This window comes from Ancylobacter sonchi (assembly GCF_018390695.1).
GTDB lineage: Bacteria > Pseudomonadota > Alphaproteobacteria > Rhizobiales > Xanthobacteraceae > Ancylobacter > Ancylobacter sonchi.
The window spans coordinates 446684-504354 of sequence record NZ_JAHBGF010000020.1; the positions used below are offsets into that span (position 1 = coordinate 446684).

At 69.6% G+C, this 57671-nt stretch carries 49 protein-coding genes (2 of these 49 running past the window's edge); 37 read left to right on the forward strand and 12 right to left on the reverse strand.

The features are described 5' to 3' along the window. The 7 genes from KHC28_RS12745 to KHC28_RS12775 form a co-directional block, all read left to right on the forward strand. A protein-coding gene (locus KHC28_RS12745; protein ID WP_214008722.1) for an NAD(P)-dependent oxidoreductase crosses the window boundary here: on the forward strand, positions 1–133 show its 3' portion. 776 nt of this gene lie to the left of the window's left edge; only the last 133 of its 909 coding nucleotides appear in the window; its start codon lies off the left edge, out of view; the stop codon is at positions 131–133. 102 nt (positions 134–235) lie between these two features. After that, a complete protein-coding gene (locus KHC28_RS12750) occupies positions 236–1720 on the forward strand; it encodes an aldehyde dehydrogenase family protein (protein WP_214008723.1) in 1485 nt (494 codons plus the stop codon). A 66-nt stretch (positions 1721–1786) separates the two neighbouring features. Then, positions 1787–2758, forward strand: a complete 972-nt coding sequence (locus KHC28_RS12755; RefSeq protein ID WP_214008724.1) for a Bug family tripartite tricarboxylate transporter substrate binding protein — start codon at positions 1787–1789, stop codon at positions 2756–2758. Between the two features lie 58 nt (positions 2759–2816). After that, positions 2817–3317, forward strand: coding sequence for a tripartite tricarboxylate transporter TctB family protein (locus KHC28_RS12760; protein WP_214008725.1), 501 nt, complete (start codon positions 2817–2819; stop codon positions 3315–3317). 9 nt (positions 3318–3326) lie between these two features. Beyond that, a complete protein-coding gene (locus KHC28_RS12765; RefSeq protein WP_214008726.1) occupies positions 3327–4826 on the forward strand; it encodes a tripartite tricarboxylate transporter permease in 1500 nt (499 codons plus the stop codon). 17 nt (positions 4827–4843) lie between these two features. Beyond that, positions 4844–6622, forward strand: coding sequence for a thiamine pyrophosphate-binding protein (locus KHC28_RS12770; RefSeq protein ID WP_246564727.1), 1779 nt, complete (start codon positions 4844–4846; stop codon positions 6620–6622). Beyond that, entirely contained in the window at positions 6619–7608 is a 990-nt protein-coding gene (locus KHC28_RS12775; RefSeq protein WP_214008727.1) for an ABC transporter substrate-binding protein, read from the forward strand. The genes KHC28_RS12770 and KHC28_RS12775 overlap by 4 nt, the downstream gene beginning before the upstream one ends. 60 nt (positions 7609–7668) lie before the next feature. Here the strand turns inward: KHC28_RS12775 and KHC28_RS12780 are convergent, their stop codons facing one another. Further along, complete coding sequence (locus KHC28_RS12780; RefSeq protein WP_214008728.1) at positions 7669–8952, reverse strand: NAD(P)/FAD-dependent oxidoreductase; 1284 nt, start codon at positions 8950–8952, stop codon at positions 7669–7671. A 328-nt stretch (positions 8953–9280) separates the two neighbouring features. On the opposite strand from KHC28_RS12780, the gene KHC28_RS12785 reads away from it, so the two are divergent. Together KHC28_RS12785 and KHC28_RS12790 are read left to right on the forward strand one after the other, a co-directional pair. Further along, a complete protein-coding gene (locus tag KHC28_RS12785; RefSeq protein ID WP_214008729.1) occupies positions 9281–10306 on the forward strand; it encodes a cytochrome-c peroxidase in 1026 nt (341 codons plus the stop codon). After that, positions 10263–12812, forward strand: a complete 2550-nt coding sequence (locus KHC28_RS12790) for a two-component system VirA-like sensor kinase (RefSeq protein WP_214008730.1) — start codon at positions 10263–10265, stop codon at positions 12810–12812. The genes KHC28_RS12785 and KHC28_RS12790 overlap by 44 nt, the downstream gene beginning before the upstream one ends. Before the next feature lie 25 nt (positions 12813–12837). On the opposite strand, the gene KHC28_RS12795 is transcribed toward KHC28_RS12790, so the two are convergent. Further along, the gene (locus KHC28_RS12795; protein ID WP_214008731.1) at positions 12838–14046 is read right to left on the reverse strand and encodes an acyl-CoA dehydrogenase family protein; all 1209 of its coding nucleotides are present in this window, start codon (positions 14044–14046) and stop codon (positions 12838–12840) included. A gap of 156 nt (positions 14047–14202) precedes the next feature. Further along, positions 14203–14460, reverse strand: coding sequence for a YjiS-like domain-containing protein (locus tag KHC28_RS12800; protein ID WP_214008732.1), 258 nt, complete (start codon positions 14458–14460; stop codon positions 14203–14205). Positions 14461–14771: 311 nt separating this feature from the next. On the opposite strand from KHC28_RS12800, the gene KHC28_RS12805 reads away from it, so the two are divergent. From KHC28_RS12805 to KHC28_RS12820, 4 genes are all read left to right on the forward strand, one after another. Further along, positions 14772–15401 carry a Urease operon accessory protein gene (locus tag KHC28_RS12805; RefSeq protein WP_214009032.1) on the forward strand — a complete coding sequence of 210 codons (630 nt, stop codon included), beginning with the start codon at positions 14772–14774 and terminating at the stop codon, positions 15399–15401. A gap of 33 nt (positions 15402–15434) precedes the next feature. After that, entirely contained in the window at positions 15435–16118 is a 684-nt protein-coding gene (locus KHC28_RS12810; RefSeq protein WP_214008733.1) for a hypothetical protein, read from the forward strand. A gap of 152 nt (positions 16119–16270) precedes the next feature. Beyond that, on the forward strand, positions 16271–17008 hold the full coding sequence (locus KHC28_RS12815) for a response regulator (protein WP_214008734.1): 738 nt from the start codon (positions 16271–16273) through the stop codon (positions 17006–17008). 192 nt (positions 17009–17200) lie between these two features. After that, a complete protein-coding gene (locus KHC28_RS12820) occupies positions 17201–18382 on the forward strand; it encodes an arabinose transporter (protein WP_214008735.1) in 1182 nt (393 codons plus the stop codon). An 8-nt stretch (positions 18383–18390) separates the two neighbouring features. Here KHC28_RS12820 and KHC28_RS12825 read toward each other — a convergent pair whose 3' ends face one another. Further along, positions 18391–19194 carry an inositol monophosphatase family protein gene (locus KHC28_RS12825; RefSeq protein WP_214008736.1) on the reverse strand — a complete coding sequence of 268 codons (804 nt, stop codon included), beginning with the start codon at positions 19192–19194 and terminating at the stop codon, positions 18391–18393. Between the two features lie 295 nt (positions 19195–19489). Here KHC28_RS12825 and KHC28_RS12830 point away from each other — a divergent pair, with 295 nt between their 5' ends. The 11 genes from KHC28_RS12830 (at position 19490) to hydA (ending at position 31419) form a co-directional block, all read left to right on the forward strand. After that, a complete protein-coding gene (locus tag KHC28_RS12830; RefSeq protein ID WP_214008737.1) occupies positions 19490–20851 on the forward strand; it encodes an ABC transporter substrate-binding protein in 1362 nt (453 codons plus the stop codon). A gap of 131 nt (positions 20852–20982) precedes the next feature. Next, positions 20983–21537 carry an SIS domain-containing protein gene (locus KHC28_RS12835; RefSeq protein ID WP_214008738.1) on the forward strand — a complete coding sequence of 185 codons (555 nt, stop codon included), beginning with the start codon at positions 20983–20985 and terminating at the stop codon, positions 21535–21537. Positions 21538–21607: 70 nt separating this feature from the next. Further along, complete coding sequence (locus tag KHC28_RS12840; RefSeq protein ID WP_214008739.1) at positions 21608–22522, forward strand: carbohydrate ABC transporter permease; 915 nt, start codon at positions 21608–21610, stop codon at positions 22520–22522. After that, on the forward strand, positions 22522–23331 hold the full coding sequence (locus KHC28_RS12845; RefSeq protein ID WP_214008740.1) for a carbohydrate ABC transporter permease: 810 nt from the start codon (positions 22522–22524) through the stop codon (positions 23329–23331). The genes KHC28_RS12840 and KHC28_RS12845 overlap by 1 nt, the downstream gene beginning before the upstream one ends. Further along, positions 23328–24254 carry a sugar phosphate isomerase/epimerase family protein gene (locus tag KHC28_RS12850; RefSeq protein ID WP_312893176.1) on the forward strand — a complete coding sequence of 309 codons (927 nt, stop codon included), beginning with the start codon at positions 23328–23330 and terminating at the stop codon, positions 24252–24254. The genes KHC28_RS12845 and KHC28_RS12850 overlap by 4 nt, the downstream gene beginning before the upstream one ends. Positions 24255–24264: 10 nt before the next feature. Beyond that, positions 24265–25239 (forward strand): sugar-binding transcriptional regulator, encoded by a 975-nt coding sequence (locus tag KHC28_RS12855; RefSeq protein ID WP_214008741.1) that lies wholly within the window; start codon positions 24265–24267, stop codon positions 25237–25239. Positions 25240–25291: 52 nt separating this feature from the next. After that, entirely contained in the window at positions 25292–26374 is a 1083-nt protein-coding gene (locus tag KHC28_RS12860) for an ABC transporter ATP-binding protein (RefSeq protein WP_214008742.1), read from the forward strand. Between the two features lie 41 nt (positions 26375–26415). Further along, positions 26416–27453 carry an NAD(P)-dependent alcohol dehydrogenase gene (locus KHC28_RS12865; protein WP_214009034.1) on the forward strand — a complete coding sequence of 346 codons (1038 nt, stop codon included), beginning with the start codon at positions 26416–26418 and terminating at the stop codon, positions 27451–27453. A 78-nt stretch (positions 27454–27531) separates the two neighbouring features. After that, on the forward strand, positions 27532–28260 hold the full coding sequence (locus KHC28_RS12870; protein WP_214008743.1) for an SDR family oxidoreductase: 729 nt from the start codon (positions 27532–27534) through the stop codon (positions 28258–28260). A gap of 2 nt (positions 28261–28262) precedes the next feature. Next, positions 28263–29867, forward strand: a complete 1605-nt coding sequence (locus KHC28_RS12875; RefSeq protein ID WP_214008744.1) for an FGGY-family carbohydrate kinase — start codon at positions 28263–28265, stop codon at positions 29865–29867. 94 nt (positions 29868–29961) lie between these two features. Continuing rightward, the gene (hydA, locus tag KHC28_RS12880; protein WP_214008745.1) at positions 29962–31419 is read left to right on the forward strand and encodes a dihydropyrimidinase; all 1458 of its coding nucleotides are present in this window, start codon (positions 29962–29964) and stop codon (positions 31417–31419) included. 57 nt (positions 31420–31476) lie between these two features. On the opposite strand, the gene fhuB is transcribed toward hydA, so the two are convergent. The 3 genes from fhuB to KHC28_RS12895 are packed head-to-tail and all read right to left on the reverse strand — an operon-like array spanning position 31477 to position 36667. Continuing rightward, a complete protein-coding gene (fhuB, locus tag KHC28_RS12885; RefSeq protein WP_312893177.1) occupies positions 31477–33444 on the reverse strand; it encodes a Fe(3+)-hydroxamate ABC transporter permease FhuB in 1968 nt (655 codons plus the stop codon). Next, positions 33437–34345, reverse strand: coding sequence for an iron-siderophore ABC transporter substrate-binding protein (locus tag KHC28_RS12890; protein WP_312893178.1), 909 nt, complete (start codon positions 34343–34345; stop codon positions 33437–33439). The genes fhuB and KHC28_RS12890 overlap by 8 nt, the downstream gene beginning before the upstream one ends. A 60-nt stretch (positions 34346–34405) precedes the next feature. After that, the gene (locus KHC28_RS12895) at positions 34406–36667 is read right to left on the reverse strand and encodes a TonB-dependent siderophore receptor (RefSeq protein ID WP_214008747.1); all 2262 of its coding nucleotides are present in this window, start codon (positions 36665–36667) and stop codon (positions 34406–34408) included. 211 nt (positions 36668–36878) lie between these two features. Here KHC28_RS12895 and KHC28_RS12900 point away from each other — a divergent pair, with 211 nt between their 5' ends. The 13 genes from KHC28_RS12900 (at position 36879) to KHC28_RS12960 (ending at position 51219) form a co-directional block, all read left to right on the forward strand. Continuing rightward, positions 36879–37760: an AraC family transcriptional regulator gene (locus KHC28_RS12900; RefSeq protein WP_214008748.1), complete on the forward strand. Its 882-nt coding sequence runs from the start codon at positions 36879–36881 to the stop codon at positions 37758–37760. A gap of 207 nt (positions 37761–37967) precedes the next feature. Next, positions 37968–38504 carry a c-type cytochrome, methanol metabolism-related gene (locus KHC28_RS12905; protein ID WP_214008749.1) on the forward strand — a complete coding sequence of 179 codons (537 nt, stop codon included), beginning with the start codon at positions 37968–37970 and terminating at the stop codon, positions 38502–38504. Between the two features lie 163 nt (positions 38505–38667). Then, positions 38668–39564 (forward strand): LysR family transcriptional regulator, encoded by an 897-nt coding sequence (locus KHC28_RS12910; RefSeq protein ID WP_214008750.1) that lies wholly within the window; start codon positions 38668–38670, stop codon positions 39562–39564. Between the two features lie 229 nt (positions 39565–39793). Beyond that, on the forward strand, positions 39794–40288 hold the full coding sequence (locus KHC28_RS12915; protein ID WP_214008751.1) for a RidA family protein: 495 nt from the start codon (positions 39794–39796) through the stop codon (positions 40286–40288). Between the two features lie 83 nt (positions 40289–40371). Next, positions 40372–41493 (forward strand): ABC transporter substrate-binding protein, encoded by a 1122-nt coding sequence (locus KHC28_RS12920; protein WP_214008752.1) that lies wholly within the window; start codon positions 40372–40374, stop codon positions 41491–41493. Positions 41494–42026: 533 nt separating this feature from the next. Continuing rightward, positions 42027–44054: an ABC transporter permease gene (locus KHC28_RS12925; RefSeq protein WP_246564733.1), complete on the forward strand. Its 2028-nt coding sequence runs from the start codon at positions 42027–42029 to the stop codon at positions 44052–44054. Then, entirely contained in the window at positions 44051–44818 is a 768-nt protein-coding gene (locus tag KHC28_RS12930; protein ID WP_214008753.1) for an ABC transporter ATP-binding protein, read from the forward strand. The genes KHC28_RS12925 and KHC28_RS12930 overlap by 4 nt, the downstream gene beginning before the upstream one ends. Before the next feature lie 113 nt (positions 44819–44931). Then, positions 44932–45591 (forward strand): ABC transporter ATP-binding protein, encoded by a 660-nt coding sequence (locus tag KHC28_RS12935; protein ID WP_446680409.1) that lies wholly within the window; start codon positions 44932–44934, stop codon positions 45589–45591. After that, positions 45588–46541 (forward strand): arginase family protein, encoded by a 954-nt coding sequence (locus KHC28_RS12940; protein WP_246564735.1) that lies wholly within the window; start codon positions 45588–45590, stop codon positions 46539–46541. Before KHC28_RS12935 ends, KHC28_RS12940 begins: the two co-directional genes overlap by 4 nt. Positions 46542–46557: 16 nt before the next feature. Next, the gene (locus KHC28_RS12945) at positions 46558–47706 is read left to right on the forward strand and encodes an aromatic ring-hydroxylating oxygenase subunit alpha (protein ID WP_214008754.1); all 1149 of its coding nucleotides are present in this window, start codon (positions 46558–46560) and stop codon (positions 47704–47706) included. Positions 47707–47748: 42 nt separating this feature from the next. Then, positions 47749–48738, forward strand: coding sequence for an NAD(P)-dependent oxidoreductase (locus tag KHC28_RS12950; RefSeq protein ID WP_214008755.1), 990 nt, complete (start codon positions 47749–47751; stop codon positions 48736–48738). Continuing rightward, positions 48735–49598: an amidohydrolase family protein gene (locus tag KHC28_RS12955; protein WP_214008756.1), complete on the forward strand. Its 864-nt coding sequence runs from the start codon at positions 48735–48737 to the stop codon at positions 49596–49598. The genes KHC28_RS12950 and KHC28_RS12955 overlap by 4 nt, the downstream gene beginning before the upstream one ends. Positions 49599–49614: 16 nt before the next feature. Continuing rightward, positions 49615–51219, forward strand: coding sequence for a gamma-glutamyltransferase family protein (locus tag KHC28_RS12960; RefSeq protein WP_214008757.1), 1605 nt, complete (start codon positions 49615–49617; stop codon positions 51217–51219). Positions 51220–51353: 134 nt separating this feature from the next. Here the strand turns inward: KHC28_RS12960 and KHC28_RS12965 are convergent, their stop codons facing one another. The 5 genes from KHC28_RS12965 to KHC28_RS12985 form a co-directional block, all read right to left on the reverse strand. Then, entirely contained in the window at positions 51354–51914 is a 561-nt protein-coding gene (locus KHC28_RS12965) for a GNAT family N-acetyltransferase (protein ID WP_214008758.1), read from the reverse strand. 23 nt (positions 51915–51937) lie between these two features. Next, positions 51938–54295: an Orn/Lys/Arg family decarboxylase gene (locus KHC28_RS12970; RefSeq protein ID WP_214008759.1), complete on the reverse strand. Its 2358-nt coding sequence runs from the start codon at positions 54293–54295 to the stop codon at positions 51938–51940. 162 nt (positions 54296–54457) lie between these two features. Then, positions 54458–56044 (reverse strand): CYTH and CHAD domain-containing protein, encoded by a 1587-nt coding sequence (locus KHC28_RS12975; RefSeq protein ID WP_214008760.1) that lies wholly within the window; start codon positions 56042–56044, stop codon positions 54458–54460. A gap of 337 nt (positions 56045–56381) precedes the next feature. After that, entirely contained in the window at positions 56382–56681 is a 300-nt protein-coding gene (locus KHC28_RS12980) for a hypothetical protein (protein ID WP_312893179.1), read from the reverse strand. A gap of 276 nt (positions 56682–56957) precedes the next feature. Further along, positions 56958–57671: the 3' portion of a (R)-mandelonitrile lyase gene (locus tag KHC28_RS12985; protein WP_214008761.1), read on the reverse strand. It continues 507 nt past the right edge of the window; only the last 714 of its 1221 coding nucleotides appear in the window; the start codon falls outside the window, past its right edge; the stop codon is at positions 56958–56960.

Genomic DNA, 57671 nt, shown 5'->3' on the forward strand with positions numbered 1-57671 from the left:
GGCGGTGACCGAGGGCACGGTGGCGCAGCAGGAGCGGCTCGGCCGCCTGGCGCTCACCAGCTATCCGCCGGGGCTGGAGGAGATGCTGGATCTCGTCCGCCGGGAATTGCAGGACGCGAACGTGCCAGCCTGATCGGCCGGACAAGACCGAGGTTTCCGGCGCGCCGGTCCGGCGCGGCAATGAGAGAAACCGGGACATTCAAGCGGGAACGCCGCAAGGCGCGAGGAACGACCCATGTATATTGACGGCATCAAGGCTCTGGATGTTCTGCCGAAGAACCGCGAGCTCTATTATGACGGCGCCTGGCGGGCGCCGGCGCGGCAGGGCCGCATCGAGCTGACCAATCCGGCCAAGGGCTCCTCGCTCGGCTTCGTGGCGCAGGCCGACGCCGCCGACGTCGACGCGGCGGTGACGACGGCGAAGGCGGCCTATCGCGAATGGCGCCGGGTGCGCCCGGCCGAGCGGGCCAAGATCCTCCGGCAGATCGCCCGCATCGTGCGCGAGAACGCCGACGAACTGGCGCTGATCGATGCCATCGACGGCGGCAACCCGGTGCACGAGATGGCCGGCGACGTCGCCAACGCCGCCGCGCAGCTCGAGTTCTTCGCCGGGCTCGTCACCGAGATGAAGGGCCAGTCGGTGCCGCTCGGGCCGGATTCGGTGAATTTCTCGGTGCGGGAGCCGCGCGGCGTCATCGGCCGCATCATCCCCTTCAACCATCCCTTCATGTTCTGCGCCGCCAAATCGGCCGCGCCGCTCGCCGCCGGCAATGTCGTGGTGGTGAAGCCGCCGGATCAGGCGCCGCTGAGCTCGCTGCGCTTCGCCGAGCTCGTCGACGGGCTGCTGCCGCCGGGCGTGTTCAGCGTGCTGCCGGGCGGGCGCGAGACCGGCGCGGCGCTCGCCTCGCACCCGGACGTGGCGATGATCTCGCTGATCGGCAGCGTGCAGGCCGGGCGCGCGGTGATGAAGGCCGGCGCCGATACCATCAAGCCGGTGCTGCTGGAGCTCGGCGGCAAGAACGCGCTGATCGCGCGCGCCGACGCCGACCCGGACGAGGTGGCGGCGGCGGTGGTGGCCGGCATGAACTTCACCTGGTGCGGCCAGTCCTGCGGCTCGACCAGCCGGGTGTTCCTGCACGAGGCGATCCACGACGCGGTGGTCGAGCGCATCGCGCGCAGGATCGGCCATTTCAAGCCCGGCGACCCGGCCGATCCGGCGACGACGATGGGCGCCATCATCAGCCGCGCCCAGTTCGACAAGGTGATGGGCTTCATCGCCGACACCAAGGCGGAGGGCGCCAGCCTGCTGTGCGGCGGCGGCGTGCCGGACGATCCGGCGCTGGCCGGCGGCAATTTCGTCCTGCCGACCATCTTCACCGAGGTGACGCCGCAGATGCGCCTCGCCCGCGAGGAGGTGTTCGGCCCGGTGCTGGCGGTGTTCCGCTGGTCCGACGAGGCGCGGATGCTGGAAACCGTCAACGGCGTCGAATACGGGCTGACCTGCTCGATCTGGACCGACGACGTGCGCGACGCGCACCGGCTCGCCGGCGAGGTGGAGGCCGGCTTCGTGTGGATCAACGAGGTCTCCCGGCATTTCCTCGGCACGCCGTTCGGTGGCTACAAGCAGTCCGGCCTCGGCCGCGAGGAGTGCCTGGAGGAGCTGATCGCCTACACCCAGGAAAAGCACATCCACGTCAATCTGAAGCGACCGGCTCGCTGAGCCGGCGGTCTCCCGACGAAACCCCCGCAGAGGGGTTCGCAAGCAAGACCCTACATGGAGAGGAAAATGAACGCCTTTCGTCGTCCGGTCGCGGCCGCCCTGTCGGCGGTCGCCATCGTGCTCAGCTGCACGGGTGTCGTCCGCGCGCAGGCCAGCTCCTATCCGCAGGACCGCGTCACCATGACCGTCGCCTTCGCGGCGGGCGGCTTCGTGGACTCCTTCGCGCGCATCATCGCGCAGGAGCTCACCACCAAATGGGGCAAGGCGGTCACGGTCGAGAACAAGGCCGGCGCCGGCGGCAACACCGCCGCCTCGATCATCGCCAACTCCAAGCCCGACGGGCTGAACCTGCTCGTCACCTCGACGGCGATCGCCATCAACGAGACGCTGTACAAGCAGCGCGACTATTCGCTCGAGCAGCTGGTGCCGATCTCGATCTCGGTCTCCTCGCCGGAGACCATCGCCACCCATCCCTCGAATCCGGGCGACCTGAAGGACTACCTCGCCTGGGCCAAGGATCGCGAGATCACCTTCGCCACCGCCGGCGTCGGCAGCGGCTCGCACATCGCCGCCGAATACTTCCTGCGCAAGCTGGCCAAGACGCCGGCGACCCATGTGCCGTTCCGCGGCGGCGCGCTGTCGGTGCAGGCGGCGCTCGGCAACCAGGTCGACATGGTCGCCTCCTCCTTCGGCGTCATCCCACAGGTGACGGAAGGCAAGCTTAAGGGTCTCGCCGTCGCCAGCGAGACGCGGGTTTCCGCCATGCCGGACGTCCCGACCTATACCGAGAAGGGCTTCCCCTTCGTGGCGGAGTCCTGGGTCGCCGTGCTGGCGCCGGCCAAGACGCCGGCCGACATCGTCGCGAAGATCAACACCGACATCAGCGAGATCCTGGCGCGCAAGGACGTGCAGGAGAAGCTTATCGGCATGGGCTACCAGCTCCACAAGCGCGATGTCGCGGAGGTCTCGGTCTATCTGAAGGACGAGGTCAACAAATGGGGCGAGATGGTGCGGACCATCGGCGTGAGCGTCGAGTGAGCGCGGCCCTGCCGGCCGCCTATCTCCGAACCGCGACAGGTCGATCGAGGAGGATCGCATGTCCTTGCTGAACAAGGGCGGGGAGGGGCTCCGCCCCGCCATCCGCTCGCCGCAGAACTTCGTCGCTGGCGCGTTCCTCGTCCTTGCGGCCGCCTTCGTGGTGTTCATGCTGAGCGGGCTGCCGCAGGGCACGCTGCGCGCCATGGGCCCCGCCATGGTGCCGCGCTGGACGGCGATCGGCATCGGGCTCGGCGGCGCCGTGCTGGTGGTGCTGAGCTTCCTCAAGGAGGGCGAGGCGCTGGAGCGCTGGCAACTGCGCGGCCCGTTCTTCGTGCTGGCCTCGCTGATCCTGTTCGCCGTGACGATCCGCTCGGTCGGCTTCCTGGTGGCGGCGCCGCTGGCGATGTTCACCGCCGGCTTCGGCTCGCGCGAGGTGCGGCCGATCGAACTCGCCATCTTCACGGTGGCGATGACGGTGTTCTGCGCCGTGGTGTTCCGCGTCGTGCTCAACCAGCCGCTGCCGATGCTGATCCTTCCAGCCCTTTCGATCCAGTTCTGAGCTTTCGATATGGATTTCCTCCAGAATCTCGCTCACGGCGTGGTCGTCGCGGTGTCGCCGATCAATGTGCTGCTGTGCTTCGCCGGCTGCATGCTCGGCACGCTGATCGGCGTGCTGCCCGGCATCGGCCCGATCGCCACCATCGCCATCCTGCTGCCGATGACCTTCGGCCTCGACCCGACGGCGGCGCTGATCATGCTCGCCGGCATCTATTACGGCGCGCAATATGGCGGCTCCACCGCCTCGATCCTGCTCAACATCCCCGGTGAATCCAGCGCGGTCGTCACCGCGCTCGACGGCCACGAGATGGCGCGGCAGGGACGGGCGGGCGCGGCGCTGGGCATCTCGGCGATCGGCTCCTTCATCGCCGGCTCCATCGCCACGGTGGTGATCGCCGCGCTGGCCTCGCCGCTCGCCAGCCTGGCGCTGGTGTTCGGCCCGGCGGAATATTTCGCGCTGATGCTCACCGGCCTCGCCTTCGCCGTGCTGCTCGCCCGCGGCTCGGTGTTCAAGGCGATCATCATGATCCTGATCGGCGTGCTCCTGTCGACGGTGGGGCCGGACCTGACCACCGGCCAGCTGCGCCTCACCTTCGGCGCGGTGTGGCTCGCCGACGGCATCGAGATCGCGCTGCTCGGCATGGGCCTGTTCGGCATCGCCGAAGTGTTCCGCAGCCTCGAGCACGGCGAGGCGCGGCAGGTGAAGAAGACGCAGATCGGCACCCTGCTGCCCAGCCGGGAGGAGCTGCGCGCCTCGGTCAAGCCGATCCTGCGCGGCACGCTGCTCGGCAGCATCCTCGGCATCCTGCCCGGCAACGGCGCGGTGCTGGCGCCCTACGCCTCCTACACGCTGGAGAAGAAGCTCGCCCGCCAGCCCGGCCGTTTCGGACGCGGCGCCATCGAGGGCGTGGCGGGACCGGAGAGCGCCAACAATGCCGGCGCGCAGACCTCCTTCATCCCGCTGCTCACCCTCGGCATTCCGCCCAATGCGGTGATGGCGCTGATGGTCGGCGCGATGACCATCCACGGCATCGTGCCCGGCCCGCAGATCATGACCAAGATGCCGGACCTGTTCTGGGGCCTGATCGCCTCGATGTGGATGGGCAATCTGATGCTGCTGGTCATCAACCTGCCGATGGTCGGGCTGTGGGTGAAGCTGCTCAACGTGCCCTACCGGCTGATGTTCGTCGGCATCGTCATCTTCTGCTGCATCGGCGTGTACTCGATCAATTCCGAGCCCGCCGACATCCTGATCATGGCCGCCCTCGCGGTGTTCGGCTACGCGCTCTCCAAGTTCAACTTCGAGCCGGCGCCGCTCACGCTGGGCTTCGTGCTCGGCCGGATGATGGAGGAGAACCTGCGACAGGCGCTGATGATCTCGCGCGGCAGCTTCCTCACCTTCGTCGAGCGGCCGGTTGCCGCCTTCTTCATCCTGCTCGCCATCGTCATGCTCGTCGTCGGCATCCTGCCGTCCATCCGGCGCGGGCGCGACGAGGTCTTCGTCGACTGACAGACCGGAACGGATCCATGAACACCGCCATGAAAACCACCGAGACGCTGACGGCGCAGAAGGAACTCTGGGGCAGCGACGTGGTCGCCCAGACCGTGCGCGCGCTCGGCTACCGCTACATCGCGCTGGTGCCCGGCGCGAGCTTCCGCGGCCTGCATGACAGCCTGGTCAACCATCTCGGCAACCACGACCCCGAGATGATCGTCTGCCTGCACGAGGGCCATGCGGTCGCCATCGCCGACGGCTTCTCGCGCGTCGCCAACGAGCCGATGGCGGTGGCGCTGCATTCCAATGTCGGGCTGATGCACGCCACCATGTCGATCTTCAACGCCTGGTGCGACCGCCGGCCGATGCTGATCATCGGCGCCACCGGCCCGGTCGACGCCCATAAACGCCGGCCATGGATCGACTGGATCCACACCGCGCGCGACCAAGGCGCGCTGGTGCGCCACTACACCAAGTGGGACGACCAGCCGGCCTCGGCCGAGGCGGCGGTGGAATCGGTGCTGCGCGCCGACCAGATCGCCCGCACCGCGCCCACCGGCCCGGTCTATGTCTGCCTCGACGCCGAGATGCAGGAGAGCCGGCTCGATCGCGAGGTGAAGGTGCCGGATGTGCGCCGCTACGCCCCGCCGCGCCCGCCGGCGGCGGCCGGCGAGGATATGGAGCGCCTCGTCGGCCTGCTGCGCGCCGCCAGGGCGCCGGTGCTGCTGTTCGGGCGCGGCTCGCGCGCGGCTGATGACTGGGACCGGCGCGTCGAGCTCGCCGAGCGCCTCGGCGCGCTGGTGCTGACCACGCTGCACAATGCCTCGGTGTTTCCCACCGAGCACCGCCTGCACGCCCTCGCGCCGGTGGGCGAGCGCCCGACCGACGCCGAGGCGGAGGTGCTGGCCGCCGCCGACCTGATCGTCAGCTTCGACTGGCACGATCTCGCCGGCTTCCTCGCCGCCCGCTCCGGCGCCTCGCAGACGCAGGAACCGGTGAAGGCGTCCATCGTCCACTGCTCGCTCGACAGCTATGCCCATAATGGCTGGAGCATGGACCATCAGGCGCTGCCGGCCGCCGATCTGCGGGTGCTCGCCGATCCCGACCGCTTCGTCGCGCAGCTGCTGGAATGGCTGCGCCTCGAGGACGACTGGCACCCGGCCGCGCCGCTGGTGGCGGCCGAGCGCCACTGGACGCTCGCCGCGCCGGATGGGCCGGACGAGGCGGCGCCGTTCAATTCCGAGCAGCTCGCCTACACGCTCGCTGCCTTCGGCCGCGAGCGACCGGTCACCTTCGCCCGGCTGGCCTTCGGCTGGCCGCGGCAGGCCTCGCGCTTCCGCACGCCGCTCGATTTTCTCGGCAAGGACGGCGGCGGTGCGGTCGGCACCGGGCCGGGCCACACCATCGGCGCCGCCATCGCCCTGCGCGGCAGTGGCCGGATGACCGTCGGCGTCATCGGCGACGGCGACTATTTGATGGGCGTCAACGCGCTGTGGACCGCGTCGCGCGGCGAGGTGCCGATGATGCTGGTGGTCTCCAACAACCGCTCCTACTTCAATGACGAGGTGCATCAGGAGCGGATGGCGCGCGAGCGCGGACGGCCGGTGGAGAACAAGTGGATCGGCCAGCGGCTCGACGACCCGCCGCCGGACATCATCGCGCTGGCGCGGGCGCAGGGCTTTGCCGGCGGCGTCCCGGTCTCCAGCGTCGCCGAGCTCGTCGCCGAGCTGGAAAAGGGTGCGGCGGTGGTGGAAGCCGGCGGTCGCTATGTCATCGATGCGCTGATCGTGCCGGGTTATTCGAGCAAATGAGCGAGTTCCAGATTGCGCCGGCCGAGGCGCTGACCGTCGGCTGCGGCGCCTATGACCGCACCTGGCCACTGATCGCCGGGGTGATCCGCCCGGCGGGCTTCCGGCTGGACTGGGCGATCCTGCCGCCGGAGGAGGTGTTCCTGCGCGGCATGCTGGGCGGCGAGTTCGACATCACCGAGATGTCGCTCAGCACCTATGCACTGCTGCGCGCGCGGGGGGCCTGCCGCTATGTCGGCCTGCCGGTCTTCGTGTCGCGCAAGTTCCGTCACAGCGCCATCTATGTCCGCACCGATGCCGGCATCGCCCGGCCGGAGGATCTCGCCGGCCGGCGCATCGGCGTGCCGGAATATCAGCTGACCGCCAATGTCTGGGTGCGTGGCCTGCTCTCCGACGAATACGGGGTGAGCGCCGACAAAGTGCATTGGGTGATCGGCGGTATCGACGCGCCGGGGCGCGAGGAGAAGGTGCCGATCGAGCTGCCCGCCCGCTTCGCCGTCACCCGGCTCGGCGCCGGCGAGACGTTGTGGCAGCTGCTGCTGGAAGGGGAGATCGACGCCATCATCGCCCCGCGCGCGCCGCAGGCCTTCGCGCAGGGCCACCCGGCGATCCGCCGCCTGTTCACCGACGTGCCGGGCGCGGAGAAGGAGTATTACCGCCGCACCGGGCTGTTCCCGCTGATGCATGTGATCGGCATCCGCGCGGATGTGGCGGAACGCCATGCCGGCCTGCCCGCCGCGCTCGCCGAGGCGTTCGGGGAGGCCAAGGCGTTCGCCGCCGGCGAGCTGCACCAATATGCCTACGATGCCGCCATGCTTCCCTGGCAGGAGGCATCGCTGCGCGAGACCGAGGCGGCGATGGGCAGGGACTACTGGCCCTACGGTCTGGAGGCGAACCGGCGTGCCATCGATACCTTCGCCCGCTACCAGTTCGAGCAGGGCATCGTCGAACGGGTGCAGTCGGCCGCCGAGATTTTCCCGTGGGGTTGACTTGCCGTTGGCCTAGCTTGTCGCTGGGCTAGTTTGCCGTTGAGCTAGCTCACGCTCGCCTCAGGCGGCGTTCTGCGGCGACACTGTCTCGTCGCCGACGAGGCCGAGCAGGTGGAACTGCCGCAGCAGCGCCTCATGCGCGGCCGGGTCGCGGCGGGCCTCGCGCCAGTTGTCGTCCTGTGCGGCCAGCCGTTGCGGCGAGGGAGCGCCGGCGGGCGCGCGGAACAGGGCGTCACGCGTGGCGGCGGCCTCCCATGCCCGCTCGACCAGCACGTTGGAACGTTCGAGGAAGCGGCGGATCGCCAGCTGCGTGCCGCCCTGCGGCGCCGCCGCGAGCACGTTGCGCAGCAGCAGCGCCTGCAGGATGGCGACGGTGAGCCCCTGCCCGAAGATCGGGTCGAGCCGGCACATGGTATCGCCGACCGGCAGCAGGCCGGCGGGGAGATGGCTCTCGTCGAGGCGATGCCAGATGGCCTCGCGCAGGCGGTAGCCGCCAAGCTGCTCGGGCCGCCGGGTCCGGCGGAGAAACGCGCCCACCGCCGGCGTGGGTAGCGTGCCGGCGAATTCGCAGAACGACGCCTCGTCCGCCGCCGGCCGCTCGTCCTCGCGCGCGGCGAGCACCACCTGCCAGCGCTCCTCGCCGACCCGCAGCACCGTGCCGCAACGGCTGCTCCGAGGTGCCGGCAGCGTCGCCAGCCCGACGAAGCCGGGATTGAAGGTGGCCGGCAGGCGGAAGGTTGCCACCGCCAGCCCGAGGCCGGCCGCCAGCCTTCCGGCGGGAGCCGGGTCGCCGGTCCGCGTGCAGGCGAGGGTGAGATCGGGACGGCCGGAAGCGTCGATCACCAGTTCCGCATCGAGGTGTTCCACCGTGCCGTCGGGAAGCCGGCAGCGTATGCCGTCGACGCGGGCACCTCCCTCGGCCAGCCGCAGCGCGGTGACCCGCCGGTTGTGGTGGAAGACGATATTCGGCCATCGGGCGGTGCGTTGCGCGATCACCCGCTCCAGCGTGGGACGGGTGACGCCATAGCTCGCCCATCCCATCCGCCGCGGCGGCAGGGCGCCGATCTCCGGGCTTTCGAGCCGGATGTCGTCGCCGGCATCGAAGCGTACGCCGCCGGCGATGAGGAGGTCGGCGCCGATGCCTGGAAACAGCTCGGACAGCCCGGCATAGCCGCCGCCGAGCAGGAAGCCGGGCATGCCGGGGCGTGCATCGTCGAACCGTTCCGCGCCATCGCGCTCGACAATGACGACCTTCGGGAAGAACGGCGCCAGCACGCGCGCCGCGCAGAGCCCGGCGATCCCGGCGCCGATCACCACTGCCCGTCCGTCAGCCATCTTGTGCATGTGAAGCCCCGCAAGATTGATCGTGCCGCGAGACTGGGCTGGCAGGCCTACGCGCCGGTTTTGCCGATCGGCCGCTCCGGTTGCAGGCGTAGCCGCGCCGATGGCGGCCAAAGCCGGCCCGCCGGATAGACGACGGTACACATGGCGATACGCACGGCGCGGCCGGCCGACACAGCCGGGATACATCGCCGCTATGTCATGCGGCCTCGCCCGGCGCCGTTACAGCTGTCACGCGGCGCGCGGCGGCGACATCGGGCTGAAACCGCGCCGCACGAACTGATCCGTGTCGCGGCGGGGCCGGTCCCGGCGCGCGGACGAGGATGACGCCATGACGCGATGGTTGACGCCGCCGGTGCGCGGGCTGGCGCGGGTTCTGCTGGCGGCGCTGGCATGGCTCGCCCCGTCCTTGCCCGCCGATTCCGGCGCGGGGACCATGCCGGTCAACCGGCAGCCCTTCGCGCCGCTGCGGGTGCCCGACGATCTCGACCCGCGCAAGGTCGAGCTCGGCAGGATCCTGTTCGCCGATCCCATCCTGTCGAGCCGGCAGAAGCTGTCCTGCATGAGCTGTCACGATCTGGCGGGCGGCGGGGCCAGTCCGATGAAGCGCACGGTCGGCTATGAGGGGCGCACGCACCGGTTCAACGCGCCGACCATCTTCAATGTCGGTAACAATTACCGGCTCGGCTGGCGCGGCGGCTTCACCTCGCTGGAGGAGCAGAACGAGAACGTCCTGCTCGACACCAACCTGATGGCGGCGACCTGGCCGATGGTCCTCGGCCGGCTGGAAACCAGCTCGACCTATGCGCTGATGTTCGCCGGGGCCTTCGGGCGTCCGCCGGACCGCGCCGCCGTCCTCGACGCGCTGGCGACCTATCAGCGCTCGCTGGTCACCCCCGGCTCGGCCTTCGACCGCTATCTCGACGGCGACCGTTCCGCCCTCGGCGAGGAGGGGCTGCGCGGCTACCGGCTGTTTCTCGACTATGGCTGCGCCGCCTGCCACCAGGGCAGCAATCTCGGCGGCAACATGTTCCAGAAATTCGGCATCTACGCGCCGCCGCCGCGCGGCGATCCCGAAAGCGACGGCGATCTCGGGCGCTTTACCCTTACCGGCAAGGAAGCGGACAAGGGCGTCTTCCGGGTGCCGAGCCTGCGCAACGTCGCGGTGACCGCTCCCTATTTCCACGACGGGCGGGCGCCGACACTGCCCGACGCGGTCGCCATCATGGGCGAGAGCCAGCTCGGCCGGCGGCTCGGCCCGGCCGAGATCAATGCGCTGGTGGCCTTTCTCCAGACCCTCACCGGTGAGCACGATGGAAAGAAGCTCGAAGCGTCCCCGCGGCTGGACGACCATTGAGCCGTGGCGCATCGTCCTGCTGCTGGTCGGCGCGATCCTCTTCGCCCTGCTGGCGGTCGGACGCGTGCCCTCGCGCGAACTACACGAGGCGGTGCTGACCTCGCTCCGGGCCATCGACGTCGACCATGCCGCGCTTCAGCGCGACGTGCTGCAGGCGCGCGCCGGGCTGCTGCTCAACTATGACCCGCTGGTCTCTTCGATCATCCGGCTGCGGGCCTCGGTGGCGTGGCTCCATGCGCTGTTCGACGAGGCGGCGATGGGCGAGACCGCGCAGCTCGACGACCAGCTCGCGACCGTGTCCCGCTCCATCGACGCCGACGAAGCACTGGTGGAGACCTTCAAGACCAGCAATGCCCTACTGCAGAACTCGCTGTCCATCGCGGTCCAGCTGCTCGACAGGCTCGACCGGAACCCGGACGCGCCGATCCGCGAGGCGCTGGCCGGGGCGGGCGACATCGGCCTGCCGCTCATGCGCTTCACTGCCCAGCCCGACGCCGCGCTGGCCGGGTCCATACGCCGTCAGCTCGGCGCGCTGGAGGCGTCGCCCGCCGGCGCGGATGCCGATATGCGCTCGTTCGCCGCCCATGTGCGCACGGTGCTGTCGACGCTGCCGCAGGTCGATGCCGTGACCGAAGCGATCCAGCTGTCGCACAGCTCCCGCCAGGCCCAACTGCTGCAGCGCGACTATCTCGACGCCTTCGGCAAGGCCGGCGCGCAGGCGGTCTGGAGCCGCGCTTTGCTCGGCGCGATATCGGTGCTGCTCTGCGGCTATGTCGCCGTGCTGATCTACCGGCTGCGCGCCCAGACGCAGCGCCTCGCCCGGCAGCTGGAATTCGAGAACATCCTCGCCGAGGTGCGCCGGCGCTTCGTCGAGGGCGGCGAGGACATGCCGGCCGCCTTCGCACATTCGGTCGGGCTGTTCGCCACTTTCTTCGAGGCACGCTGCTACGCCTTCGCGGTGCTCAATGGCGAGGATTTCAGGGTCGAGCACGCCTATGGCAATGTCGACGGGGCGCGCCTCCAGTCGATCGCCGACGCGTTCGGATCGCGCTTTGCCGTCACCGCGCGCCGGGGCGGCTCCGACTATCTCGGCTTCCCCTATGACGGACCCGGCGATCCCCACCGCACCTGGATCCGCGGCGTCCACGAGGGCAGCATCGTCATGGGGTGGTTCGGCGAGCGCTCGATCAGCCTGTTCCTCATCCGGCGAGAGCTGCCCGGCCGGAGCGGCGACCACGAGCAGCGCATGTATGGCAATGCCGCGCTGGTGCTGGCGCGCAGCCTCATGACCTATCACACGCGGGAGGAAAATAAGGCGCTGGAGGCCCGTCTCGAACATGCCCAGCGGCTGGAAGCGGTGGGCACGCTGGCGGGTGGCATCGCCCATGAGTTCAACAACGCGCTCGCCGCCATACTCGGCTATGCCGAGATGACGCTGCAGCTGAAGCGGATCTCGACGCAGGGCCGGCACTATCTTCAGGAGATCGTCACCAGCGCCCAGCGCGCCCGGCATGTGACCGACCAGATCCTGACCTTCGGCCGCAAGCGGGAGCGGATCGCCAAGCCGTTCGCCCTTGCCGAGGCGGTGACCGACATCCTGTCGCTGATCCGGCTGTCGGTAGCGGACGGCATCCGCTTCGATGTCGCGACGGATGAGCGCCTGCCGCCGATCCTCGGCAATCCGATCGAGATCCAGCAGGTGGTGATGAACCTGTGCACCAACGCCGCGCACGCCTTGCCCGGGGAGGGGGCGGTCCGCATCGAGGTGCGGGTGGTCGAGCGGCCGGCGCGCACGCAGCTCTCGCATGGCGAATTGCCGGCCGGCCGCTATGTGGTGCTGAGCGTCGCCGACACCGGCAGCGGCATCGACGCCAACGTGCTGCCGCACATCTTCGAGCCGTTCTTCACCACCCGGGCGACCAAGGGCGGCACCGGCCTCGGGCTCGCCGCCGTGCATGGCATCGTCGCCGGCATGTCCGGCCATATCGACGTCGCGAGCCAGCCCGGCCGGGGCACGCGCTTCGACCTGCATTTCCCCGCCACCGGCAACCGGACCGCGGTGCCGCTGTCCGACTTCTTCGACGAGCGCTCCATGCCGCGCGGGCGCGGGCAGACCGTGCTGCTGGTCCAGCGCGACGAGGCCCTGCGCCTCATGTATGAGGAGAAGATCGCCGCGCTGGGCTACGAGCCGGTGGGGTTCGCCGATGGCGAGGGGCTGCGCGACTGGCTGGGACGGGATCGCCGCGCGCCCGACCTGATCCTGATGGATCTCGATTCCGGCGAGATGGCGCCGGATCCCGCCGCGCTCGCCCGTCAATTCGCGCCGATCCCGATGCTGCTGCTCGCCGAGCCGGCGCGGATCCCGACTGATGTGAAGGCCGGGCGCGAGCCCGCGCCGGGAGCGGCGTTGCTGCGCAAGCCGGTGAGCACCATGCGCCTCGCGGTGGCGATGGCCAATCGCATCGCCGCGCGGGAACGCGACCCTGCCCCCGGATCCGCCGGATAGGGGAGGGCCGCGGCCCCGCGCTCGCTCATACCAGCGGCGAGTTCGGTGGCAGCCCGAACATCAGCCGGCCGAAGATCTCGAAGGTGGCCGTCGGCGACAGTCCCGCATGCAGCGTGGCGACGCGCAGATCGTGCCAGTGCCGCTCCATCGGGCTTCCCGCCCGCGCCAGGCTGCCGCCGGACACGCCGGCGAGCAGGTCGACCGCTTCCCGGCACAGCCGGGCGGCGAAGGCGGCGTCGCGCCAGATCCGCATGCGCTGCTCGCGCGAAAGCGGCTGCCGGGAGGCGGCCGCCGCTTCCATATGGGCGATGGAGCGGCGCAGCAGGGTCTCGGCGGCGTCCACCTTCGCCGTGGCCTCGCCGACCTGCAGATGCGTCGCCGCCGCCTCGCTCTGCGCCGCATAGAAGGTGAGCGGGATCGGCCGCGCGCCGGCCCGCTCGACGAACAGGCGCAGGAAGTCGCGGGCGATGGCGAGGCAGGGAAAGGCGAGCTTGGTCGCCAGCATCGGCAGCACCGGCAGGTTGAAGCCCGGCCGGTCGCGCAGGGGGCCGGGGGCGAAGTCGTCAGCGAGCGCCCGGCTATAGGGGGCGAGCCGACTGTCGGGGACGAAGACGTTCTCCACCGTCACGCTGACGCTGCCGGTGCCGCGCAGGCCGAAGGTGTTCCAGTCGTCCAGCAGGGTCAGCTCCTCGGCGGGCAGCAGCGCCGCCGCGAAGTCGACCCGGTTGCCGTTCGCGTCGAGGATCGGCACGCTGACGACGTCCCATTGCGCGTGGTGGATGCCGCTGTTGAAGGCCCACTGGCCCTCCTCGATGAGCAATCCGCCCTCGACGCGCCGGGTGCGGACCCGGGACGGCGCCATCACCGAGGCGGTGCGGAACGGCTGGCCGCTGCCGAATACCTGGTCGGTGGTTTCCGGCGGGTAGAGCGCAGCCGCCATCCAGATGCCGCCCGAGAGGATGGCATAGGTCCAGGCGACCGAGCCATCGGCGGTGCCGAGTTCCAGCGTCACGTCGAGCAGCGTGTCGAGGGAGGCTTCCTCGCCGCCATAGAGTTCCGGCAGGCAGAGCCGGAACAGGTCGGCCTGTTCGAGCTCCCCGATCGTTTCGGCGGGCAGCCGCCCGAGACGGCTGGTCTCGGCGGCGCGGGCCCGCAGCATCGGCGCGAGGGCTCGCGCGGCAGCGGCCGGCGAGGCGATCGAGGTGAGGGATGAAGGCGTCGTGATTCTGTTCATGGCACACCTGAGGGGATGTCGGGATGTTGGGTGCGGCAGCCGGGGCGCCCGGCCGCCGCGATTGGTGCGACAAGGGCGGGCGCTTTCCTTCCGCGCAGGGCGGGGGCGACGAGGGCCGCGAGACTCGCCGGTGGCCTCGTCGCAGGTCTCGGGCGGCTAGCGCGCCGGCCGCGCGGCGGAGACGTCGTCGCGGGACGAACGTCCCCAGCCCGCCGCCCGGTCGATGCCGGAACGGGAGATGCCGATATCGGCGAGGGCGCGGTCGTCGAGGGCGCCCAGCTGTTGCGCGGCGGTGCGGGTCTGCCAGGCCTGCTCCAGCTCGATCAGCGCGCGCCGTGCCACGCGGATGACGGCGGTGGCGAGGGCCGGCAGAGCCGCGTCCGGCTTCGTCGTTGTGAACCGCAGAACGTTCATGATGACCTCCTGTGCGGGTGTTTCGACCCGTGGAAGATCAGCCGCCCGGCGTGCCGGGTTGTTATGCGGGCGGCACCAATCGTTATGACTGTATTGGCCGCGTGATATCTGTAACGCCGCTGCTCCGTTGCCACGGCGATGCCCGGCCGGGCGGCCGGTTTCAAACCAAACGACGCCGCGGCATTCCGAAATCGCGCTGAAAGACCGACCCGCGACGCTCATGGGCGAGCGATGGCGTCGAGGTCATGTGGTCGCCGCGCGGGCCGTTCCGCGTGGCCGTCGTCGCCTGCGTGGAAAGGCGACGGTTCGGCATGTGCGAGCGCATCCTCCTGGTCGGCAACGGGTCCGTCGATCCGTGCGCGATACCCCGTCTCGACGATTTCGACCGGGTCATCCGCTTCAATGACTGCCGCAATTTCGCCAGCGCCCCCGGCCGTACCGACGTGGTGGCGGTGTGCAACACCGGCCGTCCGGCCCGGCAGATGAGCGCCAGCGTCGCGTGGCGCCGTCACCCGGCGGCGGCGGCGGCGCGGGAAATCTGGAGCGTGCGTCCGCCGCTACTCTTCGCCGCCGCACGGGCGCGCATCGTGCGCGAGCATCCCGATCTCACCGATCTCTGCGACGACTACACCGATGCCTTCGTCGCGTTCTGCCACGCCACCGGCAAGCGGCATCTCACGCTGGACGAGGAGGCACACCGCGCGGCGGCGGCGGCGCTCGCGCGGCTGGCGCCGGGCGCCTATGTGACGCCGAGCACCGGCCTGATCGTCATCGAGCACCTGCTGCGCCACCACCGCGAGGCACGGATCGCGCTGATCGGCTTCGATCATTCCGGCTGGAGCGGCCATCCATTCGCCGCCGAGCGCCGGCTGGTCGATGCCTATGTCCGGCGCGGACTGTTGAGCCGGCTACAGCCGGTGCGGCGTGAGGTGTCCGCGTGAGGCGCTGCTGCTTCGCTCCGATCCTGCGCCGTCATGATCGCTGCGCCATCGGCTTTGTTTGTCATCGATCGCTCGCCGGAAGACATGGTCGGGAAATGCCGCGACCGCAGAAATCGCCTCCATGAACAGGAGGGCGTCATGCAAACGGACATCGTCACGGACCGGTGGGACGGCAAGAAACACCCGGCGGATAAAGCCGCGCCGCCAAGGCTCATTCTGGTCGGCGGCAGCGAGACCGGCCATCGCTACTATCGCCGGCTGTTCGACGGCGCGGAGGCGCGGCGCCGGCCTGGTGCGCTGCGGGCGATGGAGCTTGAGCCGAGGGCCGGCGCGACCGCCGAGACGGCCGGGGCCGGCGCGCCCGAGCCCGACACGGTGCTGCGCTATGCCTGGGCTTATCTCGTCGAGAGCTTCGCACAGTCGAGCCTGTGGTTCTTCGCGACCGAGCTTGCGGTCACGGATCCGTCGCCCCGGCACCGGCTTCATCTGTCGCGGCTGGTGGAAATCGCGACGGCTGGCATGGTCGGGCCCTGGCGGCGCCTGCAGCGGGAACTCGACGCCCGGTACACCATCGCGGTGCTGCGGGGCCTCGACCTCGCGACGCTGCGCGACATCGGCATCGAGACTCCCGAGCACATCGTGCCGACGGTGCGGGCGCGGCAGCGCCGGGCGGGCGAGCCCTCTTCCGCCGTGCCGGAGGGGAAGACGCCGGGCTGAGCGGAAAGGAGCGCTGCTACAACCGCTTACAATATGCGGGGCAGGCCGACACATGGCGACGACACGGGCCGTGCAGCGTGGCCGGCAGACTTTTCCGGTTATGGCCGCGTCGCTCGCATCGTCGGCCGGCCGCGTTCTTCGAAGGCAGGATCGTGAAACATCTCGTTGTCGTCGATGACGATACCCAATTGCGTGGCCTCCTGATAGACTATCTGTCCCAGCACGCCTTCCGGGTGACCGGGTTGAAGGACAGCCGCCAGCTGGCGCAGCTGCTGGCCACCGATCAGGTCGACCTGGTGATCGTCGATCTCAATCTCGGCCATGAGGACGGGCTCGAGATCGTGCGCACCCTGTCCTCTAGGTCGGACGTGCCGATCATCGTCATCAGCGGCGACCGGCTGGAGGAGACCGACAAGGTGGTGGGGCTGGAGCTCGGCGCCTCCGACTACGTCACCAAGCCGTTCGGGCTGCGCGAGTTCCTGGCGCGCATCCGCGCCGCGCTGCGTATCAAGCCGATCTCGACCGAGCACAATGATCGCAAGATCTACGGCTTCGAGGGCTGGACGCTGAACGTGAAACGGCGCCAGCTCATGGCGCCCGACGGACGGGAGATCAAGCTCACCGCCGCCGAGTTCAACCTTCTGGTCGCCTTCCTGCGCTCGCCGCGCCAGATCCTGTCGCGCGAGCAACTGCTGGCGGCGAGCCGCGTCCATGCCGAGGAAATCTTCGACCGCAGCATCGACGTGCTGATCCTGCGGCTGCGGCGCAAGATCGAGGTGGAGGCCTCCGAGCCGAGGCTGATCCTTACCGAGCGCGGCGTCGGCTACCTGTTCAACGCCGACGTCACCGTCGAGGAGCGCCGGCGCGTCCGGGCCGCCGGCCCGGCCTGACACCATCCGGCCGTCGCGCGACGGCGGCGGCGCGTGCCGTGTTGACAGGCCCGCGCCCGCCGCCTATGGGAAAAGCGACCGCCAGTCGCACTGGCCGTAAGCGTTTGACGTCAAGCAACGCACTCAACGATCCTCGTCGATCGGAGTGCGTTTTTTTGCGCCCGTCAAACGAGGAACAGCCTGGAGATCACCATGGCTTTCCAATCGATGCGCGATCCGGCGCAGGGCCGCCTGCTGCTGCTGACCGCCATTCTCTTCCTGTCCTATCTGTGCATCGGCATCTCGCTGCCCATCGTGCCGGTCTATGTCACCGGGGCGCTCGGCCTCGGCAATGTCTGGGCCGGGCTCGGCGTCGGCATCGCCTTTCTCGCCACCATCGCCAGCCGGGCCCCGGCCGGCAGCCTGTCGGACCGTCGCGGGCCGAAGGGGGCGGTGGGCTGGGGGCTCGCCCTTTATGTCGCCGGGGCGCTCACCTCGCTGGCCGCCGGCCTGTCGCCGGTGTCGCTTGCCTATCCGGTCCTGCTGGCCGGCCGGCTGCTGGTCGGGCTGGGCGAGAGCCTGGTGGCGGTGGGCGTGATCGCCTGGGGCATCGGGCTGGTCGGTCCCGCCCGCTCGGGCAAGGTGCTGGCGCTGGTCGGCGCCGCGATCTATGGCGCGCTTGCCGTCGGCGGGCCGCTCGGCCTCCTGCTGCTCGACCGCGTCGGTTTCGCCGGCGCCATGGCGGTGAGCGCGCTGCTGCCATGCCTGGGCCTGCTGGCGATCTGGCGCATTCCCGGCGTCGCCGCGCATCCCGGCGCCGAGCGACCGTCGTTCTGGAGCGTGATCGGCCGGATCTGGGCGCACGGCGCGATCGTCTGCCTGCAGGGCATCGGCTTCGCGGCCATCGGCGCCTTCTTCACCCTGTATTTCCTCGACCGGGGCTGGAGCCATGCCGGCCTCGGCCTCACCGCCTTTGGCGGCGGCTTCGTGTTGGTCCGCGTGCTGTTCGGCCATTTGCCGGACCGCATCGGCGGGTTGCCGGTGGCGATCGGCTCGCTGGTCGTCGAGGCCGCCGGCCAGGCGCTGATCTGGAGCGCGCCGACGCCGATGCTGGCGCTTCTCGGCGCCTTCCTGACCGGGCTGGGCTGTTCGATGATCTTCCCCGCCATGGGACGGGAAGTGGTGCGGCTGGTCGAGCCGCATCTGCGCGGCACCGCGCTTGGCGGTTTCTCCGCCTTCCAGGATGTCGCCTACGGGCTGACCGGGCCGCTGGCCGGCCTCATGGCCGACCGCGCCGGCTATGGCAGCGTGTTCCTGATCGGCGCCGTGGCGGCGATGGCGGGTTTCGTCATCGCGCTCGGCCTGCGGCACCGGCGCCGGCTCGCCCTATCGTAGGGCGAGCCTCAGTCCGTCCGGCCACTCAGGCGGCGCAGCGTGTCGTGCACGCCGCGATTGCCGGCCCAGATCGGGCCGGGATTGGCGAAGTCGCCGTCGAAGGTCGCCACGCCGCCGGCTTCACGGATGAGCACGATACCGGCCCAGCAGTCCCAGCAATGCAGCGTGGGGTCGTAATAGCCGGCCAGCCGGTTGGCGGCGACATAGGCGAGCATCAGCGCCCCCGAGCCGACCCGGAACAGCACCCCGCCCTCGCGATACAGCGCCTCGACGAAGGCGCCGGATTCCTGCGGCGAGGCCTTCTGGGTGGCGCCGAACCCGATGGTCGTCGAGGCGACCGTCCAGTCCGGATTCATGGCGAGCGGGCGGCCGTTGAGCCGGGCGCCGCTCCCGGTCGCCGCCGCATAGGTCTCGCGCAGCATCGGCGCGTGGATGACGCCGGCCACCGGCACGCCGTCGCGCGCGACGCCGATGGAGACCGTCCAGTTCGGCTGGCCGACCAGGAACGGCATCGTGCCGTCGATCGGGTCGATCACCCAGACGAAGCCCGAACGTCCCTCGGTGGCGGCTTCCTCCTCGCCGACGATGCCGTCCTGCGGGAACTGCCGGGCGATCTGCCGGCGCAGCCACGCCTCGATGCCGCGATCCGCCTCGCTGACGAGGTCCTGCGAGTCGGATTTCGAGGTCGGATGCAGCGTGTCGCGGGCGAGGAAGAAGGCGCGCGCCTTGGTGCCCGCCCGGCGCGCCAGCGTCTCGGCGGCGGCCAGCCGTGCCTGGAGCGGATCGGCCTCGTCGCGGTGTTCCGGTGCCATCCTACGCGTCTCCCCGCTCGCAACGCCACATGCGGATCATATCCTGCTGCGATGCTATTGCATATTTGAGATTACAAATGTATCGGTTTCATCGTCGCAAGACGGGCGCACCTGACATCGCCGGCCGGGCTTTTCGAAGCGGTGGCAGCGGGATGAGGTGTGTCGCGCGGGATGCGGATGGGGATGGCAGCGCCCGGCGTTGCGCCACTGTCCGCCACTAAGGAGAGACGGCCCGAGCCGTCCGCATGTCGGCCTCGCCCCAGCACCCGGCGCAGAGCCATCTCAGGAGGAAAACATGAAGCGTGCATTGAGAATCTGCGCCAGCGTCGTCGCCCTCGCGGCTGCGACTGCGACCATGACCGCCGCGATCCCGGTCGCCGCCATGGCCGACTGGCTCGAAGACGCCGCCAAGCCGCTGAAGGGTACCGAGATCAACGGTATCTTCCTCGATCGCCCCGGCTACCGGGCCATCATCAAGCTGCTGCCCGAATTCGAGAAGAAGACCGGCATCAAGGTCAATTACGAGATCGTCCCCTACGAGAACGCCCGTGAGAAGGAAGTGCTGAACTTCACCTCGCGCGGCGACCTCACCATGGCGCTGGTCGACCTCGTCTGGATCGGCGAGTTCGCCGAGAACGGCTGGCTGGTTCCGGTCGACGACCTCGCCAAGGACAAGGCGATCACCGATCCCGACCTCAACCTCAAGGGCTTCTTCCCGCTGCTGCTGGACGCGTTCGGCTCCTGGGGCGGCGTGACCTACGGCCTGCCCTTCGACAATTATTCCGGCCTGCTGTTCTACAATTCCTGCAAGCTGAAGGAAGCCGGCTTCGACAAGCCGCCGGCGACCTGGGCCGAGCTGAAGGACGTCTATGGTCCGAAGCTGACCGACGCCTCCAAGAACCAGTACGCCTATGCCCTGCAGTCGCGCCGCGGCGAGACGCAGTCCGCCGACAGCTTCATGCGCTTCCTGTGGCCGTTCGGCGGTTCGCTGCTGAACAAGGACTTCAAGTCCAACCTCAACAGCAAGGAAAGCCAGACCGGCCTCGCCTTCCGCCAGGACCTGATGAAGTACATGCCGCCGGGCGACGTGTCCTTCGATCACGCCGAGGCGGTGAACGCGCTGGCGCAGGGCCAGGTGGCGATGATCACCGAATGGTCGGCCTTCTACTCGACCCTGGCCGACCCGGCGACCTCCAAGCTCGGCGACTGCCTCGCCGTGGCTCCCGAGCCCGCCGGCCCGGCCGGCCGCCTGCCGGCGCTGGGCGGCTTCTCGCTCGCCGTCGCCTCGCAGGCCTCGCCCGAGCAGCAGAAGGCGACCTGGCTGTTCATCCAGTGGGCCACCTCGGAGGCCATCGCCAAGGCCTATGTCGACGCCGGCGGCGTGTCGGGCCGCATGGCGGTCTATAACGACCCGGACGTGAAGGCGAAGTACAAGTTCGTCGAGCCGCTGGTCGCCTCCTGGCAGGCTGGCGTGCCAGAGTATCGTCCGCGCTTCCCGGCCTGGCCGGCGATCTCCGAGATCGTCGCCGAGTGGGGCTCCAAGATGATGCTGGGCGAAGTCACCGTCGAGGGCGGCGCCAAGGAGATCGGCACCCGCATGGAGCAGGTCCTCGGCAAGGAAGGCTACTACGACGGGAAGAAGAAGCTTCTCCAGTGACCGTCGCGAACTGAAGCCGGCGATGCCCGCGGTTCTCCCCCCGGGCCTCGCCGACCTCGACGGGCGGATGCCCTCTCCCGCGAAGCGGCGTCCGCCCCCTTCTTTCTGAAACCGTGCCGGGATCCGACGACATGACCACTCTCCATGGCCGGGCGCTGGACGAACTGCGCGGCTGCCTCGACGCGGTGCCTGGCGAGGAGTTCGACGCCGCCGTCGCCGCGATCGCCGCCGCCGGGCGCGTCGCGCTCTACGGCGTCGGCCGCGAGGGCCTGCAGATCAAGGGATTGGCCATGCGCCTGTTCCATCTCGGCCTGAAGGCCGCGGTGGTCGGCGATATGACGACCCCGCCGGTCGGCGCGGGCGACCTGCTCGTGGTCTCCGCCGGTCCGGGCGATTTCTCCACCGTCTCCGCGCTGATCGGCGTGGCGCGGGATGCCGGCGCCCGGGTGCTGGTGGTGACTGCCGAGCCGGCGGGCGCCGCCGCAAAGCGGGCCGACCTCGTGCTTACCGTCCCCGCCCAGACCATGGCGAGCGACCAGAGCGCGGTGGCCAATTCGGTGCTGCCGATGGGTTCGCTTTACGAGGGCGCGCTCTACATCCTGTTCGAGATCCTCGTCCTCAGCCTGCGCGAGCGGCTGGGCGTGTCGCCGGCGCAGATGCGCGCCAACCATACGAATCTGGAGTGATCCGTGCCGCCTCAGCGCGGCGCCTTTCCCCCGGTCCCTGCCATCAGGACGATGCCACCAGGACGATGCGATGAGTGAAGCCATGCGGGCAGCCCCCACCAAGCCCAATCGCGGTTACGGCCGCTGGACGCCGCTGTGGTTCCTGGCGCCCGCCGTGCTGACGCTGTTCCTGATCGGCATCTACCCGACGATCTTCGCGCTGGTCACCTCGTTCCGGCGCTACAACATCACCCGGCCGCGCGAGGGCTTTCCCTTCGTCGGCTTCGAGAACTACGTCGCGGTGCTGACCGACAGCACCTTCTGGTCGTCGCTGCTGCTCACCGCCAAGTTCTACGTCACCGTGCTGCCGATCCAGGTCGTGCTCGGCCTGATCGTCGCGCTGCTGCTGCACAAGCCCGGCATGGGCCTTCTGAAGTCGCTCGCCCGGGTGACGCTGGTGGTGCCGCTCGCCACCACCTATGCGGTGGTCGGCCTGATCGGCCGCCTGATCTTCAACCGCGATTTCGGCGTCGCGAACCAGTTCCTCTCCTTCGCCGGCTTCGGGCCGGTGGACTGGCTGTCGACGCCGGGCGGCGCCTTCGCCGCCATCGTCATCATGGACGTCTGGCAGTGGACGCCGTTCTGCGCGCTGATCTTCCTCGCCGGCCTCTCCATGGTGCCCGGCGAGATCGAGGAGGCGGCGCGGCTGGAGACCTCGTCCAAGCTCGCGCTGCTGCGCCATGTGCAGCTGCCCTACCTGCTGCCCGGCCTCACCGCGGTGATGATCCTGCGCTCGGCCGACGTCTTGAAGCTGTTCGACATGGTGTTCGTGATGACGCGCGGCGGGCCGGGCTCGGCCACCGACCTGATCTCGATCTACATCCAGCGCGTCGGCTTCCGCATCTTCGATCTCGGCACCGCCTCGGCGCAGGCCATCCTTTTGCTGATCATCACCATCGTCATCAGCCGGCTGTACATCCGCCTGCTCTACCGGGAGGTCCAGTGATGCGCGGCAAGATCCTTCACGCCATCGGGCTCGCCGCCATCGTCGTCTTCACGCTGTTCCCGTTCGTGTGGATGGTGATGGCGAGCTTCAAGACGCAGTCCGACATCCTCGCCTCGCCGCCGGTGTGGTTCTTCACCCCGACGCTGCAGAACTATGTCGACATCTTCGCCGACACCAAGGTTTCCGGCGCCATCGTCAACTCGCTGATCGTGGCGACGCTGAGCACGCTCTTGTCGGTGGTGCTCGGCACCCCGGCGGCCTTCGCGCTCGCCCGCTACGACTTCCGCGGCAAGTCGGACCTGTGGTTCTGGTTCATCTCCAACCGCATGACGAGCCCGATCGTGCTGGCGCTGCCGGTCTACCTGCTCGCCATGTACGCGAACCTGCTCGACACCCATCTGGTGCTGATCCTGATCTACCTGACCTTCAACATCCCGATCGTGGTGTGGATCGTCACCGACCAGTTCAAGTCGATCCCGCCGGACCTCGAACAGGCGGCCCGCCTCGACGGCGCCGACCAGTTCACCATCTTCCGCAAGATCTACCTGCCGCTCGGCGCACCGGGCATCGCGGTCTCCGCGATCTTCTCCTTCATCTTCTCGTGGAACGAGCTGCTCTACGCGCTGGTGCTGACCCGCCGCAACGTGCAGACCGCGCCCGTCGTCGCCACCTCCTTCATGTCCGGCTACGAACTGCCCTGGGGCAAGATCATGGCCACCGGCACCGTCATCGTGCTGCCGGTGACGATCTTCGCGCTCATCGTCTCCCGCCACATGGTGCGCGGCCTGACCATGGGAGCGACCAAGTGACGGACGGCGTTGTGAGCGACGCGCAGCCCATCCCCTTCGGCATCAACCTGTCCTTCTGCGTGAAGCGCTGGGTGACGCCGGAGCTGTGGGCGCCGCTGGTGCGCGAGCGCCTCGGCCTCGACCTGGTGCAGTTCTCCTACGACCTCGCCGACCCGATGTGGCCGGACGCCATCATCGACCGCCACGCCGCCGATCTGCGGCGGCAGGCGCAGGCGAGCGGCGTCACCGTCCACAGCGCCTTCATCGGCCTCGCCCACTACACCTTCAACCAGCTGCTGCATCCCGACCGCGACGTGCGCGACTATGCCGAAGAGTGGCTCGGCCGCGCCTACCGCTTCGCGGCGCTGGCCGGCATTCCCCGCGTCGGCGGCCCGCTCGGTGCCATCCCCGCCCGGCCGGACGGCAGCGAGGCGGAGGCGCTCGACGAAGCCGACTATGACGACCTGATCACCCGCATGCATCGGCTCGGCGCCCGTGCCGCCGCCGAGGGGTTGAGCGAGCTCTATGTCGAACCGACGCCGATGCGGCGCGAATGGCCGTGGACGGTGGCGCAGGCGCGGCGGATGATGGACGACGTGGCGGACAGCGCGGTGCCGTGGCGGCTGTGCCCGGATTGGGGGCATGGCACCGTCGAACCGCTCTACGGGCCGGATCACGGCGCGATGGAGCCGTGGTTCCGCGACCTCGCCGACGTGATCACCGCCGTGCACATCCAGCAGACCGACTTCCTCCTCGACCGCCACTGGGACTTCACCGTGCCAGGCAAGGTCGATCCTGTGGATGCCGTGGCGCTGCTGCGTCGAACCGGCATCGCCCCGGCCCCGGTCTTCCTCGAGGTGTTCTATGCCTTCGAGCAGGATAGCGGGTCGATCCTGAACGCGCTCGAGGCCACCTCGGCGCGGCTCAGGCAGGCCTTTGCCTGAGGGGGACGGGATGAACGGCGGCGGACGCGAGCGCGGCAGGCTGGTGGGGGCTCAGGAGATCGAGGCGGCGCAGATCCGCGCCCGCGTCGCCTGGCTGTACTTCATCGGCGGCCTGACGCAGCAGGACATCGCCGACCAGCTCGGGCTCACCCGCCTGCGCATCAACAAGATCCTCGGCCAGGTGCGCTCCGACGGCTCGGTCTTCATCGACATCCGCCTGCCAATGGCGGAATGCGTCGAGGCCGAGCAGCGGCTGAAGGAGAAATACGGGCTCGAGGACGCCACCGTGGTGCCGAGCCTGCCGGCCGAGGCCGAGCAGCAGCGCGTCATCGGCGAGGCCGCCGGCGCGCTGCTCGACGGGCTGTTCGAGAACGGCATGGGGCTCGGCGTCGGCTGGGGCAAGACGCTGGCCGCCGGCCTCAAGCGCGTCACCGTGCGGCCGATGCCGCAGAGCTGGGTGACCTCGGTGATGGGCGGGCTCACCCGCGGCTCCGGCGCGTCCACCTTCGAGGTGGCGACCGGCTATGCGCGGTCGATCTCGGCCGAGTGCTACTATCTCGCCGCGCCGCTGTATTTCCCGACGCCGGAAAGCCGCACCATGCTGCTGTCGCATCACGGCATCAGCGAGACCATGCGCCGGGCCCGCACGGTGGACGTGGCGCTGCTGTCCTGCGGCGACATGACGACCCGCTCGCTGCTGGTGCAGACGCAGACCGTCTCGGAGAACCTGGCGAGCCTCGCCGCCGCCGGTGCCGTCGGCGACCTGCTCGGCGTGTTCCTCGATGCCGACGGCCGGCCGGTCGACCACCCGCTCAACGAGCGCGTGCTGTCGCTGGCGCCGCACGAACTGAGCCCGGTGCGCCATTCGATCCTGGCGTCGGGCGGTCTCTACAAGGTGCCGATCGTCCGGGCGATCCTCCGGGCGGGATATGTGACGCGACTGGTGACCGACGAGCGCTGCGCGAGCGCGCTGCTGGAGAGCTGATGGACGGCGGCCCGTCATGCCCGGGCCGGGCCCTATCTGGAGTTTTGAGCCGATGACTTTCTTGCGACTGGACAACATCAAGAAGAACTACGGTGACGCCTCGGTCATCAAGGGCGTCAGCTTTGCCGCCAGCAAGGGCGAGTTCGTGGTGTTCGTCGGTCCCTCGGGCTGCGGCAAGTCCACGCTCCTGCGCATGATCGCCGGCCTCGAGGATGTCAGCGAGGGCCAGCTCTACATCGACGGCAAGGACGTCACCTATGAGGAGCCCGCCAAGCGCGAGGTCTCCATGGTGTTCCAGTCCTACGCGCTCTACCCGCACATGAACGTGTTCGAGAACATGGCGTTCGGCCTGCGCATGGCCAAGCGCCCGGAGGCGGAGATCCGCGCCCAGGTGATGGAGGCCGCGCGCATCCTCCAGCTGGAGGCGCTGCTGGAGCGCAAGCCGCGCGCTCTGTCCGGCGGCCAGCGCCAGCGCGTCGCCATCGGGCGCTCCATCGTCCGCCATCCCAAGCTGTTCCTGTTCGACGAGCCCTTGTCCAACCTCGATGCCGAGCTGCGGTCGCAGATGCGCGTCGAGATCGCCAAGCTGCACCGCAGCCTCGGCGCCACCATGGTCTACGTCACCCACGACCAGGTGGAGGCGATGACGCTGGCCGACCGCATCGTGGTGCTGCGCGCCGGCCTCGTCGAGCAGATCGGCTCGCCGACCGAGCTCTACGACAAGCCGGCCAACACCTTCGTCGCCGGCTTCATCGGCTCGCCGAAGATGAACTTCATCAACGCCAAGGTGTCGTCCGTCTCCGGCACCGGCCTGCGGCTCGACCACCCGGCCCTGGCCGGTGGCTCGCTCGGCGTCGACACCCCGGCGGCCGCACGCGTCAAGGTCGGCGACACCGTGATCATCGGCCTGCGGCCGGAGCACCTCACGGTCGGCGCCGCCGATCCGGTGCTGTCGCTCACCCTCGACTTCGCCGAGAGCCTGGGCGGCTCGACCCAGCTCTACGCCCGTTCGGAGGGCGAGCCGGTGATCGCGCTCACCGCCGGCCGGCCGGAACTGAAGCCCGGCGACGCGCTGAAGCTCGGCATCGCACCGCGCCACATCTATCTCTTCGACGCCGCCGGCCTCGCTCTTTAAGAGCCCGCCGACGACGGCAACCCCAGCAGGAAAAGCCCATGGTGCAGGCACTGGTTCTCGAAAAGAAGGGCGAGCTATCCCTTCGCGACATCGACCTCCCGCAAGAGGTCGGCCCCGATGACGTGAAGATCGCCATCGACACGGTCGGCGTCTGCGGCAGCGACGTCCATTACTACACCCACGGCGCCATCGGCTCCTTCGTGGTGCGCGAGCCGATGGTGCTCGGCCATGAGGCGGCCGGCACCATCATCGCGGTCGGCGCCCATGTGAAGAACCTCAAGGTCGGCGACCGGGTCTGCATGGAGCCGGGTGTTCCCAATATGAACTCCCGCGCGACCAAGCTCGGCATCTACAATGTCGATCCCGACGTGCGCTTCTGGGCGACGCCGCCGATCCATGGCGTGCTGACCCCCGAGGTCGTGCATCCCGCTGCCTTCACCTACAAGCTGCCCGACAACGTCTCCTTCGCCGAGGGAGCGATGGTCGAGCCCTTCGCGGTCGGCCTGCAGGCGGCGACGCGGGCGCGCATCACCCCCGGCGACGTGGCGGTGGTGATCGGCTGCGGCCCGATCGGCATCATGACGGCGCTGGCTGCGCTCGCCGGCGGCTGCGCCCGGGTCTACATCTCCGATCTCTCGGCGCCGAAGCTGGCCATTGCCGGCCAATATGCCGGCATCCATCCGGTGAACATCACCGAGCGCAAGCTCGCCGACGTGATCGCCGAGGAGACCGAGGGCTGGGGCGCCGACGTGGTGTTCGAGGCCAGCGGGTCGCCGCGCGCCTATGAGGGCATCTTCGACATCGTGCGTCCCGGCGGCACGCTGGTGCTGATCGGCATGCCGGTCGAGCCGACCAAGTTCGACGTCGCGGCGGCGATCATCAAGGAAGCGCGCGTCGAGACCGTGTTCCGCTACGCCAATAATTTCGACCGCGCGGTCAACCTCATCGCCTCCGGCAAGGTCGACCTTAAGCCGCTGATCTCCGAGACCTTCGACTTCGCCCGCAGCATCGAGGCCTTCGACCGCGCGGCCAAGGGCCTGCCGGACGACGTGAAGCTGCAGATCAAGCTGCGCGGCTGAGCCGCCGGCGCGCCTCATTCGGCCCGGCCGCCCCGCGCGGCCGGGCCTTGTCCATTTTCGAAGGAATCGGGGACTGACATGGGAAGCAGGCTTCAGGGCAAGGTTGCGGCCATCACCGGCGCGGCATCGGGCATCGGCCTCGAATGCGCCCGCGCGATGCTGGAGGAGGGGGCCACCGTCGCCCTTGTCGACCGCGCCGCCGACGCGCTCGAATCCATCTGCGCCGAGCTCGGCCCGAAGGCCGTGCCGGTGGTGGTCGACCTCCTGGATCCGGCGAGCGTCGCCACCATGCTGCCGCAGATCCTCGACAGCTGCGGCCCGCTCGACATCTTCCACGCCAATGCCGGCGCCTATATCGGCGGCAACGTGGTCGAGGGCGACCCGAACGTGTGGGACCGGGTGCTGAACCTCAACGTCAACGCCGCCTTCCGCACCGTGCAGGCGGTGCTGCCGCATATGGTCGAGCGCAAGACCGGCGACGTCATCTTCACCTCGTCGATCGCCGGCGTGGTGCCGGTGGTGTGGGAGCCGGTCTACACCGCCTCGAAATTCGCCGTGCAGGCCTTCGTCCACACCGTGCGCCGGCAGGTGGCGCCGCGGGGTGTCCGGGTCGGCGCGGTGCTGCCCGGCCCGGTGGTCACCGCCCTCATCAAGGACTGGCCGCAGGCCAAGCTCGACGAGGCGCTTGCCTCGGGTGCCCTCATGGAGGCAAAGGAGGTGGCGGACTGCGTCATCTTCATGCTGACCCGTCCGCGTAATGTCACCGTGCGTGACCTGGTGATCCTGCCGAACGGAACGGACCTCTGACCATGGGCGGATGCTTCGCTGGAATCGATGTCGGCACCGGCAGCGTGCGCGCCGGCATTTTCGATGCCGACGGCCGGCAATTGGCGGTAGCCAAGCGGGACATCCGCATCTGGAAGGAACATGGCGACATCGTCGAGCAGTCCAGCGACGACATCTGGGCCTGCGTCTGCGCCAGCGTGAAGGAGGCGGTCGCCCGCGCTGGCATCGCGGCGGCGGATGTCGAGGGCATCGGCTTCGACGCCACCTGCTCGCTGGTGGTGCTCGGCGCCGAGGGCCGGCCGCTGCCGGTCGGCCGCCACGGCGATGCCGCCCGCAACGTCATCGTGTGGATGGACCACCGCGCCACCGGGCAGGCCGACCGCATCAACGCGCTGGGCAGCCCGGTGCTCGACTATGTCGGCGGCATCATCTCGCCGGAGATGGAGACGCCGAAGCTGCTCTGGCTGAGCGAGAAGCTGCCGGAGAGCTTTAAAGGCGCCTGGCAGTTCTTCGACCTCGCCGACTTCCTCACCTGGAAGGCCAGCGGCAGCCTCGCCCGCTCGGTGTGCACGCTTACCTGCAAATGGACCTATCTCGCCCATGAGAGGCGCTGGGACGCGGAGTATTTCCGCAAGATCGGCCTCGGCGCGCTGGCCGACGAGGGCTTTTCTCGCATCGGCACCGAGGTGGTGGCCGCCGGCACGCCCCTCGGCGCCGGCCTCACCGCGCAGGCGGCGGCGGAACTCGGCCTCGCGCCGGGCACGGCGGTCGGCGCCGGGCTGATCGACGCCCATGCCGGCGGCATCGGCACGGTGGGGGCGCGCGGCGGCGACGGCAATGCGCTGAACCGCATGGCCTATGTGTTCGGCACCTCGGCCTGCACCCTGCTGACCACCACCGAGCCGGCCTTCGTGCCCGGCGTGTGGGGGCCGTATTTCTCGGCGATGGTGCCGGGCTTCTGGCTCAACGAGGGTGGCCAGTCGGCGGCCGGCGCCGCCATCGACCGGCTGGTCCGGCTGCACCCGGCGGCCCCGGAGGCGCTGGAACGCGCGAAGGCCGAAGGACAGAATCTCAGCATCTGGCTGGCGCATCGCGCCGAGGCGGCCGGCGGCGCGGCGGCGATCGCCGAGCTCGTCGGCACGCTCTACGTGGTGCCCGAGTTCCTGGGCAACCGGGCGCCCTTCGCCGACCATCTCGCGCGCGGCATCGTCGCCGGCCTTGGCATGGACGACGACCTCGACAGCCTGGTCGGGCTCTACATGGCCGGGATCGCCGGCATCGGCTACGGTCTGCGGCAGATCCTCGAGGCGCAGGCGGCCAAGGGCGCCCGCACCGGCACGGTGGTGGTGTCCGGCGGCGCCGGCCAGAGCCCGCTGGTGCGGCAGGTGCTGGCCGATGCGGCCGGGGTGAGCATCGCCGCGGTGCGCTCCGGCGAGCCGGTGCTGCTGGGGGCGGCGATGCTGGGCGCGGTGGCGGCCGGGCGCTATGACGGCGTCGAGGCGGCGATGTCGGCCATGTCGGAGATCGAGGCGGAATACCCGCCGGACGCGGCGACGGCGGCGTGGCACGCGCGGCGCTTCCGCGGCTTCGAGGCGCTGCAGGGCGCCTATCGCGCCCTGCGCGACTGACCCCGGACCGGCCGGCGGCTTCCCCCGCCGGGCACGATCCTTGCTGCGCGGCGCTGCGTGCTTGAGAAGCTGCGTGCCTGAGGAGGAGACTGCCGTGTCCATCGTCATCAAGGGCGGCACCGTCGTCGCCGCCGACCGCTCCTACGAGGCGGATGTCCGGATCGAGGGCGAGACCATCGCCGCCATCGGGCCGGGGCTTTCCGGCGATACCGTGCTGGACGCCTCCGGCACCTATGTGATGCCCGGCGGCATCGACCCGCACACCCATCTCGAAATGCCGTTCATGGGGACCACGGCGGCGGAGACCTGGGAGAGCGGCACCTTCGCCGGGCTGGCCGGCGGCACCACCATGGTGGTCGACTTCGTCATTCCAGACAGCGAGAACCTGATCGGCGCCCTCGACGCCTGGGAGGCGCGCGCCAGCCGCCAGGCCAGCGCCGACTATTCCTTCCACATGTGCGTCACCGGCTGGTCGCAGCCGATCTTCGACGCGATGGAAGCGGTGGTGGCGCGCGGGGTGAACAGCTTCAAGCACTTCATGGCCTATAAGGGCGCGCTGATGGTCGACGACGACCAGATGTTCGCCTCGTTCCAGCGCTGCGCCGCGCTCGGCGCGCTGCCGCTGGTGCATGCCGAGAATGGCGACATCGTCGCCGCGCTCCAGCAGAAATACCTCGCCGAGGGCATTCGCGGCCCGGAGGCGCACGCCTTTTCCCGCCCGCCGGAGGTGGAGGGCGAGGCGGTGAACCGCGCCATCATGATCGCCGATGCCGCCGGGGTACCGGTCTATATCGTGCACGTGTCCTGCGAGCAGGCGCATGAGGCGATCCGCCGGGCGCGGCAGAAGGGCATGCGGGTCTATGGCGAGCCGCTGATCCAGCATCTCACGCTCGACGAGAGCGTCTACCGGCACCCGGACTGGGACTATGCGGCGCAGAGGGTGATGTCGCCGCCCTTCCGGGACAAGGCGCATCAGGACAGCCTGTGGGCCGGGCTGTCGGCCGGCTCGCTGCAGGTGGTGGCGACCGACCATTGCGCCTTCACCAGCGTGCAGAAGCGCATGGGGCTCGACGACTTCACCCGCATTCCCAACGGCACCGGCGGGCTGGAGGACCGGATGCCGGTGCTGTGGACGCGCGGCGTCGAGACCGGCCGGCTGACGCCGAACGAATTCGTCGCCGTCACCTCGACCAATATCGCCCGCATCCTCAACCTCTATCCGAGGAAGGGCGCCATCGTGCCCGGCGCGGATGCCGATATCGTGGTCTGGGACCCCAAGGCGGCCAAGACGATCCGCGCGGGAACGCAGGCCTCGATCATCGACTACAACGTGTTCGAGGGCGTCGAGGTGCGTGGCCTGCCGCGCTTCACCCTGTCGCGCGGCGAGGTGGTGTTCTCGCAAGGCCGCAACGATACGCCGCGTCCGGGGCGCGGGCGCTTCGTGCCGCGCCCGGCCTTCCCGGCGCCGAACCGGGCGCTGTCGACGTGGAAGGCGCTGGTCGCCCCGCGCGCCGTCGAGCGCGACCCGGCGCGGATGCCCATCGGCGTGTGAGCCCGTGCCGGGCCGAGGGCGGCCCTCTGGTGGCCTCCGGGCGGCGAGCGGCCTTTCTCAGCTGCGTTGCGGGCCGCCGCGCTGCAACAGCCAGAGCAGATAGGGCACGCCGACCAGCGCGGCGAACAGCCCGGTCGGCACCTGATAGGGAAACACCAGCAGGCGGGCGAGCCAGTCGGCGAGGATCAGCAGCGCCGCGCCGAGGACCAGCGCCGCCGCCAGCTGGTGGCGGGCATGGGTGAAGCCGCTCAGCCGCGCGAGATGTGGCGCCATCAGGCCGACGAGGCTCAGCGGGCCGACCACGAAGGAGGCCATGGCGGTCAGCAGCGCCGCCATCACCGCCAGCACGAGGCGGGCGCGCGGCACTGGCAGGCCGAGGCCACGGCTCGCCGTGCCGCCTAGCGGCAGCAGCGTCATCCAGCGCGTCAGCGCGAACAGCGGCGTCACCAGCAGCGCGGCGGCGGCGACGGCGATCCAGGCCTCGAACGGGCCGACGCGATTGGTCGAGCCGGACATCCACACCAGCAGCGCATAGGCGGTCATGCCGCCGCTGGCCAGCACGATGGAGATCAGCGCCATCGAGAAGGCGCCGCAGGCGATGCCGGCCAGCAGCAGTCGCTCCGGCCCGAAGCCGGAGCGCGCCGCGACCGCCAGCATCACCAGCAGCGCCGCCAGCGCGCCGGCGCCCATGCCGGCGAGCAAGGCCGGTCCGCTCACGGCGCCCAGGAGCAGCAGCGCCGCCAGCCCGACCCCGCCGCCCGCGCTGACCCCGAGCACCTCGGGGCTCGCCATCGGATTGGCGGTCAGGCGCTGCAGGACCAGCCCGGCCGCTGCCAGCATCATGCCGGCGCCGCCGGCCGCCACCAGGCGCGGCCCGCGCAGCGGCAGCAGCTCGAGGAAGGCGGCGCCGGTGGCGAGATGGAAGCCGTCGGCGGTACGGCCGAGGGTCAGCGCCAGCAGGGCCAGCACCAGCGTACCGGCCGCCAGCCCGCCAAGGGCGAGGACGGGCCGGCGCAATCGGCGTCCGCTCGCGTGTTGCGGGGCCGGCCGCCCCGCCGCATGGACGCGCGGCAGCAGCCAGAGCAGCAACGGCCCGCCGAGCAGGGCGGTGGCCGCGCCGGTCGGGGCGAGGTCGCGGCCGCCGCTGCCCGCCAACTGCACCAGGCTGTCGGTCAGCGAGAGCAGCAGCGCCCCCGCGAGCGGCGCCATCATGAGGATCTGCCGCGAGGTGCGGGCGCCGGCGAGGCGGGCGAAGGCCGGCGCCGCCAGCCCGACGAAGCCGATGATGCCGACCTCGGCGGTCACCGTCGCCGCCAGCCAGACCGCGACGGCGATCGCTGCCAGCCGCGTCGCCGCCACGCCGAGGCCGAGGCTGCGGGCGCCGGCGTCGTCGAGCCCGAGCAGCGCCAGCGGCCGCGCCAGCAGCAGCGCCGCGAGGAGGCCGGCCGCCAGCCGCGTGCCGAGGCTCGCCGCGCTATCCCAGCCCTGCTGGTCGAGCGCGCCGGCCCCCCAGATGAACAGCGACAGCACATAGTCGCCCCGGGCGAGGATCAGCGTGGCGCTTACCGCCCCGGCGAGCAGCGAGATCATCATCCCCGACAGCACGACGGTGACCGGGTCGAAGCCGCGCCGCCAGCACAGCGCCAGCACCAGCCCCGCCGCGCCGGCGCCGCCGGCCAGCGCCACGCCTTCGCGGCCCGCCGCGATCAGCCCCGGCGCGAAGGCGAGGCCGAGCGTGAGCGCCAGCTGGGCGCCGGCGGCGATGCCGAGCGTCGACGGGTCGGCGATCGGGTTGCGCAGCACCCGTTGCAGCAGCGCTCCGGACAGTCCCAGCGCCGCCCCGGCCAGCAGGGCGACGGCGGCGCGCGGCAGCGTGACCTGCCACAGCATCACCGCCTCGAGGCCGGGCACCACCGGGCGCGTCGCCACCGTGGCGGCGGCCACCGCCAGCACGGCGAGCGCGATGAGGGTCGGGGTAAGCGGGGTGGGAGCCGGGGCGAGCCGGCCGGCGGTCGCGTCACCCACCGCCGACCGTCCTTGCCCGCTCCAGCGCCTCGGTGAGCAGCCGCGCGAAGCGCAGCGCCGAGGGCAGGGCGCCGAACGGGTCGACCGGATCGAGCCACAGCACCCGTCCCGCCTTCACCGCCGGCAGCGCCTGCCAGAACGGGTTGCGCGCCAGCCCGGTGGCGACGTCGGGCGGTACCGGGCCGACGCTGGCGATCCAGGCCTCGCCATGCGGTGCCAAGGCTTCGAGGCCGACCGGCGCGGCGGCGGAATAGCTGGTCGGCCCGTCCCAGCCATTGGCGAGGCCGATCCGCGGCATCGCCTCGCCGATCATGCTGTCGAAGCCGAATACCCGGACATGGCGGGCATCGCCGAAATTGACCGCCAGCACCGGCCGGTTGCCGGCGCCCAGCCGGGCGGTCAGCGCCGCGAAGCGCGTCGTCGCGGCGGCGAGGAACGCCTCGGCGCGGCCGGCGAGGTCGAGCCGGGCGGCAACCGCGCCGGTCATCTCCACCATCGGCGCATAGGGCGGGCGCCCCGGCTGGTAGAGCGTGAAGCTCTCCACCGGCGCGATGCGGGAAAGCCGCGGCTCCAGCGCGGCATAGAAGCTGGAATTGAAGATCACGTCCGGCCGCGCCAGCAGCAGCGTCTCGAGATTGGGCAGGCCGCGCAGGCCGAGATCGGCGACGCCGTCGGGCACCGGTGGCTCGACGGCGATGGCGCGGAACTGCACCAGTTCGGTCGCCGCCACCGGCGGGTGGCCGAGCGCCAGCAGCGTCTCTAAAAGCGCCCAGTCGAGCGTCGCCGCGCGGCTCGCCGGCGTGCTGGCCGCCCGTGCCGGCATGCTGGAGAGGCCGGCGATCCCGCTCGCCAGCCCGCCGGCGAGCAGCGCGCGGCGGCTTATGGCCGGCGCGCGGCTCACGCGGCGCTGCCGGGACGGAGGCCGGCACATGGTGGCAGGGCGGGCATCAGCAGCGCGAGCTTACCATTTGTAGTGGGCGGACACGGTGATGGTGCGGCTGTCGCCATAGCCGCAGCCCGAAATACCCTGGCAGCCGGAAACATACACCTTGTCGAAGATGTTGTTGACGTTGAGCGCCACGCCCCAGCTGTCGCGCTCGTAGCGGATGGCGGCGTCGAACAGCGTCACCGAGGGCACCTCCAGCGTGTTCTCGTCATCCACCCAGGACGAGCCGATATAGCGCACGCCGCCGCCGATGCTCACCCCGGCCAGCGGGCCCTGGTCGAATTTGTAGTCGGCCCAGGCGGAGGCCATGAGGTCCGGCACCAGCATCGGCTCGTTGCCGATGATCGCCGCGTTGGTGTCGGCGGTGATCTCCATGTCCAGCGCGGTGAAGGTGCCGATGAGCCGCAGGTTGCGGGTGACGTTGGCCTTGGCCTCCAGCTCGAAGCCGGTGGAGCGCACCTCGCCGAGCTGGGTGTCGAAGAAGATGTTGTCGACATCCGCCACGGTGACGTTCTGCCGGGTGATCTGGAACACCGAGGCGGTGATCAGCGCATCCATGAAGGTCGGCTGATACTTCACGCCGGCCTCGTACTGCACGCCTTCCTCCGGCTTGAAGCCGGTATTGCTGGCGTCGACGCCGACCACCGGGTTGAAGAAGCTGGAGGCCGCCACATAGGGCGTGATGCCGTTGGCGAATTCGTAGCCGAGGCCGGCGCGCCCGGTCGCCGCCCCGTCATGCGAGCCGTAATTCGGCGAGAAGGCCAGCGAGCCCGGGCTCTCCGACTCGGTGTTCACATAGTCGTAGCGGCCGTTGAGCGTGAGGATCCAGCCGCCGCCGAAGCGCATCTGGTCCTGCAGGTAGCCGCCGAGCTGCTGCTGGGTCAGCGTCTGGTCGAGATAGATGCTGGTGGCGCCCTGCGGCACGCCATAGACCGGGTCGGTGGCGCTGATCGGGGTGGCGCCGCCGGAGGCCTGCTGGTTCTCCAGCCGGTACAGCGTGTAGTCGACGCCGGCGACGACGTCGTGCTCGATCGCCCCGGTGGTGAAGCTGCGGCTCAGATGGTTGTCGGTGGCGAAACTGTCGACCGTGCTGTAGCCCTCGAAGCCGATGCGGTAGAGCAGGTTGTCGGGCGTCTGCGGCTGGGCATAGCCGCCATAGCCGCTGGTCGGGTCGTAATAGCCGTAGGGATACGGCCCGATTTCGTGCTTGTTGAGATGGCCGTAGCGGGCGCTGGAATGGAAGGTCCAGTCGTTCTGCATCTCGTGCTTCAGCTCGTAGCCGACGAGAAGCTGAGTGTAGCGGCTGTTGTCGAGGCTCGGCTCGCCGAAATAGGCGTCGCGGGCGATCTTGCCGAAGGAGGCGTTGGCGACCGTGCCGTAATAGGGCAGGAAGCCGCCGCCGACATTCACCTGGTCGAGCGCGGCGATCTGCGCATAGACGGTGATCTCGCTCTGCTGCGAGGGCCGGTAGGTGATCTGCGGCATGAACACGCCGCGCAGGTCGTTGGAATAGTCGGTGTAGGTATCGCCGCCGGCGATGCGGCCGGTGAGGCGGTAGAGCCAGACCGGGTCGGTCGCGGCCGGGGCCTTGGTGGGCATGCCGTTGGCGTCCACGCCCTTGGCGCTCGGCGCGGCGCCGGTATAGACCTCGTTGATGTCGAAGGCGAAATAGGCGTTGCCGAAATTGTTGACGCCGACTTCCGCATAGCCGAAGCGCTCGTCGCGCGGCCGCTTGCTGACGAGGTTGACGAGGCCGCCCGGGCTGGAGCCGCCATACAGCACGGAAGCCGGCCCCTTCAGCACCTCGATGCGCTCCAGCATGAACGGGTCGATCTGGAAGCCGCCGAAGCCGTAGCTGTAGAGCGAGAGATTATCGAGGAAGATGCCGGTCTGGGTGGCGTTGAAGCCGCGGATGTAGAACCAGTCGGTGTCCGGGTCCGGGCCGCCATAGGGCGAGGAATGCACGCCGGCGGTGTAGCGCAGCGCCTCGTCCACCTTCAGCGCCTTGCGGTCGTCGATCTCGTCGCGGCCGATCACCGACACCGATTGCGGGATCTCGGTGATCGGCACGTCGGTCTTCATGCCGGTGGTGGTCTGGGTGGCGACATAGCCGTTCACCGGCCCGGTGCCGTTCTGCCGCTGTCCCTCGACCGAGACCGTGTCGAGCTCGACCGTGGTCTCGGCGGTGGAAGATGCCTGTTGGGCACGCGCCGCCTGGCACAGCGGCAGGAAGGCCACGGTGCTCAGGAGCAGAAGCTTCAGAGATGCGCCATACATTGCAATCGTTCCAAATAATAGTCCAAGTGTTTTTTAGATCGGAAACATTCAAAAGAGGTAATCTGCCGAAGTTACCCAGATCCATTTTCATCTCGTAGCAATCAATGCTTCTGGATGATTGTCTGTCCTTGTCGCGTCTTGTATATTTTTGGCGTGTTTGTGACGCGTTTGTCGCCGCCTCTACCATCGACGCGCAAGGAGAAAGATGAGTTTGGCCTTCCTTCCCCGGATGACCGCCCGGCGCGAGGGCATTTCCGTGCTCGGCGAGGGGCATCGCCGCTCGTGGAACGGCGTGCTGGTCGAGCTGTGGGAGGCGGAGGGCGCGTTGGGCGCGCGGGCGGAATACATCTCCGAGCACCCCCGGCTGTTCGTGCTACTCGACCAGACCGGCGGCGAGTTCGAGCTGCGGATGTCGCCGGACCGGGCGGCGGCGGGCAAGCGCCACGCCCCGCGCCAGATCAGCTTCATCCCGGCGGGAATGCCGCTGTGGTCGCGCTTCAGCAACCACACCTATCTGCGCCATCTCGACCTGCATTTCGACATGGAGGCGCTGCGCGCGCGGCTGGCCGACGATTTCGCGCCGGAGCCGTTCGAGACGCCGCGGCTGATGTTCACCGATGAGCGGCTGATGACCTTCGCCACCCTCATCGCCGAGGAATGCCGCCTGCCGCAGGCCGGGCACCAGCTCTATGGCGACAGCCTCACCACGGCGCTGTTCGTCGACTTCCTGCGCTCGGCGCAGCGTTCCGGGCGCAAGCGCTCGGCGCTCGCCGCCTGGCAGCTGCGCCGCGTCACCGACTATATCGAGGCCAATTGCCTCGCCGCGATCCGGCTGGAGGAGCTGGCGCAGCTGGTGGGGCTGTCGCCGAGCTATTTCAGCCACGCCTTCAAGGCCGCCACCGGCGTGCCGCCGCATCGCTGGCAGACCGATGCGCGGCTGAAGCGGGCGCAGGGCCTGCTGCGCGACACCGAGATGTCGCTCACCGAGGTCGCTGCCGCCACCGGTTTCTGCGACCAGGCGCATTTCACCCGCATGTTCCGGCAGCATCTCGGCGCCACCCCGGCCGCCTGGCGCCGCGACCGGCGCGGCTGAAAGGGCGCCTCGCCGGCGGAGGCAGGGCCGGCCTTTCCGCCGCGCGGCCCATGCGCCATTCCCCGCCCATCGGCCACGATTTGCCGCAGATGCGATCCCCGCGACTCCGTGGTCGCGCCGTGCGATGCTGGCCGGATGGCGCGCGGCCCGATGCGCGCCGTTCCGGCGCCGGGCCGGAGCCGTCGGGAGCAGGCGTGGGAGCAGGAAATGGGCGCGCGAAGCTGGTTCGTCGTCGTGGCGGCGGCAGGCCTGTCGTCCCTCGCGGTGCTGTTGTCGTCGCCCGCGCCGCTGCGCGCCGACGGCTCGGGCGATCCCACGGCCACCGGGTCGGAGGACGGCAAGTACACCGACAAGGCCGGCAACCCGACCTTCAAGATCGCGCCGGACGGCACCGTCGACTGGTACACCTCGATCGGCTATGTCCGCTACACTGCCAACTGCATGCAGTGCCACGGGCCGGACGGCCTCGGATCGAGCTTCGCTCCCTCGCTGGTCGATGCGTTGAAGACCGTCGACTATGGCCGTTTCCTCGACATCGTCACCAACGGCAAGAAGAACGTCGACGCCAGCCAGGACCTGGTCATGCCGGCCTTCGGCGAGAACCCGAACGTGATGTGCTACATCGACGCCATCTTCATCTATCTGCGCGCCCGCTCCGACGGCGCCCTCGGCCGGGGGCGGCCGGCCAGCAACGCGCCGCGCCCGCCCGGCTACAGCGCCGCCGAGAATGCGTGCATGGGGTGATGCCTGCATGGGCTGATGGCTGATGGGCTGACGTCGGCGCGGGATAGGCACGTCCCGTGCTTCCGGCGTTCCCGTCGCCGGCGCGGATCGGCTAACCTGCCGGCGCGCCGCGCGTCAGGCCGCGCCCGGCGGTCCCCGCCGGCAACAGGTTGAGTGCGTCGCTATGGATACCCGACATCTCGAAGCCTTCCGCGCCGTCTACGAGAACGGCTCGATGAGCGCGGCGGCGGCGGTGCTGCACAAGTCGCAGCCGGCGATCAGCAACCTCATCGCCCGGCTGGAGGACGAGATCGGCCTCAAGCTGTTCCACCGCGCCCATGGCCGGTTGGAGGCGACGCCGGAGGCCGAGACCTTCTTCGCCGCCATCGTGCGCACCCTCGACGCCATGGATCGCACGCTGGCGATCTCGCGCAATCTCAAGAGCCTGTCCTCGGCGACGCTGCTGATCGCCTCGCCGCCCGGTCTCGCCACTTATCTTTTGCCGCCGATCATCGCCGACGTGCTGCGCGAGAATGCCGGCGCCACCGCCCGCTTCATCACCCGCTCCTCCTATGCGGTGCGCGACCTCGGCACCGTCGGCGCCTTCGACGTCGGCTTCGCCGAGCTGCCGATCGACATCCACGTCGCCTCGCTGGAGCTGTTCGAGGTCGGCTGCATGTGCGTGATGCGCGCCGACCATCCGCTGGCGGGCGAGAAGGTGGTCGGGCCGGCCCAGCTCGATTCCATGCCCTTCGTCACCCTGTTCCCCGAGCACATCACCCATATCGCCGCCGCCGAGGCGTTCTTCGAGGCGCAGGCGCACTGGAACGTGGTGGCGGAGGTGGAGTTCTTCGGCACCGCCTGCGTGCTGGTGCGCGAGCTCGGCGCCGTCACCGTCGTCGACCCTGCCACTGCCCGCTTCTTCGAGGCGATGGGCCTCGTCGCGGTGCCGTTCCGCCCGGTGCTGCCCTATCGCTTCGGCATGTTCCGCCCGAGCACCCGCCCGCCCTCGCGGATTTCGGTCGCCTTCATGGACCGCTTCCGCCGCGCCATCGCCCCCGATCTGCTGTCGGTGCGCTGAAGACGGGCGCTCCGACCCGCCGGCGCCCAAAGTTGCGGCAGCCGCCCGCCGGTGGATCATCCACCCGCCGATACGCCCGGCACAGGCCCCGCGCCGCCGCCCCGGAACCGCCGTGGCCGGGCAAGGCTATAACTTTGCTTTATGGACTATCGCCTATTTTACATTTGACGAAACAACGAAATCGAAGGGAGATCGGGTGCACAGCACGAGTGACTGAAGAGGTGCATGAATGAGCGTGTCGGCAATGCAGCGGGTGGCGGAGCTCGGTCTCGCCATTCCCTCGGCCGGGGGCGGAGCGGACTATTACGGCCAGCTCTACGGCAAGATGAAGCCGCATTATCTCAGCGACAAGCTGCTGTTCCTCTCCGGCCAGACCGCGGGCGTCGACGCCTCCGGCAAGGTGCTGTACCCGGGCCGCCTCGGCCGCGACGTCACCGTCGAGGAAGGCTACGCGGCCGCCCGGCTCACCGGGCTCAACTGCCTCGGCTGCATCCTCGACGCGGTGGGCGATCTCGACCGCGTCAAGGGATTGGTGCGCTCGCTCAACTTCATCGCCTGCGACCCGGCCTTCACTCAGCCGCATCTGGTGGCGAGCGGGCTGACGGACCTGTTCGAGCAGGTGTTCGGCCCCGAGATCGGCGTCGGCGGCCGCGCCTCCATCGGCGTGATGTCGCTGGCCGACGACTACTGCTTCGAAACCTGGATGACGGTCGAGCTTCGCTGATCGCCCGCGCCCATCGACACCTGGCCCATCACAACAAGGCAGCGTGCGGCAAACGCACGATCTTCCCCCAGAGGAGAACTCGCATGACGGTCTCGCGTATCGCCGCTGCCCTGCTCGGCATCGGCCTCCTGGCCACGCCGGGCCTTGCCCGCGCGGAGGACATCACCATCGGCTTCACCGCCGCTTTGTCCGGCGACTTCGCCGCCTTCGGCCTCAACATGCGCAAGGGTCTCGACCTTGCCGTGGCCGAGCTCAACAAGAAGGGTGGCGCCACCTACAAGATCGACGCGGTGGACGATCGCGGCGAGGCGCGCGAGGGCGTGCTGATCGCCCAGCGCTTCTGCTCCGACAAGAATGTCGACGTGGTCATGGGCTATTCGTTCTCCTCCATCGCGCTCGCCGCCATCCCGGTGTTCACCGAGTGCAAGCTGCCGGTGCTCGCCTCGGCGGTCACCAGCCCGGCGCTGTCGAATGTCAGCCCGTATTTCCGCCGCAACGTGCTCACCGACGCGGTGCAGGGCGCCATGGCCGGCACCTATGCCGCCAAGACGCTGGGCGTGAAGTCGATCTACGTGCTCAACCAGCAGGACGATTACGGCATCGGCGTCGCCAAGGCGTTCTCCGAGGCCGCCGAGAAGGGCGGCGCCAAGATCGCGGGCACCGAATCCTACCTGCTCGGCGCCAAGGATTTCCGTACCCTGCTGACCAAGGTGCGCGCCGCCAAGCCGGACGCGATCTTCATCGGCGGTTTCTACACCGAGGCGGCGAAGATCGCCGAGCAGGCCCGCGCGCTCGGCATCAAGGCGCAGCTGATCTCGACCGACGGTGCGCTCAACGTCGATCTGATGAAGCTCGGCCGCGACGCCGTCGAGGGCATGATCGTCTACGGCATGTTCGACCCGGCGGTCGCCACCCCGGCGACGGCGACTTTCCTCGCCGCCTACAAGGACGCCTACAAGGAAGACCCGAGCGCCTGGGCGGCGCTGGGCTACGACGCCGGCATGACGCTCGGCGCCGCCGCCGATCTCGCCGCCAAGGACGGCCCGGTGACGCGCGAGAGCCTCAACGCCGCCTTCGGCAAGCTGAAGGACGTGCCGGGCGTCACCGGCCCGACCACCTTCGACCCCAGCGGCGACCGCGCTGGCGCGCTGTACTTCCTGGCCGTGAAGGACGGCAAGTTCGGCCTGGCGCCGAAGCAGCCGTGAGGACGTGACCACCGAGGGCGGGCGGCAGGAGGCCTCCACTTCCAGCGGTACCCATCTGGGCAACCGTGACAGGTAAGAGGTTCCCTCTCCCGCTCCGAACTCGGCTGTTGCCGAGTTCGGTCTTCGGCAAGGTCGACATCGGCTGTTGCCGAGTTCGGTCTTCGGCAAGGTCGACATCGGCTGTTGCCGAGTTCGGTCTTCGGCAAGGTCGACATCGGCTGTTGCCGAGTTCGGTCTTCGGCAAGGTCGACATCGGCTGTATCCGATGTCGACGGAGAGGGCCGGGGTGAGGGGCCTCAGTGCTTCCCGATGTCGTCCCCCTTGCCGACCCGCTAGCGCGGGCCGTCTCTCCCTGACGGGGAGAGGAAAGCAGCCGCCCGGCGGACGCCTCCATCGTTGCCCTCCTGGGCAACGATGGAAACAAGGCAGGGAGCCTTCTCTGTGAAGCTCCCCGCCATCGACGGCGCCGGGCGTGACGCGCGGCGCCGAAGCTCCTGACGGGCAACGGCCCCCGGCGGGCAACGCGAAGAGGCATGATGGACTATTTCGGGCAGCTATTGGCGAACGGACTGGTGCTCGGGGCGATCTACGCCCTCACCGCGGTGGCGTTCACGCTGGTCTATGGCGTGGTGCGGCTGGTGAACTTCGCCTTCGGCGAGTTGTTCATGCTCGGCGCCTTCCTCACCACCTCGCTGATGCTGCCGGAAGTGCGGCTGTTTGGCACCGTGGTGCCGATGCCCGGCTTCCCGCTGCCGATCGCCGCGCTCGGCGCCATCGTCATCACCGGGGTGATCGGCGTCGTGGTCGACCGCATCGCCTACCGGCCGCTGCGCAACGCGCCCCGCCTCGCCCCGCTCATCACCTCCATCGCCGTGTCCGTGGTGCTGCAGAGCCTCGCCCAGACCATCTGGGGTGCCGAGGAGCTGCGCTTTCCGCAATTCTACCTCGCCACCCTCGAGCCGGTGGTGCTGTTCGATTCCATCTACCTGTCGGTGATGGATCTGGTGGTGATGGCCACCGCAATCGTCGCCATGCTCGGCCTGTCGCTGTTCATCGCCCGCTCCTCGCTCGGTCGCGCCATGCGCGCCAGTGCCGAGGACCAGACGGCGGCGATGCTGGTCGGCATCCCCGTCAACCGGGTGGTGGCGGCCGCCTTCGCCATCGGCTCCGGCTTCGCGGCGCTGGCCGGCCTGCTCTATGCGCAGACCTACGGCTTCGCCCATTCCAGCATGGGCTTCCTGCCCGGGCTGAAGGCGCTCACCGCCGCCGTGCTCGGCGGCATCGGCTCGGTGCCCGGCGCGGCACTGGGCGGGCTGATCCTCGGCCTCGTCGAGGCGCTGGGCGCCGGCTATCTGCCGAACGGCACCGCCTGGAAGGACGCCATCAGCTTCGTGCTGCTGGTCGGCCTGCTCTATATGCGCCCGCAGGGCCTGCTCGGCCGGCCGGAGCTCAATTCGGCCGGGCGCGGCAGCCTGCTCGGCGGGGCCTCGGCGGCGGCGGGCAGCTGGCTCGGCGGCCTGTTCGCCAAGGGTGACGCGTTGCTCGCGCGCGGCGCGGCGGCCGGCACCCCGGCGGCGTTCGGCCTGCTGGCCGTTGCGGTCGTCGTCGGGCTGATGGTGCCGTCCGACTACTGGCTGCGCATCCTCACCATGGTGGTGATCTACGGCATGCTGGCGAGCGGGCTGAACGTCATCGTCGGCTTTGCCGGCCTGCTCGACCTCGGCTTCGTCGCCTTCTGGGCGGTCGGCTCCTATCTCACCTCGATCCTGTTCGTGCTGGTGCTGAAGGACGGCTACGGCATCGCCCCGCAGGAAGTGTGGGGGCTGCTCTATCTCAACCTGCCGCTCGCCGGCCTGCTGGCCGCCGGCTTCGCGGTGCTGCTGGGCACGCCGACGCTGAAGCTGCGCGGCGACTACCTCGCCATCATGACGCTGGGCTTCGGCGAGATCGTCCGCGTGGTCGCCATCAACTGGATGGACCTGACCAACGGGCCGATGGGCATTCGCGGCATCCCGGCGCCGAACCTGTTCGGCATATCGCTCGGCTCGCCGCGCGCGCAGTTCTTCTTCGCCCTCGCTTTGGCGGTCGTCGTGGTGTTCGCGGTCGCCCGGTTGGTGCGTTCCTATGTCGGCCGCGCCTGGGTGGCGATCCGCGAGGACGAGGAGGCGGCCGAGGCGATGGGCGTGCCCACCGCGCGCTACAAGCTCTATGCCTATGCCACCAGCGGTTTCGTCGGCGGCTTCGTTGGCGTGTTCTACGCCCACTCGCAGCAATATATCAGCCCGCTGAACTTCAGCCTGTTCGAGAACATCCTGCTGCTGATGCTGGTGGTGCTCGGCGGCCTCGGCACCTTCATCGGGCCGTTCGTCGGCGCGCTGATCTGGATCGCGTTCCTGCAGCTGGCGCTCGACCTGCCCTTCGTGCAGGCCTATCCCGAGACCCGCTTCGCGCTGCTCGGCGTGGTGCTCATCGTGCTGATGGTGTTCCGCCCGCAGGGCCTCGCCGCCAGCGCCCGCGTCGGCCTCACCATGCCCGGCGCGCGGGCGAAGGAGGCCGCATGACGGCTCTCCTCGAAGCCCGGCAGGTGATCGTCCGTTTCGGCGGGCTAGAGGCCGTCGGCGGCCTCGACATGGCGGTCGCGCGCGGCGCCATCCATGGCCTCATCGGCCCCAACGGCGCCGGCAAGACCACGGTGCTGAACGTGCTCACCGGCTTCATCCGGCCGACCGCCGGGCGCCTCGTCTTCGACGGCGAGGAGATCGGCGGGCTGAACGTCAACGGCTTCGCCCGGCGCGGCCTCGCCCGCACCTTCCAGAACATTCGCCTGTTCGGCGCCATGACGGTGCTGGAGAGCGTGCTGGTGGGCGCGCATCAGCGCTTCTCCGCCTCGGCGCCGGCGCTGATCTTCGGCGCCCGCGCGGCCCGTGCCGCCGAGCGGGCGATGATCGCCCGCGCCCATGAGCTGCTCGCCTTCGTCGGGCTGGGAGCGGACGTTTCCGACCGCGTCGCCACCACCCTCTCCTATGGCCACCAGCGCCGGGTGGAGATCGCCCGCGCGCTGATGTCCTCGCCCAAGCTGCTCCTTCTCGACGAGCCGCTCGCCGGCATGAACGCGGTGGAGAAGCAGGAGATCGCCGACCTCGTCCGGCAGGTGCGGGCGCAGGGCATCGCCGTGCTGCTGATCGAGCACGACATGCAGATCGTGCGCAGCCTCTGCGATCACCTGACGGTGCTCGAATACGGAAAACTACTCGCCGACGGGGAGCCGGAGCAGGTGCTGGCCGATCCGGCGGTGCAGGCCGCCTATCTCGGCCGGACGAGGTGATCGACATGGCGGAGATCGTTCCCATCATCCACCCCACTGTACAGGCCGAGCGGCCGGTCGAGCCGCTGCTGAAGGTCTCCGGCCTGTCGGTCGCCTATGGCCGCATCCGCGCCATCGACGGGGTCGACCTCACGGTCGAGCCGGGCCGTATCGTCTCGCTGGTGGGCTCCAACGGTGCCGGCAAGACGACGACGCTGATGGCGCTGTCCGGCCTGCTGCCGCTGGCGGCGGGCAAGATCGTGTTCGCCGGCGAGGACATAACCGGGCTGGCGCCGGAGCTGCGCGTCGGGCGCGGCATCGCCCATGTACCTGAACGGCGCAGGGTTTTCGCCGGCATGAGCGTGCGGGAGAACCTGGTGCTCGGCGCCTATTCGCGCGGCGACGCCATGGAGATCGCCGGCGACATCGAGCGGCTGACCAGCCTGTTCCCCATCCTCGGCAAGCGGATGAACCAGGCGGCCGGCACGCTGTCGGGCGGCGAGCAGCAGATGCTCGCCATCGCCCGCGGGCTGATGTCCCGCCCGCAATTGCTGATCATGGACGAGCCCACCATGGGCCTCGCCCCGCAGATGATCGACCTGATCCTCGACACGGTGCTGGAGATCCGCAAGCTCGGCACCACCGTGCTGCTGGTCGAGCAGAACGCCGTCGAGGCCATCCGCCTCTCCGACCACGTCTATGTCATGCGTCTCGGCCGCGTCGTCCACGAGGACAGCGGCGCCGGCATCGATCCCGAGCGTGTGAAAGCCTTCTACATGGGAGTCGACGCATGACGGAATTCGCTGGCGCTTCAACGCCTAAGATGCGCCTCGGCACGTTTCTTGGCGTGCCGCAGGCCACGACGGCCAGCGCCGGACAGATCGCGGTGATCGGCCTGCCCTTCGATTGCGGCACCCATGCCACCCGCATCGGCTCGCGCCAGGGGCCGGCGGCGTTCCGTGCCATGTCGAGCGAGGTGCGCCCCTATTATCCTCCGCTCGCCGATGTCGATCCGCGCGCCGGCGGCAAGGTCGTCGACCTCGGCGACGTCGACGTGGTCGCCTCCGACATCGGCCCCTCGCTCGCCACCATGGAAGCGGCGGTGCTTGAGGTGGTGCAGGCGGATGCGGTGCCGCTCTGCGTCGGCGGCGACGGCACGGTGACGCTGCCGGTGCTGCGCGCGCTGGCGCGGCGCTATCCCGAGCTGGTGCTGGTGCACATCGACGCCCATACCGACGCCTATCCGGGCGAGGAGGTCAACACCGGCACCACCTTCACCCAGGCGGCGCGCGAGGGGCTGATCGACACAAAGCGCTCCTTCCACATCGGCGCGCGCGGTACCATGCCGGTGCCCGGCGCCTATGATCACACGCGCGGGCTCGGATTCCGACTGGTCAGCGGCGAGGAGGTGCGTGCGCGCGGCGCCGCCGCCATCGCCGCCGAGGTGCGCGAGGTGGTCGGCACGCGCCCGGTGCATCTGTCCTTCGACATGGATTACTTCGATCCCTCCGCCGCCCCCGGCGTCGCGACGCCCACCTGGGGCGGCCCCCCGGTGGCGGAGGTGTTCGACCTGCTGCACGGGCTCAAGGGGCTCGACCTCGTTGGGGTCGACATCAACACGCTGAGTCCGCCGCACGACGTGCAGGGCATGGCGGCCATGCTGGCCGGCCATGTGGCGGTCATCGCCCTTCATCTCGTCCAGCTCGGCCAGGCGGAGCACCGCCTGAACGCCGGGCACCGCTGAACGGAGGCACACGGTCATGAGCATCGAGACCACTCTGGTCCCCGAACCCTATGTCTGGACCGAGCCGCCGCTCGGCGACGCCAAGAGCGCGCCGACGCGCTTCTACACCGACCCCGCGGTGTTCGCGGCCGAGGTGAAGCACATCCATCTGAAGCAGTGGTTCTTCGCCGGGCGCGTCGAGGAAGTGCAGAACCCCGGCGACTACAAGGCGCTCGACAGTGTCGGCGGCCCGGTGCTGCTGGTGCGCGGCGAGGACGGCGTACTGCGCGCCTTCGCCAATGTCTGCCGGCACCGCGCCTCGATCCTGCTGGAGGGCTGCGGGCACGCCAAGAACATCATCTGCCCCTACCACGCCTGGAACTACCGGCTCGACGGCACGCTGGCCGGCGCGCCGGGCATGCGCGAGGTGCCGAAGTTCGAGAAGCCGCCGCATGGCCTGATCCCGATCCGGCTGGAGGTCTGGGAAGGCTCGATCTTCCTCAATTACGACGACGACGCCCCGAGCCTGATGACCCATCTCGGCAATATGCCCGAGCTGATCGGCAGCCATAAGCTGGGCGAGATGGTCCGCACCTGGCACATCGAGATCGAGACCCGGTGCAACTGGAAGCTGCTGCTCGAAAACGCCATGGAGACCTACCATACCGGCATCGTGCATGCCGCGACGGTGGGCGCCCAGCGCTCGGTCAGCTTCCCGACCCAGGGCGAGTGGCACGTCATCCAGGTGCAGTCGAACCGCTCCATCGCCGTGCTCGGGCAGGAGCCGCCGTTCCCGGTCATCGACGGGCTGTCGGAGCAGTCGCGCAAGGGCACCTATTTCACCGTCATCGAGCCGACCGTTCAGTTCGCCTGCGCGCAGGACTGCATGTGGTGGCTGGCGGTGCGGCCGATCAGCGTCGACCGCTCGGTGCTCTCGGTCGGCGGCTGCTTCCCCAAGGCCTATACCGAGCTGCCCGATTTCGAGGAGCGTGCCGCGCCCTATTACAAGCGCTGGGAGGCGGTGGCGCTGGAGGATGTCGGCATCCTCGAGAAGCAGCAGATCGGCCTGTCCTCCTGCCTCGCGCGGCCCGGCCCGCTCTCCTGGCGCGACGACATGGTGCTGGCGATGAACCGCTGGGTGATGGCGCACCTGCCGGCCCACATCGTCGACGGCATGGCTGATTGAGACCGCCGACTGAAACGGCCGACTGAGAATGGACAACGACTTATGCGCGTTCTGCTGACCCATAATCGCGACCTGCTCAAGCATTTCTACGGCACGCGCGCCGTGGAGGCGCTGAAGGCGCTGCCGATCGATCTCGTGATGAACGACAGCGACACGCCGCTTTTCGGCGATGCGCTGGTGAAGGCGGCCGAGGGGTGTTCGGTGGTGATCTCCGACCGCCTCGCCGCCGGGCCGCGCGAGGTGCTGGAACAGCTGACGGATGTGAAGCTGTTCACCCGCTGCGCCGTCGACATGCGTAACATCGACGTCGCCGCCGCCTCCGATGCCGGCATCCTCGTCTGCAACTGCTCGTCGGGCTATGCGGACGCGGTGGGCGAGCACGCGCTCGCCCTGATGCTCGACCTCGCCCGCAACATCACCCGCGACGCCGCGCGCTACCATGCCGGCGACGCCGGCCATCCGATGGTGTTCGGCCGGCAGATGGCCGGCGCCCATGTCGGGGTGATCGGCTACGGGTCGATCGGCCGGCGTATCGTCGAACTGGCGCTCGCCTTCAAGATGAAGGTGTCGGTCTACGATCCCTATGCGTGGATCGACAATGGCGCGGTGAACAAGGTTGGCCTTGACGAGGTATTGTCGCAGCCGGACTTCGTGGTCTGCGCCGCCTATGCGACCCCCGAGACCGAGCGCATGATGAACGCCTCGGCCTTCGCGAAGATGCGCCGCGACGCCTTCTTCATCAACATCTCGCGCGGCATCCTGGTCGACGAGGCGGCGCTGGAGGCAGCCTTGGTGTCGGGCGCCATCGCCGGCGCCGGGCTCGATGTCGGCGACGGACCCGACCAGCAGCCATCGCTGCGGCTGGCGCGGCTGCCCAATGTCGTCGCCACGCCGCATTCGGCGGCGCTGATGATCGAGCCGTCCGAGTTCCAGGCCATGGAAACCGTCGAGCAGGTCAAGGCGGTGCTGGCCGGCCGCCTGCCGATCCACGCCAAGAACCCCGACCGCGTGCCGGGATGGCTGGCCCGATGAGCGCGCTCATTCCCACGCAGCATCCCGGCTTTCGCCCGCCGCCCGGCGCCTGCGACTGCCACATGCACATTTACGGGCCGGCGGACGTCTATCCGCCGGCGCCGAACTCCCCGTTCCCGCCGGTCGCCGGCGGCGACATCGCCGCCTATCTCAAGCTGAGGGAGGTGCTCGGCCTCACCCGCGCCGTGGTGGTGCAGCCCTCCGTGTACGGCTTCGACAACCGGGCGACGCTGCATGCCATGGCGGTGCTCGGCGAGGACGCGCGCGGCGTCGCCGTCGTGCCGCCCGATGTCAGCGAGCGCGAGCTCGACTGGCTGACGCAGCAGGGCGTGCGCGGCATCCGCTTCTTCATGATCGGCGGCGGCCTCTTGGGCTGGGACGATCTGGAGACGCTGGCGGCGAAGACCGCCGCTTTCGGTTGGCATGTGCAGTTGCAGATGGACGGCAGGCTGCTGCACGAGGTCGAGGCCCGCCTCGCCCGACTGCCGGGCCGGCTGGTCATCGACCATAACGGCAAGTTCCTCGAGCCGGTCGGTCTCGATCATCCCGGATTTGTCGCGCTGCGCCGCCTGCTCGACAACGGCCGCACATGGGTCAAGACCTCCGGCGTCTACGAGACCTCGCGCATCGGCACGCCCGATTATCCGGACGTCGCCGCGCTCGCCCGCGCGCTGATCGCCCACGCACCGGAGCGCTGCGTGTTCGCGACCAACTGGCCGCATCCCTCGAAGCCGGGCAATCCGCCGGACGACGCCCGTCTGGTCGACCTGTTCCGCGAGTGGTGCGGCAGCGACGCCGTGGCCGGTCGGATCATGGTCGACAACGCGGCGGAACTGTACGATTTTCCGTCTCCTATCTGAACAGGGTGTTCGTCACGTGATCTCGACCCGCCGCGCCGACTTCTTCGGCCCCTCCCGCCCGACCGTGTTCGCACGCGATGCCGCCATCGCCACGTCGCACCCGCTTGCCACGGCGGCGGGGCTGGAGATTCTCCAGGCGGGCGGCAACGCCATGGACGCGGCGCTGGCCGCGGTGGCGACGCAATGCGTGGTCGAGCCGGCGATGACCGGCATCGGCGGCGACTGCTTCGTGCTCTACGCGCCGAAGGGCAAGCCGACCGTGGCGATGAACGGCAGCGGCCGCGCCCCGGCGGCGGCGAGCGTCGAGGCGCTGAAGGCCGCCGGCCTCACCGATGAGATCCCGCGTACCAGCGCCCATGCCGTCACCGTTCCCGGCGCCGTCTCGGCCTGGACGAAGCTGCATGCCGACTATGGCAGCCTGCCGCTCGACCGGCTGTTCGCGCGCGCCGTCGACTATGCCGAGAACGGCTATCCGATCGCCCAGCGCGTCGCCTTCGACTGGCTGGACGAGGCGCCGCTGCTGGCGCAGGACGAGAATGCCAGCGCCTTCTTCCTGCCCGGCGGCAAGCCGCTGCTGGCCGGCCAGCGCCATGCCCAGCCGCTGCTCGGCCGGCGCCTGCGCGACATCGCCGGCCGGGGCGCGGCCGCCTTCTACGAGGGCGAGACCGCCGAGTCGCTGGTGCGCTATCTCAAGGGGCTCGGCGGGCTGCACACGCTCGAGGATTTCGCGGCGATGACGGACGGCGCGTTCTACACGACGCCGATCTCCACCGACTATCGCGGCCTCACCATCGAGGAATGCCCGCCCAACGGGCAGGGCCTCGCCGCGCTGATGCTGCTCAACATCCTGCGGGAATTCGACCTCGGCGAGGGACTGTCGCTCGCCGACCGGGTCCATCTGCATGCCGAGGCGACCAAGCTCGTCTATCACAACCGCGACGCGCTGCTGGGCGATCCCTCGGCGATGACCGTGGCGGTGGAAACGCTGCTGGCGCCGGAGACCGCCCGGCGCCTCGCCGCCCATATCGACATGGGCCGCGCGCAGCCGCCGGTCTACTGGGACGAGCCGGAGCATGCCGACACGGTCTATCTCTGCGCCGTCGACCGCGACGGCAACATGGTGTCGTTCATCAACTCGATCTTCCACGCCTTCGGCTCGACGCGGATCGATCCGGCGACCGGCGTGCTCTTGCATTCGCGCGGCAGCTCGTTCCGGCTGATCGAGGGCCACCCCAACGCCATCGCGCCCGGCAAGCGGCCGATGCACACCATCATTCCCGGCCTGCTGCGCCGGGAGGGCGAGGCGGTCGGCGTGTTCGGCGTCATGGGCGGCCAGTACCAGGCCGCCGGCCAGGCGGCGCTGATCTCCGGCCTGCTCGATCGCGGGCTCGATCCGCAGGTCGCCATCGACGCGCCGCGCTCCTTCGCCTTCAATGGCGAGCTGGAGCTGGAGCCGACCTATCCGGAAGCGGTGCTGGCCGACCTCGCCGGGCGCGGCCACCGCGTCAAGGCCGCCATCGAGCCGATCGGCGGCGCCCAGCTGATCGTCCGCGGTGGCGAGAGCGACCTGCTGCTCGCGGCGTCCGATCCCCGCAAGGACGGTTGCGCCCTAGGCATCTGATCCGGGGTCGCGTCGCCTGAGGCCCGGCCGGCAGCGCTCCGGCCGGGAGGCGGTCGTCTCGACCCCAATCGGCCGGCCGCCCGGCTAGAGTCCTTTCCGATCAGGTGGAAGCACCGGATCGATAGGAACATGCTCTAGCGGGTGGAAAGCGGCAGCGGCGGCGGGGGAGCGGTCGTGCCGGAGCCGAGCGAGCGCTGCACCATCACGCTGTCCGCCCAGCGGTCGTAGCGATAGGCGACGCCCGGCAGCAGGCCGACGCGCGCGAAGTCGAACCGGGCATGCAGCTTCAGCGAGGCGGTGTTGTCGGCGTCGATATAGCCGATCATCTGCCGGAAGCCCGCCGCCGCGCAGGCGTCGATCAGCGCCCGCAGCAGCTGGCTGCCGATGCCCTCGCCGACATGCTGGTGATGCACATAGATCGAGTGCTTGACCGTGTAGCGATAGGCCGGTCGCTTGCGGAACAGCACCACATAGGCATAGCCCACCACCTCGTCGCCCCGGACGGCGGCGAGATGGGGAAAGCGCCGGTTCTTCAGGTTCTTGCGCCGCTCGCGCAGATCGTCCGGCTGCGGCGTGTCGCCCTCGTCCACCCCTTCCTCGATGCCGCGCCGGATGTGGCGGCGATAGATGGCCAGCATGGCGTCGACATCCGCATCCCGGGTCGGGCGGACGAGGACGGCGGTCTCCTGCTCCATGAACGATTCCGAATCCTCTGGGCCTATTCGGCGACTACGTAAGTATGCAGCCGCACGCGGCCGGATGCATCCGTCTCGCGGTAGACCCCCTGGATCTCCACCTCGAAGCCGGGAAACGTGTTGAAGCAGGCCTCGAACATCTTGAGATAGTCGATCATCGGCTGGGCGCGCTCGGTCAGGCGCTCGCCGGGCACGATGGTGGCGATGCCCGGCGGATAGACCACGAAGGGCGTCGTGGCGATGCGGCCGGCGAGAGAATCGATCGGCAGGTAGTCGACGTCGTTACGCACCAGCCGGCGCATCGCCTCATGCGGGGAAAGCGCGATCTGCGGCAGGTGGGCGGCCGAGAACTGCATCGCCTGCAGGGCGCTGACATTGGCGGCGCGGAAGAAGCGGTGCATCTCCCCGCACAGGTCGCGCAGCCGCACCCCGGCATAGCGGGCGGGCCGGCGGCGGAAGAATTCCGGGATCGCCTCCTCCAGCAGCACATTGTCGTCGTGCAGCTTCTTGAAGGCGACCAGCCCGCTGATCAGCGTGCTCGCCTTGCTGGCCTCGACGCCGGGCGTCAGCAGGAACAGCAGCGAGTTCAGGTCGTTCTTCTCGGCGACGATGCGGTTCTCGCGCAGATATTGCGCCACCACCGGCGCCGGGATGCCGTGCTCGGCATAGCTGCCGGTGGCGCGGTCGAAGCCGGGGGTGAGCAGGGTCAGCTTGTTGGGGTCGGTCATGGCGAAGCCCGGCTCCATGCCGGGAAAGCCGTGCCAGGCCGCGCCGGGCGCCAGCTGCCAGAAGGCGGGATCGGTGGCGAGCAGGTCGGTGGCGACGCTCTCCCACGGCACCTCATGCACGGCGCCGGGGCGCGAGGCATCCGGGATGGCGACGCGGTTGGGCACGAAGGGCTCGAAGAACCACCGCCGCTCGGGACGCTGCTCCTTCTCCTCGAACTCGCGGCGCACGGCGCGGATCTTCTTGCGCAGCTCGATGCCCAGCCGGATCGTGTCGTCCCACAGCACTTCGCCCGAGCGGCCCTTCATCATCTGCGCGCCGACGTCGAGCGAGGCGAACAGCGGGTAGAAGGGCGAGGTGGAGGCGTGCTGCATGAAGCTCTCGTTGAAGCGCCGGTGCTCCACCCGCCGCTTCTGGCCGCTGATGTGGCGGTCCTTCATGTGGATCTGCGAGGCCTGCGAGAAGCTCGCCAGCTGCTTGTGCGTCGACTGGGTGGCGATGATGCCCGGCGCCTCGGGCCCGAGCCCGGAGAGCCCCATGGCGAAGCGGCCGGCATAGAGCGGGTGGAACTTCATGAAGCCCGCCCAGGCCTCGTCGAACAGGATGTAGTCGCAGAGGTGGCCGATCCGCGCGAGGATCATCTCGGCATTGTGGATGGTGCCGTCATAGGTGCACTGCTCCACCACCGCGACGCGGAACGGGCGCGGCTTCTGCCACAGCTCGGGATCCTTCACCAGCGGATGGGTGCGGATCTGCTCGCGCAGGGCGGCCTCGTCCAGCGCGGCGACGTCCATCGGGCCGATCAGCCCATGGGCGTTGCGCGCGGTCGGCACATAGACAGGGATGCCGCCGGAGATCATCAGCGCGCCGTGATGGGCGGCCTTGTGGTTGTTGCGGTCGAACAGCACCAGGTCGCCATCGGTGACCAGCGCGGCGAGCGCCACCTTGTTGGAGGTGGAGGTGCCGTTGAGCACGAAATAGGTCTTCTCGGCGCCGAAGATCTTCGCCGCCTCCTTCTGCGCCGCCAGCGCCGGGCCCTCATGGGTCAGGAGGTCGCCGAGGTCGAGCACCGAATTGTCGAGGTCGTCGCGGAACACCGCCTCGCCCAGATGTTCCATGAACACCCGGCCGATCGGGCTGCGCGAATAGAACACGCCGCCATTATGGCCGGGACAGGTCCAGAGCTGGTTGCCTTCCTCGGCATAGTCCACCAGCGCGCCGAAGAACGGCGTCTTCAGCGTCTCGGCATATTGCTTGAGCCGGCTGATCAGGTTCTTGGCGATGAAGGCGGGGGTCTCTTCGGCGAGGAAGACATAGCCGTCGATGAAGTCGAGCACCTCGACCGGCACGTCCTCGAAGCGCTTGCGGCGGATCAGCAGGATGATCGGGAAGTCGAGCCCGCGCCGGCGCATCAGGTTGATGAGGGCGGCGGTCTTGCCCTCCAGCCCCTTCTTGCCCCAGTCCACCATCATGCAGCCGATGGCGGCATCGGTCTGCACGGCGACCTCGGCTTCCTCCAGGTTGCGCGCCCGCACCACCTCGAAGCCGGAACGCTCGATCTCGGCGACGATCTGGTTGTAGCGGGCTCCTTCGAGGTCGTCCGCGTCGAAGGCGGGCGTCGCGAACAGGAAGTTGAAGCGCTTGAAATAGTCCATGCGGCACCCGGCTCCGATCCGACAGTACCGCGAGATGTCCCATTCACCCCGTGACAAGATCGTGACGGCGCGTGGGTGCCGGAGCCCGGCATCGGCCGGGCCGGGTATCCGCACGGCCGGGCGTTCGCCGCCGGCATCCGGAGAGGGGATAACCCCCGCCGGTCAGGACCAGAAGGGTCTGGCGTCGGCGAAGAGCTGCCAGGTCTGCCGCAGCACGCTGGTCATTTCGATGCGGTCGCGCCCCTGCCAGCCGGTGACCGCGCCGATGGCCCGGTGGACCTGCGGGCTCGACGTGCTCGCCTCGATCTCGCGCAGCAGCGATTGGGTTGTGGTGACGTCGTTGTCGATCCCGAGGACGTCCTGCAGCCGGGCCATCCGCTTCAGATATTTCTGGGCGATCTCGTCCTCGTCGAACAGCGGCAGGAAGAATTCGGCGGCGTAGCGCAGCTTCTTGAGGGTCAGCCGCAATTCGTGGCGGGCTTCCGGCTCCAGCCGGCGCAGATGCTGCCCCTGCTTCGTCGCCTTGCGGTTGAGGCGGCCGAGCGCCCGGCCGGCGAAGTGCTGCGCCGGCTGGGTCAGCACCGCCAGCGCGTCGATGCCGATGTCGTTGCGCCAGCTGCGCCGCTCGATCACCCGGCCGAGCGACAGCAGGAAATGGGTGCAGTCCGGGCTGAGCAGCGCCGCCCGCGCCGTCGCGTAGCCGGCCTCCCGCAGCGGGACGGTCGCCGTGCGGATGTCGGCGAAGTCGATGCCGGGCAGTGCCGCGCCTTCGATATCGGCGATGGTCGATATCTGGAAGACGTCCCAGTTGCGCGCCGGTCCCAGCGCCGAGGCCAGCATGCGGGCGCCGACGACCAGGCTCTGCAGCGCCGAGGCGGGGATTTCCCGCCCGAACACCGAGATCGCCGTCCGCAGGCGCCGGAGCGCGACCCGCAGCTGATGCACGCCTTCCGTCTCCTGCCCCAGCTCGGCCGCCACCAGATTGGCGATGATGTGCCGCTGGCAGGCCATCAGGGTCTTGGCGATCACCTCGTCGGCGATGTCGGTCGGCGCGACGCCGGAGGCGGGAGCCTTCGCGGCGCGGGGCCGCGTGCCGAAGGCGAGCGCATAGCCGCGTTCCGCCTTGCTCTGGGTACCGACGCGAAAGGTGCCGTGCTCCAGCAGCGACAAGGCGAGTTCGTAGAGCGCCCCGGCCTCGCCCGACTTCAGCTCCAGCTCGATCTCGCAGACCGGCTCGGTTCGCTCGCCGGCGATCAGCTCGCCCTCGTCGAAGGCGATCTCGATGACCGCGCCGCCGAACGGCACCGTCTTGGTGTGGCGGCGGATGCGGGTGGTGAAGACGGAGACGAGGTCGGCGGCCTGCAGCGTCTCGAACGGCGCGCCGAGATCGATGAGCGGCAGCGCGTCGAGCTGCGGCGCCATGTCCGGCACCGTCGCCTCCAGCTCCGGCCGCTGCAGCGGGTTCGCCTGCGACGCCAGCTTCAGCGTCTGCACATGCTGCTTGCCGCTGCGCCGGACGCGGAACGAGCCGCCCCCGGCGGCGATCGCGGCGTCGGCCGTGTCGTAATAGGTGGCCTCCAGCCGCCGCACGATGCCCTTGGACGTCGCATGGCGGAGGATGACGGGAGCCTCGACGAGCCGCGCAAGAGTGGCCGGATCGGTCAGCAGCTTGAGCTCGACCTCGCGATTTTCCGGCGCGGAGGCCTTGCCGTCCTCGTTCTGCTGCATCGTCGTACCGGTATCCGGCATGTACCAACTTCCTCGTCCTGCCCGGTGCCGCCGCTTTCCCCAAGGGCAGATACGGGCCACCAATCTACGCTCCGTCCCAGCGATAGGCGTTCGGACTGTCATAAAAAAGTAGCAAAAGACCCGCAATGCACGGAAAGATCTACATTTCGTCGGATAAATAGAACGTCTCGACGATACTCCGGGCGGCGGAAAACGCACCTGTGACTGGTGCCGGATACCGGAAAATCTACACAGCCGGCTATGTAAACTTCGCCTGGGTTGCCTTCCGGCGGTCAGGTTCATGCGCCCGGACATGGGGCGGCCTCGGCCGACAGCCAAGCCTGCGCGGGCGGTGGCGTCAATCCCGGCGGGTCGCCCGGATGCCGCGCCAGCCGAGATGCAGCAGCGCGACGGCGCCCCACACGAGCAGCAGCAGGCCGCCGGCCGGCAAGGTGGCGAGCGTGAGCCAGCCGAGCACGCCCATGGTATAGAGCAACTCGCCGACATCGCGGCCACCGATGAGGCAGGGATGGACGCTGCCCTCGTCGAGGGCGCAGCCGGCCAGGTCGGCAACCAGGCCGGCAAGCAGGGCGCAGGCGAGGGGAGCCAGCGCGAGGGTCACGATACCGAGCAGGGACAGCACGTAGAGCCGGGCCACCCGGCGTCGGCGGGCGGGGCGAGGCTCCACTACCGGCGGAGGGGTTGTCTCCGGGTCACCGGGCGAAGGTTCCATCGCGTCCCGACCCCTGCGATCTGCTGGCCGGGACGAGACTAGCGCGGAACGGGCCTCCACGGGACGGGAATCGGTGGTGGGGTCGTTTCCGCTCCCGTTACGGCACGCGGAAGGATGGCCTGCGGGCCACGTCCGGCCACTCACGGCGCGGACGCGGCCTCGGGCAGGGGAGCGTCGGCAGGGCGGCGCTCCCCTGCCGCGTCACTGCGGCGAGCCTGTGCGATACGCCGCGTCGGGCACAAGCTCCATCCAGGTCACCACGCTGCCGTCGAGCGCCTCGGCGATGGCGAAATGCGTCATCGGTTGGTCGGCGGTCGCGCCGTGCCAGTGGCGCACATTCGGCGGGATCCAGACGACGTCGCCGGGGCCGACCTCCTCGCGCGGGCTGCCCTCCTTCTGCACCCAGCCGCGACCGGAGACGATGAACAGCGTCTGGCCGAGCGGATGGGTGTGCCACGCCGTGCGGGCGCCGGCGGCGAAGGACACCGTCGCCCCGCCGATGCGGGCGGGCGCGTCGCCGCGATAGGGGCCGGAGACCCGCACCTCGCCGCTGAAGCGGTCGGCAGGGCCGGGAGTGCCCGTCTCCGGGGCGGCGCGGACGATCCGCAGCTCGGTATTGGCTGGGGCGGCGGCGGGTTGGCCGGCGGCCGGCTGCGCGTTCGCCTCGCGGCTGGCGAACACCCGTTCGAGCACCGGCACCGCCGACATCGCCCGCGGCCATCCGGCGTAGAAGCCGAGATGCGTCGGCACCTCGGCCGCCTCGGTGCGGGTCAGGCCGTTATCCATGGCGCGGTTGGCGTGGAAGGGAAGCTGCTCGGGCTGGCCGATGGCGATCAGCGCCGCCATGGTGACGAGGCTGCGATCGCGGGCCGCCAGTTCCGGCCGGCGCCAGAGATCGCCGAACAGCACGCGGTT

Coding starts and splice junctions, on each gene's coding strand:
- KHC28_RS12750 (WP_214008723.1), top strand. CDS start 236: ATGTATATTGACGGCATCAAGGCTCTGGATGTTCTGCCGAAGAACCGC.
- KHC28_RS12755 (WP_214008724.1), top strand. CDS start 1,787: ATGAACGCCTTTCGTCGTCCGGTCGCGGCCGCCCTGTCGGCGGTCGCC.
- KHC28_RS12760 (WP_214008725.1), top strand. CDS start 2,817: ATGTCCTTGCTGAACAAGGGCGGGGAGGGGCTCCGCCCCGCCATCCGC.
- KHC28_RS12765 (WP_214008726.1), top strand. CDS start 3,327: ATGGATTTCCTCCAGAATCTCGCTCACGGCGTGGTCGTCGCGGTGTCG.
- KHC28_RS12770 (WP_246564727.1), top strand. CDS start 4,844: ATGAACACCGCCATGAAAACCACCGAGACGCTGACGGCGCAGAAGGAA.
- KHC28_RS12775 (WP_214008727.1), top strand. CDS start 6,619: ATGAGCGAGTTCCAGATTGCGCCGGCCGAGGCGCTGACCGTCGGCTGC.
- KHC28_RS12780 (WP_214008728.1), bottom strand. CDS start 8,952: ATGCACAAGATGGCTGACGGACGGGCAGTGGTGATCGGCGCCGGGATC.
- KHC28_RS12785 (WP_214008729.1), top strand. CDS start 9,281: ATGACGCGATGGTTGACGCCGCCGGTGCGCGGGCTGGCGCGGGTTCTG.
- KHC28_RS12790 (WP_214008730.1), top strand. CDS start 10,263: ATGGAAAGAAGCTCGAAGCGTCCCCGCGGCTGGACGACCATTGAGCCG.
- KHC28_RS12795 (WP_214008731.1), bottom strand. CDS start 14,046: ATGAACAGAATCACGACGCCTTCATCCCTCACCTCGATCGCCTCGCCG.
- KHC28_RS12800 (WP_214008732.1), bottom strand. CDS start 14,460: ATGAACGTTCTGCGGTTCACAACGACGAAGCCGGACGCGGCTCTGCCG.
- KHC28_RS12805 (WP_214009032.1), top strand. CDS start 14,772: ATGTGCGAGCGCATCCTCCTGGTCGGCAACGGGTCCGTCGATCCGTGC.
- KHC28_RS12810 (WP_214008733.1), top strand. CDS start 15,435: ATGATCGCTGCGCCATCGGCTTTGTTTGTCATCGATCGCTCGCCGGAA.
- KHC28_RS12820 (WP_214008735.1), top strand. CDS start 17,201: ATGGCTTTCCAATCGATGCGCGATCCGGCGCAGGGCCGCCTGCTGCTG.
- KHC28_RS12825 (WP_214008736.1), bottom strand. CDS start 19,194: ATGGCACCGGAACACCGCGACGAGGCCGATCCGCTCCAGGCACGGCTG.
- KHC28_RS12830 (WP_214008737.1), top strand. CDS start 19,490: ATGAAGCGTGCATTGAGAATCTGCGCCAGCGTCGTCGCCCTCGCGGCT.
- KHC28_RS12835 (WP_214008738.1), top strand. CDS start 20,983: ATGACCACTCTCCATGGCCGGGCGCTGGACGAACTGCGCGGCTGCCTC.
- KHC28_RS12840 (WP_214008739.1), top strand. CDS start 21,608: ATGAGTGAAGCCATGCGGGCAGCCCCCACCAAGCCCAATCGCGGTTAC.
- KHC28_RS12845 (WP_214008740.1), top strand. CDS start 22,522: ATGCGCGGCAAGATCCTTCACGCCATCGGGCTCGCCGCCATCGTCGTC.
- KHC28_RS12855 (WP_214008741.1), top strand. CDS start 24,265: ATGAACGGCGGCGGACGCGAGCGCGGCAGGCTGGTGGGGGCTCAGGAG.
- KHC28_RS12860 (WP_214008742.1), top strand. CDS start 25,292: ATGACTTTCTTGCGACTGGACAACATCAAGAAGAACTACGGTGACGCC.
- KHC28_RS12870 (WP_214008743.1), top strand. CDS start 27,532: ATGGGAAGCAGGCTTCAGGGCAAGGTTGCGGCCATCACCGGCGCGGCA.
- KHC28_RS12875 (WP_214008744.1), top strand. CDS start 28,263: ATGGGCGGATGCTTCGCTGGAATCGATGTCGGCACCGGCAGCGTGCGC.
- KHC28_RS12895 (WP_214008747.1), bottom strand. CDS start 36,667: ATGTATGGCGCATCTCTGAAGCTTCTGCTCCTGAGCACCGTGGCCTTC.
- KHC28_RS12905 (WP_214008749.1), top strand. CDS start 37,968: ATGGGCGCGCGAAGCTGGTTCGTCGTCGTGGCGGCGGCAGGCCTGTCG.
- KHC28_RS12910 (WP_214008750.1), top strand. CDS start 38,668: ATGGATACCCGACATCTCGAAGCCTTCCGCGCCGTCTACGAGAACGGC.
- KHC28_RS12915 (WP_214008751.1), top strand. CDS start 39,794: ATGAGCGTGTCGGCAATGCAGCGGGTGGCGGAGCTCGGTCTCGCCATT.
- KHC28_RS12920 (WP_214008752.1), top strand. CDS start 40,372: ATGACGGTCTCGCGTATCGCCGCTGCCCTGCTCGGCATCGGCCTCCTG.
- KHC28_RS12925 (WP_246564733.1), top strand. CDS start 42,027: ATGATGGACTATTTCGGGCAGCTATTGGCGAACGGACTGGTGCTCGGG.
- KHC28_RS12930 (WP_214008753.1), top strand. CDS start 44,051: ATGACGGCTCTCCTCGAAGCCCGGCAGGTGATCGTCCGTTTCGGCGGG.
- KHC28_RS12940 (WP_246564735.1), top strand. CDS start 45,588: ATGACGGAATTCGCTGGCGCTTCAACGCCTAAGATGCGCCTCGGCACG.
- KHC28_RS12945 (WP_214008754.1), top strand. CDS start 46,558: ATGAGCATCGAGACCACTCTGGTCCCCGAACCCTATGTCTGGACCGAG.
- KHC28_RS12950 (WP_214008755.1), top strand. CDS start 47,749: ATGCGCGTTCTGCTGACCCATAATCGCGACCTGCTCAAGCATTTCTAC.
- KHC28_RS12955 (WP_214008756.1), top strand. CDS start 48,735: ATGAGCGCGCTCATTCCCACGCAGCATCCCGGCTTTCGCCCGCCGCCC.
- KHC28_RS12965 (WP_214008758.1), bottom strand. CDS start 51,914: ATGGAGCAGGAGACCGCCGTCCTCGTCCGCCCGACCCGGGATGCGGAT.
- KHC28_RS12970 (WP_214008759.1), bottom strand. CDS start 54,295: ATGGACTATTTCAAGCGCTTCAACTTCCTGTTCGCGACGCCCGCCTTC.
- KHC28_RS12975 (WP_214008760.1), bottom strand. CDS start 56,044: ATGCCGGATACCGGTACGACGATGCAGCAGAACGAGGACGGCAAGGCC.